Source organism: Deefgea sp. CFH1-16 (assembly GCF_016881365.1).
Lineage (GTDB): Bacteria > Pseudomonadota > Gammaproteobacteria > Burkholderiales > Chitinibacteraceae > Deefgea.
The window spans coordinates 1,143,120-1,200,790 of record NZ_WLYT01000001.1; the positions used below are offsets into that span (position 1 = coordinate 1,143,120).

Genomic DNA, 57,671 nt, shown 5'->3' on the forward strand with positions numbered 1-57,671 from the left:
CAAGCGGCCGGACAGATTCTCAAACATGCGTTACACCTTTAATGCGGTTGATGCCGATTCGGCACCGACTCTGTTAGACTAAACAATTAACTATTTTACCCTGATTTGACGTGCTCACCCTGCTTACCCTATTGACCTTTACTATTTACCTGATCCTCGGCTGGCATTTTTGCCAAATCCGGCTGACAGGGCAAGCGGCTGCACGCCATTTTCCTGAAACAATCTTGTTGCTAACGGGACTTTGCATCCACGGCACAGTGATCTTGCTGCCATTTATTAGCGGCCATCAATTGCATTTTGGCGCCGCCGAATCTTTATCGCTTACCGCGTGGCTGAGCCTGCTGATTTATATTGTCGGTCGGCAATATTGGCAACTCGATGGCCTAGAACCGCCGTTATTTGCATTTATCAGCTGCTTTATACTGCTATCGATGCTACTCCCGGCTGGGCATTTGATTACTTATGCACAAAGTACACTATCTCGTAGCCATTTTTTACTGTCGATGCTGGCTCAAGGTTTGATCGTCAACGCAGCAGCCATCGCCATTCTAAATGCGTTTTTCCGACCGCAATCTGCATGGCAACAATAGAAAAAATACTAGTGCGCACCTTGCCACCCTTACTAACGCTGGAACAATTACTATTTAGCTGCGTCACGCTAGGATTTATTTTATTGAGCGCTGCCCTCATTACGGGCGTTTATTTTTCGGCACAAAATAGTGGTTTATTGCTGACACTCTCACATAAAACTATTTTTGCTTTTACGTCTTGGGGCATTTTTGGTGCGCTGTTAGTCGGCCGAGTATTATATGGCTGGCGTGGACGTTTCGCCGCCAACTGGGCCTTGGCTGGCTTTGTCTTATTATTTCTTGGCTATATTGGTACACGTATAGTCTTGGAAGTCTTTATTCAACAAGGCTAAGCATATATACCCCAAGTTAAAGATGACGACCCTCTTGCGAGATGACAACTTAGCTTTCGGCGTAAAGAATATACACCGACTCTTTGCTGACTCAGCAATGAAATATCCGCAACTAAAACACAACAAAACTTGAGATTAGACACCCCATTCAAGGCAATGCGAACATCAGCACGTCGTCAATCTATAGACATCTGCTAGACTAGAGTTGTGATTTGAAGAAAAAACAAGATTTCCAGCGAATCTCTAATTACAAAATGACTAACGGCTTTGGAGAAACTCAGCGCTTATGACTGCCCCCCTTATTTCTGGGCTCGCACGGCTTTTGGTGCAGCACGGCCGTTTAATCGAAGCTGATGCCGAAATGCTGCAGACAACCGCAGCTACAAATAAAACCTCGTTCATCGAGCAGTTAATTCAAAGCAAAAAAATGTCGGCGCGAGATATTGCCGATTTTTCATCAAAGACCTTCGGTTATCCTCTTCTCGATCTTGATCGGATTGACCCTAGCTATATTCCACAAGGCGTACTCGATAGCAAGGCCATGCAGGCGCAGCGTCTTGTTCCGCTCTACAAGCGAGGCACCAAATTATTTGTTGGTATCTCTGATATTACCAATATGGCGGCAGTGGAAAACGTACGTTTTCAAACTAATGCCCAAGTCGAACCCATCATTGTCGAAGACCCCAAGCTCGCGGTTTTACTTAATAAACTGCTAGAAGCCAGTGGTGCCAACCTCAAAGATATGGTGATTGATGAGGCCGATTTGGAAATGGCTGGCGGCGACGATGCGCCAGTTCAAGATACCGCGGCCAATCTTGAAATCGATGACGCGCCTGTTGTTAAGTACCTACAAAAAATCTTGATGGATGCCATTAACCAAGGCGCATCGGATATCCACTTTGAACCTTACGAAAAATTTTTCCGCGTTCGTTATCGTGTCGATGGCGTTTTGCGTGAAGTTGCGACGCCGCCACTGGCGATTAAAGAGAAAATTTCCTCTCGTATCAAAGTCATTTCCAAACTCGATATTTCAGAAAAACGCGTCCCACAAGATGGTCGGATGAAACTTGTTTTATCCAAAAGCCGCGCCATTGATTTCCGGGTTTCAACTTTGCCCACCATGCATGGCGAAAAAATCGTTATGCGGATTTTAGATCCATCGTCAGCGACGCTAGGCATTGATGCTCTTGGTTACGACCCGGATCAAAAAGCGACCATTCTCGAGGCCATTCATCGCCCCTATGGCATGGTCTTGGTAACCGGCCCAACTGGCTCAGGTAAAACCGTATCGCTGTATACCTGTTTAAATTTACTCAACAAGCCGGATATCAATATTTCTACCGCGGAAGATCCTTGCGAGATTAACTTGCCTGGCATTAACCAAGTTAACGTGAATGATAAAGCCGGTTTAACATTTTCTGCCGCACTGAAAGCCTTCTTGCGGCAAGATCCTGACATCATCATGGTCGGTGAGATTCGTGATTTAGAGACGGCAGATATTGCGATTAAAGCCGCCCAAACTGGGCATATGGTTTTTTCTACCCTGCACACCAATGATGCGCCAACCACGTTAACGCGGATGTTAAACATGGGTATTCAACCCTTTAACATTGCCTCTTCGGTGATCTTGATTACCGCGCAACGTTTGGCGCGTCGGCTATGTAGCTGCAAGCAGCCCGTTGATATTCCAACCGAAGCGCTACTAAATGCTGGTTTTGATCAAAGTGATCTTGATGGAACATGGCATAGTTACGGCCCTAATGGCTGTGAAATATGCAAAGACAGCGGCTACAAAGGCCGAGTTGGCATTTATCAAGTGATGCCCATTACTGACGAACTCAATCGCATTATTATGACCAACGGCAATGCCATAGATATTGCCGACCAAGCACGCCGTGAAGGGGTTCTCTCTTTACGTGAAGCGGGCTTAAGAAAAGTAAAACAAGGTCTCACTTCTTTAGAAGAAATTATGGCCGTTACCAACGAATAACAAGGGGGCCCGCATGGCAGTCCAAAAAAAAACAATAGCGGTCAAAGAATTTAATTATCACTGGAAAGGCAAAGATCGCACCGGCAAGGCAGTTAGCGGTGAAATGCGTGCCAGCGGCGAAGCCGTTGTCAAAAAAACCACCTTACGCCGCCAAGGCGTTAATATTGCTTCGGTTAAAAAAGTTCGTGTTCCTGCGGGTCGGAAAATCACCGAGCTTGATATTGCTATGTTTACGCGGCAATTAGCGACCATGCTCAAATCAGGCGTACCACTACTCACCGCGTTTGATATCGTCGCCAAAGGTCATGGAAACCCTTCAGTCACCAAGTTATTACTTGATATCAAAACGGATATCGAAACGGGCTCTTCACTCACACAAGCGTTTCGTAAGCATCCGCTGCAATTTGATGCGCTGTATTGCAATTTAGTGCAGGCCGGTGAGCAGGCCGGTATTTTGGATGCATTACTCGCTCGACTTGCGACTTACAAAGAGAAAATCCTTGGCGTTAAGAAAAAAATCAAATCTGCGATGTTTTATCCTACCGCTGTGATAGTTGCAGCATTTGTGATTACCGCAGTCATTATGATTTTTGTTATTCCAGCATTTAAAGACTTATTCTCAAGTTTTGGTGCCGACTTACCTGCCCCGACATTGATGGTAATGGCAATGTCTGATTTTTTTGTCTCGTACTGGTTCCTCATCTTTGGTGGTATCTTTGGTGGCTTCTGGCTATTTATGAACGCTTGGCGCCGTTCAGAAGCGATGCAAATTTTTATGGATCGATTGATTCTTAAGCTGCCAATTTTTGGCGAAATCGTCAAAAATGCCACCATTGCCCGCTGGACTCGAACCCTAGCCACCATGTTTGCCGCTGGGGTACCACTGGTTGAATCTCTTGAATCCGTTGGCGGAGCAGCAGGCAACTATATCTACAAAATTGCAACGAAAAAAATTCAGTCTGAAGTGAGCACCGGCACTAGTTTGACGGTTGCAATGCAAAATGCGAATGTGTTTCCCAATATGGTGATGCAAATGACCTCGATTGGCGAAGAATCAGGCTCGCTCGATGCCATGCTCAGCAAAGTCGCAGATTATTACGAGGAAGAAGTCGACAATGCTGTTGAAGCATTATCCAGCTTAATGGAGCCGATCATTATGGTGGTGCTCGGTACTTTGATCGGTGGCCTAGTGGTGGCAATGTATCTGCCTATTTTCAAAATGGGTGCGGCTGTTGGTTAATTTTGAATTCTTCAATTGAAATTTCTATGTTTATTTTTGCTATTGCTGTATTAGGTTTATTAGTCGGTAGTTTTTTAAATGTCGTCATTCATCGCCTACCGCTGATGATGGAAAGAGAGTTTAAACAAGAATGTGCTGTACTTCTCGACGAACCCACACCAACACCCGCAGCTAAATATAATTTAGTCGTTCCGCGTTCAGCTTGTCCTCAATGTGGGCATCAAATAACCGCACTCGAGAACATTCCAATTCTGAGTTGGCTACTGCTACGTGGGCAATGTGCTCATTGCAAAAACAAAATCAGTGCACGCTACCCACTCGTAGAATTAATGACTGCTTTGATTTCAGGCGGGCTGGCTTGGCACTTTGGCTATAGCGCTCCGCTGATTGGCGCTCTAATTCTGGCATGGTTTTTAATCACATTAATCATGATTGATGCCGATACTTACCTACTGCCCGATAGTTTGACATTGCCATTGATTTGGATTGGATTAATTTTCAATAGCTTTAATGTCTTTACCTCACTAGAAAGTGCGGTATATGGCGCAATCGCAGGGTATATGTCTCTTTGGCTCGTATACTGGGCATTTAAGTTAATCACCGGCAAAGAGGGTATGGGCTACGGAGATTTTAAATTACTTGCCGCGCTGGGAGCTTGGTTTGGCTGGAGCATGATCCCAATGATTATTCTATTATCTTCGTTTGCTGGAGCAGCGATCGGCATTGTGATGGTTTTAGGTCAAAACAGAGGATGGAATAAGCCCATGCCATTTGGACCTTATCTCGGCGTTGCCGGCTTACTGGCTTTAATTTGGGGCAAAGATCTATCGCTCATGTTGTATGGAATGGCATAAGTGCACGTTGTTGGCATAACAGGCGGTATTGGCAGTGGCAAAAGTAGCTTCTGCCATGCATTTGTACGCTTAGGCATAACCGTCATTGATACTGACCAACTTGCCCATCAGCTAACGCAAGCCTCTTCAGCAGCGATGCCTGCTATTGTGGCGAAATTTGGAGAATCCGCGATACAAGCTGATGGTGCACTTAATCGGACTTGGATGCGGCAACATATTTTTTCCAACCCGAGCGGCAAACAAACATTAGAAAAAATACTCCATCCTCTCATTTATAAAATGGCCGCAGAGTTAATTAAAAATGAGCCGCTCGAACAAGCATATTGCATCCTGGCGGTTCCTTTATTATTTGAAACTCAATTATTTCTACGCCTGATTGACTATTCTATTGCAATCGATTGTGAAGAACGTTTACAGATTGAACGCGTTAAATCTAGAAGTCACTTATCTGAAATTGAAATCAGACAAATCATTGCCACTCAAATGAATCGAGCGCAGCGAAACCAATATGCCGATGAAATTCTCCGCAATGACGGGACACTTCAGGATATCGACGCAAAAGTGTCGCAGACACATGATTTTTTGCTGCAAAAGTTTAAATTAATCAAACAATAGGTTTTCAAATTGTAGTGTATGCTGCAAAATTGCGAATCTTTACCGGACCTATGCATTGTGATCAGTTACGAATTTCCGATCAATGAGAGAATACGAACCCTTCTTCGGCTCGAAGATCTCTATGTCCGCACCGAAGAGTTCGCTTCGCGTGAGCTACCGACTGATCATCACATGGCTCTACTTGGTATTTTCGAAATTATGGAAGTGGCTAGTCGAGCGGATTTAAAGTCTGATTTACTGCAAGAATTAGAACGGCAGCGCCAAACACTACTCGCATTGCGCAATAATCCTCATATCTCTGAAGATGCTTTAGATCGAGTATTATTGGACATAGAATCTACACATGCTCGCCTTTTGAATATGACCGGTAAATTAGGGCAATATCTGCGTGAAAACGAATGGCTAATGGCAATTAAGCAGCGCAGTTCTATTCCTGGTGGCGTTTGTGAGTTTGATTTACCTTCTTATCACTATTGGCGAACCCAAGCAGCAGAACGCAGGAAAAATGATTTAGCACGTTGGCTAAATCCATTAATGCCAATTAAGCAGGGCTTAGATATTGTACTAAAATTGCTGCGCGACTCTGCCAAATCAAGCCACTTTGTTGCGAAATCAGGTTCATTTCAGCAAATGTCGGGCGGAAAAACCGTTCAGCTACTCAAAGTGAGTTTAAATAACGACTTACCAGCCATACCTGAGCTTTCAGCCAATCGCTATGCGATTAATATTAGATTCGTAGTGCCAAGTACCAGCGGTGAAAGAGCTAAAGTCATTGATAGTGATGTATCGTTTACTCTGGCATATTGTAATTTATGAAAAAAATAATTAAATGCCCTTCCTGTGGGCTGAGCACTCCTTATTCTACTGATAATCCCTTTCGCCCTTTTTGTTCTGAACGCTGCAAGCTCGTTGATTTAGGCGCATGGGCAACTGAAACGTATCGGGTTCCGGATGAATCCACCCCTCCTGACTTTGAATTTGATTTATTTAAAAAATCTGACTAGATCGTAATCACAAATTCATCCATTTATCACAGCGGTGTAATATGAGGCTAGTAATTTAAACTCTCCATCTAGGAGAGTTAATATGCACCTCGAAAATAGATTTTCTAGTCATGACAAACAAAAATAGAAAATTAACCGTTTCCATCGCCAATAATCAAGATACGATCAAAGCGGCTCAAGTACTGCGCTATAAAGTATTCGTTGAGGAAATGGGCGCACAACTGCCAAATAATTCAAGTGGACTCGATCGCGATCTATTTGATGATTATTGCGATCACCTTATTGCCCACGATGAAAACACCGGTGAAGTTGTCGGCACTTACCGCATACTCCCCCTCACCAAGCAAGAAAAGTAGGCAGTTACTACTCAGACACCGAGTTTGATTTAACACGACTTCAACATATCCGACCACAACTCGTGGAGTTAGGCCGCAGTTGCGTCCACCCAAAATATAGAAATGGTGCCACCATTACATTGCTATGGGCTGGACTAGCAAAATACATGGCAGAAAATCAATACCAATATATGATTGGGTGTGCCAGTGTATCCCTCATTGACAATGGGCATACTGCAATTAATTTGTATCAACAAATCGCCAAAAAATCACTAGCCCCTATAGAGTGGCGTGTATTTCCAAGAATGCCACTGCCAACACCGCAACAACATCATTACAATCATGTAGAAGTACCGGCACTTATAAAAGGCTATCTAAGAGCAGGTGCAATGATTTGTGGAGAGCCTGCTTGGGACCCAACATTTAATACAGCGGACTTTTTAATGTTGCTACCTACAAAACAACTCAGCGAACGATATGCACAACATTTTTCCCTGCGAAAATAAGGAAGCAGCCATAACACAGGTGAAGATAGAAAATATGAGTTCGAGACTTGATTTCGACTATTGGGTAATCCCAATAAAAGAACGCAAATATTAAAATTTAATCAAAAAGAGATTGGCAATCATGCTCAGCTGGCACTTGATATAAACGGCCATCATCTAAGCATAACGCAGTTAGTTGCCCCCCCCAAATGCAACCCGTATCCAAGCAAGCAAATTGTTGATTAACCATTAAGCCAAGGGTAGACCAATGTCCAAACACGATTCGTTTTGAAATATCGGACTGAACCATATACCACGGCGTTAACTGACTAGGGGCGTCTAGAATTTCCCCTTTATATTTAAATTCTAAAGCTAAGCGATCCAGCATACGCATTCTTGTAAATGAGTTAATTCCAAATCGGAACTCAGAATCTGCTGTAAAAGCAGCATCCCATGTCGTGGGTGCATTCCCATACATGATCTGTAGCCAATTATGGTACCCATCCGATGATAAATTTTTGCTGCAATTATCAGCAATACGCAACGAGTCAACTATAGAAATGGTGGGATTTATTCCAGCATGACATATAAAACAATCTGGCAAGTCAATGATCAATGGCTGTGTTCTTAACCAGTGAAGCAAATCATCCACATCGGGTGCATTTAATATTGCTTCAAGTGTATCGAGCTCTTTTACTTTTGACCCCCCTGCCCAGCAAGCTAATAAATGTAGGTCATGATTGCCAAGAACAACCTCTATAGTTGGCGAGAGTGATTTAACTAATCGCAAAACTTCCAATGACTGAGGTCCGCGATTGACCAGGTCACCAACAAGATATACTTTGTCAGAACTTGGATTAAACTGGATAAGAGAGAGCAAGGAACAGAACTCAGAATAGCACCCTTGTATATCACCAATAGCATAGCGTGCCATATAAAACTGCCTTTAAAATGAACAAGGTAATGATGCAGAATAATCCGAAAAATTTAGCTGGCTGGATCAACATTATCAGTCATGTTGAAATCCCAATACTTGCTAGCACTAAAGAACAAATTACTAAATTACGTAGCAATATGGATTGCATTGATCTACGTGATCTAGCATATGTAATCGGGCACGACCCATTATTAAGTTTGAAAATGCTAAAGTATCAAGTGAATCGGCGGAGTCACCAGCAAGTAACAGACATCACGAACATTGAAAAAGTACTTCTAATGATTGGGATTAAAGAGTTTTTTTGAAATTATACGTGACTGCCCGATTTTAGAAGAAGAATTATCCCAAAATACTGACACATTACAAACCTGTTTAAAAACTTGTGCCAGAGCATATTATGCTGCACAGCTTGCAGAAACCATGAGTAAATCTAGGCGGGATATAGACCCAAAAGAAATCATTACTGCCGCTTTATTACATGAAACTGCAGAGATTTTATTATGGCTAGCCGCCCCTGAGTTAATGATCAAAATTAGAGATTCATTAAAAAACAATACAGAAATTAGAAGCAAATCAATCCAAAAAGAAATTTTAGGTTGCACTGTAAATGAATTACAGCAAGAGCTAATCACTCACTGGCATTTACCTAAGATATTGCTACATTTGATAGATGAAAGCTATGTAAATGATCCAAGGGTTCTCTTAGTGCTAGTTTCAACATCAATAGCAAGACATACTGAATGGAGTTGGAATCGAGAACTAAACTATATAGATATCGAAAAATGTGCTCAGATTTTGCACATTAGTAATGATGAAGCACACACTATAATCGTTAATACAGCACTTAGAACCGCTAAAGAATGGAAATGGTATCAAGTAGAAACAGCAGCTGCTAGAATCATTGAATATTAAATTCGATCAAATAAAAAAAAGGCCAACAAAGTTGGCCTTTTTTTTTTAAAAACTATTTTATTCAGCAGCGTCTACAGCTTCAGCTTCTTCTGGGCGATCGACAAGTTCAACATATGCCATAGGAGCATTGTCACCTTGACGGAAGCCGCACTTCAAGATACGAAGGTAGCCACCGTTACGCGTTGCGTAACGTGGGCCTAGAATATCAAATAATTTAACTACAACTTCACGATCACGAGTACGGTCAAAAGCCAAGCGACGATTAGCCAAACATGGTTTTTTACCTAAAGTAATCAACGGCTCTGCAACACGGCGTAATTCTTTTGCCTTTGGTAGAGTCGTTTTAATAACTTCATGCTTTAGCAACGAGTTAGCCAAGTTGCGAAGCATAGCAAGACGATGACTTGTCGTGCGATTCAGTTTACGATTAGAAAGACGGTGACGCATTTGTCAGTTCCTTTACTAGTGCCGGACTTCAAGGCTTATCTAAGCCAGCCGGAGGCCAGTTTTCTAGGCGCATGCCGAGGCTAAGGCCCTTCGAAGCTAGCACTTCTTTGATCTCATTCAACGATTTACGACCCAAATTCGGAGCTTTTAACAACTCAGTTTCTGTTCGCTGAATCAGATCGCCAATGTAATAGATGTTTTCCGCTTTGAGGCAATTTGCCGAACGAACTGTCAATTCAAGATCATCTACCGGACGTAACAAGATAGGATCTATAGTAATCGTAGGTTCTGCAACTGTAACTTCTGGCGTACCTTCCAAGTCAGCAAATACGCCGAGCTGGTCAATCAACATCCGAGCGGCTTGGCGAACTGCCTCATCCGGCTCAATCACGCCATTAGTTTCAATGTCGATATCAAGCGGTCAAGATCGGTACGCTGTTCGACACGAGCACTCTCTACATGATAACTAACACGGCGAATTGGACTGAATGAAGCATCCAGCATAACCGTACCAATGGTACGACCCTCTTCTTTATTCAATCGAGCAGGAGCAGGTTGATAACCGCGACCTTTTTCGACTGTAATTTCCATGTTTAACTTACCACCAGCAGAAAGATGAGCAATCACATGTTCTGGATTGATCACTTCGACATCATGCGGCAGCTGGATGTCGGACGCCGTTACGATACCCTCACCCTCTTTAGAAAGGGTGAGAGTAACAGAGTCCCGACCATGCAGCTTGAGCACAACGCCTTTAAGGTTCAACAGGATGTCAACGACATCTTCCTGTACACCATCCAGCGCGGAGTATTCATGCACAACACCTTCAATCTTTACTTCTGTCGGAGCAAAGCCCGGCATAGAAGAAAGCAAAATTCGGCGTAGTGCATTACCGAGCGTATGGCCATAACCACGCTCAAAAGGCTCCATTACGACTTTAGCATGTGCCGTAGCAACAGTCTGTACGTCAATAATGCGCGGTTTGAGCAAGTCGTTTGCGTTGATTTGCATAAGTCAGTATCCCTTGCCTTAGCGGGTCAGGTTATTACTTGGAATAGAATTCCACCACTAACGATTCATTAATATCGCTAGATAGATCGGAACGCTCTGGCATATTTTTAAATACACCTTCCATTTTCTTAGAATCAACCTGTACCCAATTTGGGAAACCAATACCTTCAGCAAGAGAGAGAGCCTCTTGAATACGTACTTGCTTCTTAGACTTCTCACGCACAGCAACCACATCGCCAGCTTTCACTTGGAAAGAAGGAATGTTTACAGGTTTGCCATTTACAGTGATTGCTTTATGGGAAACTAGTTGACGAGATTCAGAACGAGTCGAACCGTAGCCCATGCGATAAACAACATTATCGAGACGACTTTCGAGAAGTTTCAACAGATTTTCACCTGTAGAACCTTTACGACGAGCCGCTTCATGGAAATAACCACGGAACTGACGTTCTAGAACGCCGTAAATACGACGGATCTTTTGCTTTTCACGCAGGTGAACGCCGTAGTCCGACTGACGCGTATTTTTTTTTCGCGCCATGCTGGCCTGGGGCTTGTTCCAGCTTGCATTTGCTATCGAGCGAACGACGCGCGCTCTTCAAGAACAGATCCGTTCCTTCGCGGCGTGCGAGTTTGCACTTAGGTCCAATATAACGAGCCATTTCTTACTCCAGAATTAGATACGACGCTTCTTCGGCGGACGGCAGCCGTTGTGCGGAACAGGCGTCACATCCGAGATACTGGTGATCTTGAAACCAAGAGCGTTCAATGCACGCACTGCAGATTCACGACCTGGACCCGGACCCTTGATACGAACTTCGAGGTTCTTAACACCATATTCTTGGGCAACTTTACCAGCAGCTTCTGCCGCAACCTGTGCAGCAAAAGGTGTACTTTTACGAGAGCCCTTGAAACCAGCACCGCCCGAGGTAGCCCAAGATAAAGCATTGCCTTGGCGATCAGTGATGGTAATGATCGTGTTATTGAAAGACGCGTGAACGTGCACGATACCTTCAGACACGCTCTTCTTGACTTTCTTACGTACACGAGCTGTGTTTGCTTTAGCCATAATTTATGTCCTTAATTACTTCTTGCCAGCGATAGCCTTGCGCGGACCCTTACGAGTACGTGCATTGGTTTTCGTACGCTGACCGCGACAAGGTAAGCCTTTACGATGACGTAAGCCACGGTAACAACCAAGATCCATAAGACGCTTGATGTTCATGGTTACTTCACGACGTAGATCACCTTCAATAGTGAACTTGCCTACTTCGTCACGCAATTTTTCAAGTTCAACATCACTGAGATCTTTTACCTTCTTGCTTGGCTCAATTTCAGTAATAGCACACAAATCGCTTTAGCGCGAGTTTGACCAATACCAAAAATAGCCTGAAGGCCGATCACAGTATGCTGATGATTGGGAATATTAACCCCAGCAATACGGGCCATACTTCTTACCCCAGGTTAAAAAGTGGTGGATCTTAACACCAATAGCCGATTGACTCAATCAGCCTTGACGTTGCTTATGCCGCGGGTCTGTACAAATTACGCGTACAACACGGTTGCGACGAATAATTTTGCAGTTACGGCAGATTTTCTTGACCGATGCCTGAACTCTCATGGTCTATCCTTTACGATCAAAGTAAAATTTCAACTTGTAAGTTGAAATACAATACAATTCCTGTTTCAGTAGTTGTGAATAAATTCGCAACCGCTCACCCAAGAGGGAATGAATAATATAGCATCCAATACAATCTGGGAAGCAAAACAAGAGCCGCATGTCTGAATTAGGACAAATTCTCAGTACAATACAAATTGTACTGAGAATAGATCCAACCATTAAAATGACACTTGCACATTAAATGCAAATTAATTAACCCTTGAAGTTCGCCTTCTTCAATAGACCTTCATACTGATGCGACAGCACATAAGACTGTAACTGAGCCATAAAGTCCATAGTAACAACTACCAAGATAAGCAACGAAGTGCCACCAAAGTAGAATGGAACATTCCATTTCAGAATCAGAAACTCAGGGATCAAGCAAATGATAGTGATGTAAACAGCACCGATCAATGTCAATCTTAGTATTAACTTCTCAACATATTTTGCAGTATGCTCACCCGGGCGATACCCAGGCACCATAGCACCACTCTTCTTTAAATTATCCGCAGTTTCTCTTGGACTAAATACTAGTGCCGTATAGAAAAAACAGAAGAAGATGATTGCAGCAGCATAAAACAAAACATACAACGGCTGGCCGGGATGCAACATGTCACCCAAGGACTTAAGCCAAGTCAATTTTTCACCATTCCCAGTCCAAGACAAAACAGTCGCCGGAAATAAAATAATTGAAGAGGCAAAAATTGGTGGGATAACACCAGCCATATTAATTTTCAGTGGCAAGAACGAACTTTGCGCCTGCATCAACCGATTACCAACCTGTCTTTTTGCATATTGAATCGGCACCTTACGCTGCCCACGCTCAACAAAAACAACCACAGCGGTTAGCAAAATAACGCCAACAAACAAGAACAATACCAACAAAATTGGTAGCGAACCTTGACTTGATAACGTTAAAGTTTTTGCAATTGCAGAAGGAACGCCAGCGGCAATACCTGCACAAATTAGGATAGAAATACCATTCCCTAATCCGCGTTCAGTAATTTGCTCACCCAGCCACATCAAAAACATTGTTCCAGTAACCAAAGAAATCATTGTTACAGCAACAAACATTCCTTGATCCATAACAACCAAATTAGGTTGTCGGAACAACATCATTGAAATACCAAAACTTTGTGCCGAAGCCAAAAGAACAGTAAAATAACGAGTGTACTGTGTAAGCTTTCGCTTACCCGACTCACCCTCTTTCTTCAACTGTTTTAGGGATGGCAACACTTCACCGGCCAGCTGAACAATGATCGATGCCGAGATATAAGGCATGATACCAATCGCAAATACAGTAAAGCGCGATAAAGCTCCACCTGAAAACATGTTAAACATGTTTAACAAGCCAGTTTGTGACGATTGGAACAAGTTCGCCAGCTCAACCGGATTAATACCCGGCACTGGAATATGTGCGCCAATACGATATACGATCAGCGCACCTACAACGAACCAGATCCGTTTTTTAAGATCAGCAAATTTACTTGCTGAGCCAGCCAAAGCGGGATTTGCCACGTTCTGCCCTATCCTGTTGATTTACAACATTACTCGCTAATAGAACCGCCAGCAGCCTCGATTGCAGCCTTAGCACCCTTGGTTACGCCCAAACCTTTAACAGTTACGGCGCGCTCAATGGTACCAGAGAGTACAACTTTGCAAGTCAAAGAATGCTGAGAAATCAAACCAGCCTGAATTAGACTTAATAAGTCAACTTCGCCGATTGGCAAAGCATTTAATTCAGACAATGTAATTTCAGCATTCTTGCCTTTAGCAAGAGATACAAAACCACGTTTCGGCAAACGGCGTTGCAAAGGCATTTGACCGCCTTCAAAACCAACTTTATGGAAGCCGCCAGTACGGGACTTCTGTCCCTTATGACCACGACCACAAGTCTTGCCCAAACCAGAACCGATACCACGACCAACACGCTTAGCAGCATGCTTTGCGCCGGCACCAGGAGTTAGGTTATTGAGTTGCATATTAACCCTCCACCTTTAGCAAGTAGCTGATTTTATTAACCATGCCACGATTTTCTGGCGTATCGATTACAACAGACGAACTGTTCATACGACGCAAACCCAAACCACGAGCACAAGCTTTATGAGCCTCAAGACGACCAATCAAGCTTTTAACCAGAGTCACCTTAATTGTTTTAACGTCGCTCATTGCGCACCCCCAAGAATTTCTTCAACTGTTTTGCCACGTTTAGCAGCAATATCAGAAGGGGTGTGTAATTTAGCCAATCCATCCAACGTCGCACGAACGATATTATATGGATTAGTTGAGCCATGGCATTTTGCAGTAATGTTATGAATACCCATTACTTCAAAAACAGCGCGCATAGGACCACCAGCAATAATACCGGTACCTTCTGGGGCTGGCTGCATAAACACGGTTGTTGCTCCATGCTTACCAAATACAGTGTGTTGCACTGTACCATTACGCAGACTAACTTTTACCATTTTACGGCGAGCTTCTTCCATTGCTTTCTGTACAGCTACCGGCACTTCTTTCGATTTGCCTTTACCCATACCAACACTACCGTCACCATTACCAACAACGGTTAGTGCTGCGAAACCAAGGATACGACCACCCTTCACTACTTTGGTTACGCGATTAACGCTAACCATTTTTTCGAGTAGACCGTCCTTGACTTCTTCTCTTTCGTTCTTAGCCATTATTCAACTCCAAACTCAATTAGAAGGCCAGGCCAGCTTCACGAGCAGCATCAGCCAACGCTTTCACGCGACCATGGTACTGGAAACCGGAACGGTCAAAAGCAACTGATTCAATACCAGCGGCCTTAGCACGTTCAGCAATCAACTTACCAACAGCGGTTGCACCAGCAACACTGCCACCATTTTTAACTTCAGCACGCAACCCTGCTTCCAAGGTATTAGCTGAAGCCAAAACATTACCGCCCGTTGCATCAATAATTTGGGCGTACATATGGCTATTGGTACGATGGACCGACAAGCGCACAACCTTGAGCTCCGCAATCTTGGCACGGGTTTTACGTGCACGGCGAAGTCTACTTTGATTCTTATCCATGATTCAGCCTCGATTACTTCTTCTTGGTTTCTTTGATAACCACAACTTCATCAGCATAACGAACGCCCTTGCCTTTATATGGCTCTGGTGAACGGTAGGCACGAATCTCTGCAGCAACCTGACCAACAAGTTGTTTATCGGCACCCTTCAAAAGGATCTCAGTCTGAGTTGGAGTCTCACAAGTAATTCCCTTAGGAATAGCATGAGCAACTGGATGAGAGAAACCTAGTGACAGGTTCAATACTTCACCTTGAGCCTGAGCACGATAACCAACACCAACAAGTGTTAATTTACGCTCAAAGCCCTTAGAAACACCGTTAACCATGTTGTTAACTAACGCACGCAAAGTACCAGACATAGAACGAGCAAATTTGCTATTTCCATTGGCTTCGAAAACAACAGAGCCGTTTTCAACTTTGACAGTTACATCAGTAACAATAGGCTGTGCCAAAGATCCTTTTGGACCCTTAACTACGATTTCACCTGCGGCGATATTTACTTCAACGCCAGCCGGAATGGTTACCGGATTTTTAGCTACGCGGGACATTGTGATACCTCATCAAGCAACGATGCACAAAAGCTCGCCACCAACACCATTGGCACGCGCTTTGCGGTCGGTCATCACACCCTTGGATGTAGACACGATCGCCACACCAAGACCATTCATTACATTTGGAATGTCGCCAGCACCGCGCGGTAATCACGCAGACCTGGTTTTGAAACACGATCAAGACGCTCAATAACTGGGCGACCTGCGTAGTACTTCAATTCAATCGTCAAGACTGGCTTAACATCACCAGCTACAGTAAACGATTCAACATAACCTTCTTCCACTAATACTTTAGCAATTGCAACCTTCAACTTTGAAGACGGCATAGCTACAGCAGCTTTGTCAGCACGTTGTGCATTGCGGATACGAGTCAACATATCGGCGATAGGATCATGCATTGCCATGTGTTTTCTCTCCTATTACCAGCTAGCTTTGACCAGACCCGGTACTTCGCCCTTGAAAGCGAGTTCACGCAGCTTGCTGCGACCGAGACCGAATTTGCGGAACACGCCACGTGAGCGGCCAGTCAATGTGCAACGATTTGTGCAAACGAACTGGTGATGCATTACGTGGGAGTTGCTGGAGTTTCAAGCGGGCTTGGAATTGTTCTTCCTCACTCGCGTTTTGATCGTTAATAACGACCAAGAGCGCTGCACGTTTAGCTGCAAACTTCGCAACTACAGCTACGCGCTTTGCTTCACGATTAATCAGTGCAAGTTTTGCCATGATCGCCTCAAGTCTTAAACGGGAATTTGAATGCAGCGAGCAGAGCACGCGCTTCATCGTCAGTTTTAGCCGTAGTTGTGATCGTGATATTCATACCACGAAGCGCATCAATCTTATCGTACTCAATTTCCGGGAAGATGATTTGCTCTTTCACACCCATGTTAAAGTTGCCACGACCATCGAAGGACTTGCCACCAATACCACGGAAGTCACGCACACGCGGTAACGCGATAGTAACTAGGCGATCAAGGAATTCAAACATACGTTCACGACGCAAAGTCACCTTGCAACCAACCGGATAGCCATCACGAATCTTAAAACCAGCAATTGATTTTTTAGATTTTGTAACAACCGGCTTTTGACCAGCAATCTTTTGCATATCGCCAACAGCGAAATCCATTACTTTTTTATCTGCAACTGCCTCACCAACACCCATGTTGATGGTGATTTTTTCAATGCGTGGCACTTGCATTACAGACTTGTAGCCGAATTGCTTAACCAACTCGGGAACAATCTGGTTCTCATAAATCTCTTGAAAACGAGCCATCTTGATTCCCCTTAGCCGCCAACCACTTCGCCACTAGACTTGAACACACGCACTTTCTTGCCGTCTTCAAGAGTCTTGAAGCCAACACGATCAGCCTTGCCAGTCGCAGTATTGAAAATAGCCACATTAGATACGTCAACCGACTTAGTCAGCTCAACGATACCACCTTGAACACCGCGCATTGGATTTGGTTTTTGGTGTTTTTTAACGATATTAACACCTTCAACCACAACACGGCCTTCAGCTGGAATAGAAGTAAGAACGATACCGCGCTTACCCTTATCTTTGCCAGTGAGAACGATTACTTCATCGCCTTTGCGAATCTTGTTCATGCTGGATACTCCTTAAAGAACTTCTGGCGCAAGAGACACGATCTTCATAAAGCGTTCTGTACGCAATTCACGCGTAACAGGCCCAAAGATACGAGTGCCAATTGGCTCAAGTTTTGCATTAAGAAGAACGGCTGCATTACCATCAAACTTGATAAGTGCACCATCAGCACGACGAACGCCCTTAGCAGTACGAACAACGACCGCATTGTATACATCGCCTTTTTTGACGCGACCACGAGGAGCAGCATCTTTAATGCTGACCTTGATGATATCGCCGACAGACGCATAACGACGCTTAGAGCCACCAAGCACTTTAATGCACATTACAGAACGCGCACCAGTGTTATCGGCAACATCTAGTTTTGATTGCATTTGAATCATTTAAGACAAACCTCCAACTTAACCCGCTTAATCAGCCTGGCAAACCAGGTGCCCGGCATTACCGAGCCAATAGCGGCTAGTTTTGGATCCCGAAGGGAAAACAGTGCAACCCACAACTGCAGGCTACACAATGAAAGGGGCATTCTACACAAAGCAGAATGCCCTCACAAGCTTTTACGCAAAATTAATTAAAATTAAGCAGCACGAGCCTTTTCAACCAATGCAGTTACTGTCCAATTTTTAGTCTTAGACAGTGGACGGCACTCAGCAATCATGACCAAATCACCATCTGCATACTGATTTGATTCATCATGTGCGTGATACTTTTTAGACTGACGTACCATCTTGCCGTACAGTGGATGCTTAACCAAACGCTCCACCAATACAGTTACGGTTTTGTCCATCTTTGCGCTAACCACTCGACCAGTCAGCGTACGCTTGAGTTTAGCTTCGCTCATATTAAGCCGCCTTCTGATTCAGAACGGTAAGAACACGTGCAACATCTTTACGCACACGCTTGATCTCACTAGTGTTAGCCAATTGGCCTGTCGCATGCTGCATGCGAAGACTAAACTGTGCTTTCAGCAGTGCCGTCAATTCGCCCTTAAGCTCTTCAACGGATTTCTGTTGTAGTTCAGATGCTTTCATCATTGCCCCACTTGACGTGTAACCATGGTAACTGAGAAAGGCAATTTAGCAGACGCCAGGCGGAAAGCCTCACGTGCAACCTCTTCAGATACACCATTCAATTCGTACAATACTTTACCCGGCTGAATCTCAGCAACGTAGTAATCCGGCGAACCCTTCCCTCCACCCATACGAACTTCAGCAGGTTTAGTAGAAATAGGCTTGTCTGGGAATGCACGAATCCAAACACGACCACCACGTTTAATGTAACGTGTAATCGCACGACGAGCAGATTCAATTTGACGCGCAGTTAAACGGCCACGGCTAGTTGCCTTCAAACCGTACTCACCGAACGCAACAGTATTACCACGAGTGGCGATACCAGTATTGCGACCTTTTTGAACCTTACGGTACTTGAGTCTAGTTGGCTGCAGCATTTCGAGGCCCCTTACGTGGTTTCTTCTGTGTTTCTACTGGCTCAGCGGCGAATTTATCACCTGGCTTCACATCACCTTTGTAGACCCAAACCTACCTTAACACCAATAATACCGTAGGTTGTTTTAGCTTCAGAAGTAGCATAATCAATATCTGCACGCAATGTATGCAATGGAACACGACCTTCACGATACCATTCAGTACGTGCAATTTCGATACCATTCAAGCGACCAGAAGACATGATTTTAATACCTTGCGCACCAAGGCGCATTGCATTTTGCATTGCACGCTTCATTGCACGACGGAACATCACGCGTTTCTCAAGCTGAGCAGTAATACTATCAGCAATAATCTGAGCATCAATCTCTGGTTTGCGAACTTCTTCAATATTCACATGCACTGGAACATTCAAGATTTTCTGCAAAGCGAGTTTCAATTGCTCGATATCTTCGCCTTTCTTACCAATTACAACACCAGGACGTGCCGAGTAGATTGTAACTTTTGCATTTTTTGCCGGACGCTCAATCACGATACGACTAACAGCAGCACCTACCAACTTTTTCTTCAAAAATGCACGAACTTCAATATCTTCGTTAAGCATTTTTGCAAAGTTGCTGCTATTAGCATACCAACGCGAGGACCAATTTTTGGTGACAGGTAAACGAAAACCCGTCGGATGAATTTTCTGACCCATGAGTCGCTCCTTAATCGCCAACAGTCAGCGTAATGTGGCAAGTTTGCTTCTCGATTTTATTGCCACGGCCTTTAGCACGTGCAGTAAAACGCTTCAAAGAAGGCCCTTTATCCACATAAATCGTTTTCACTTTAAGAGTATCGATATCGGCACCCTCATTGTGCTCGGCATTGGCAATAGCCGACTCCAAAACCTTCTTAATTAAAACTGCACCCTTTTTAGGGCTGAAGGCCAGAATATTTAACGCCTGCTCAACGGACTTGCCACGGACGAGGTCAGCGACAAGCCGCGCTTTTTGAGCGGAGAGGCGAGTGTTGCTTAGTACAGCAGATACTTGCATGTCTTCACCTTATCGCTTGGATTTTTTGTCCGCGGCGTGACCTTTAAAAGTACGGGTCAGTGCAAACTCACCCAACTTGTGGCCAACCATGTTTTCATTAACGTAAACAGGAATGTGCTGCTTACCGTTATGCACAGCAATTGTCAGACCAACAAAGTCTGGCAATACCGTAGAACGACGTGACCAAGTTTTAACTGGGCGCTTGTCGTTAGTCGCGCGAACTGCCTCAACTTTTTTCAACAAGTGCAGGTCAACAAATGGACCCTTTTTAAGAGAACGTGCCATTTACATTACCTCTTATTCGCTGGACGACGGCGCACGATCATATTGCTAGTACGCTTATTACGACGCGTACGATAGCCCTTAGCTGGCTGACCCCACGGACTAACTGGAACACGACCTTCACCAGTACGGCCTTCACCACCACCGTGCGGGTGATCCACCGGATTCATCGCAGTACCGCGCACTGTTGGACGAATACCCAACCAGCGCTTCGCGCCTGCTTTACCATATGAACGGAGGCTGTGTTCGCCATTACCCACTTCACCGATTGTTGCGCGGCAATCAACGTGTACTTTACGAATTTCGCCAGAGCGGAGACGTAACTGAGCATACATGCCATCACGAGCCAACAATTGAACGCTAGTACCAGCCGAACGCGCAATCTGCGCACCCTTGCCAGGCTGCATTTCGATGCAGTGAATTGTCGAACCCACCGGAATATTGCGGATAGGTAGTGTATTACCAACCTTGATCGGAGCATCTGAGCCAGATACAACCGTCATGCCTGCACTCAAGCCTTTAGGGGCAATAATGTAAGCACGTTCACCATCCGTATAGCACAACAAAGCAATATTAGCAGTGCGGTTTGGATCGTATTCTAAACGCTCAACTTTCGCGACAATACCATCTTTATTGCGACGGAAATCAACCAAGCGATAATGCTGCTTATGACCACCACCGATATGACGAGTAGTGATGTGACCATTGTTATTACGGCCACCAGTCTTTGATTTCTTAACCAATAAAGGAGCGTACGGCGCACCTTTATGCAAGTCAGGACTTACAACCTTAACGACTGCGCGGCGACCGGGCGATGTCGGCTTAACTTTTACCAATGCCATGTTTAGTCCCCTTATTGCGCAGCTGCAAGGTCAAGTTCTTGACCGGATACCAAGCTTACATAAGCTTTTTTCCAGTCTTTGCGGCGACCATTCGTACGGCCAAAACGCTTAGACTTACCTTTAACATTAACTACGTTGACCGCCTCAACCTTCACTTTAAAGAGAAGTTCAACGGCAGCCTTGATTTCAGCTTTAGTCGCATCGGTAGAAACACGAAATACGACTTGCTCAGCTTTCTCAGCAACCAAAGTGCTCTTTTCAGAAACTATTGGAGCCAAAATCACCTGAAGCATGCGATTTTCTGCAATTTTGATCATGCAAACAACTCCTCAAAAGCCTGTAGTGCATCACGAGTGAACACAACTTTTTTGAAGCGCACCAAACTAACTGGATCTGCCTGAGCCGCTTCCAACACCAAAACATGCGGAAGATTACGGGAAGCCAAATACAGGTTCTCGTCCAATTCTTTGGTCACAATGAGCACGTTATCGAGCTGCATTTCTGCCAATTTTTGAGCAAAAGCCTTAGTCTTAGGTGCTTCTAGGGCAAAAGAATCAACAACGATCAGACGCTCTTCACGCACCAATTGCGACATAATTGTTGCAATACCAGCGCGGTACATCTTACGGTTAACTTTATGCGAAAAATTCTCGTCAGGGCTGTTCGGGAATGCACGACCACCACCACGCCACAACGGAGAAGATGTCATACCAGCACGAGCACGGCCAGTACCTTTTTGACGCCATGGTTTTTTAGTTGAATGCTTTACATTACCACGACCCAATTGCGCGCGATTACCGCTACGGGCATTGGCAAAGTATGCAGTTACAACTTGATGAACCAAGGCTTCATTAAATTCACGACCAAACAAGTCATCTGAAGCAGCAATAGCTACTTGAGCCTCGCCTTTCGTATTAACAACTTTAAGTTCCATTATGCACCTGCCTTAACGCTCGAACGAACGATAACGTCATTGCCCTTGGAGCCTGGTACACCACCCTTAACCAGCAACAATTGACGCTCAGCATCAACTCGCACGATTTCAAGGTTTTGCACGGTACGCTGAACATTACCGAGCTGACCAGCCATGCGTTTACCTGGCAAAACACGACCCGGATCTTGCGCTTGACCGATAGAGCCAGCAGAACGATGCGACAGTGAATTACCGTGCGTAGCACGATTAGAAGCAAAATGATAACGCTTGATAACACCAGCCCAACCTTTACCTTGGCTAGTACCAGTAACATCAACCATTTGACCAACACTAAACAACTCAACTGACAAAGCATCACCAGCTTTCAACTCAGCAGCTTTCTCTGCAGGAATACGGAACTCAACGAGTGCCAAACCTGCTTCAACGCCTGCTTTCGCGAAATGACCAGCTTCAGCCTTATTCACTCGACTTGCTTTTTTTGTACCGAAAGTAACCTGAACAGCAGAGTAGCCGTCAGCTTCCAGAGTTTTGATTTGCGTGACGCGATTTGCAGCCATGTCCAACACAGTTACTGGAATGGAAGCACCATCCTCAGCAAATACGCGGGTCATGCCGACTTTGCGACCTACAAGACCTAAGCTCATAGTTATTCCCTTTTCAAGGGCCAGTTACGATTGACTGGCTATGACTATTAAAAAATAAAACGGGCTTGCCACATTAAATGGCAAGCCCGAGATACTAACAAAGTTTATTAACCGTCGCAAGGGCTTTCGCCCTCAACGGCAAAACTGAGTCATTAGTTCAACTTAATCTCAACATCAACACCAGCTGGCAGGTCCAGCTTCATCAATGCATCAACAGTCTTGTCAGTCGGATCAACAATATCCAACATACGCAAGTGAGTGCGAATCTCAAATTGATCACGCGCAGTTTTATTTACGTGTGGTGAACTCAAGATATCATAGCGCTCAATTTTTGTTGGCAAAGGAATTGGACCCTTAACAACTGCGCCTGTACGCTTTGCAGTTTCAACAATTTCTTGAGCCGAACGATCGATCAAAGAATAATCAAAAGCTTTTAAGCGGATACGAATTTTCTGATTTTGCATTTCCAAGTTCCTTAAGCAAGAACAGTGGCAACAACACCAGCGCCAACCGTACGACCACCTTCGCGAATCGCGAAACGCAAACCTTGCTCCATCGCAACTGGGCAGATCAAGGTTACTGTGATTGATACGTTATCACCAGGCATTACCATTTCTGTACCTTCTGGCAATTCAATCGCGCCAGTTACGTCAGTAGTACGGAAGTAGAACTGTGGACGGTAGTTACTAAAGAATGGTGTATGACGACCACCTTCATCTTTAGACAATACATAAATCTCAGCAGTAAACTTAGTGTGCGGAGTAATCGAACCTGGTTTCGCCAAAACTTGACCACGTTGAACGTCTTCACGCTTAGTACCACGAAGCAAGGCGCCGATGTTGTCACCCGCTTGACCTTGGTCAAGCAATTTACGGAACATCTCAACACCAGTACAAGTCGTCTTAACTGTTGGCACAATACCAACGATCTCGATCTCTTCACCTACTTTAACAATACCGCGCTCAACACGACCAGTCACAACAGTACCGCGACCAGAAATTGAGAACACATCTTCAACTGGCATCAAGAACGTACCGTCAATTGCACGCTCTGGTTCAGGAATGTAGCTATCCAAAGCATCTGCCAAGCGGAAGATTGCTGGCTCGCCGTATTCTGATTGATTACCTTCAAGCGCCAAACGAGCTGAACCAGTAATTACTGGCGTATCATCACCAGGGAAATCGTATTTAGACAACAAATCACGAATTTCCATCTCAACCAATTCAAGCAACTCAGCATCATCAACCAAGTCAGCTTTGTTCATGAAAACAATGATATATGGAACACCAACCTGACGAGACAACAAGATGTGCTCGCGCGAGTTTGTGGCATAGGGCCGTCAGCTGCAGAAACAACCAACACCGCACCGTCCATCTGCGCCGCACCGGTAATCATGTTTTTCACATAATCCGCGTGACCTGGGCAATCAACGTGAGCGTAGTGACGTTTTTCAGTCTCGTACTCAACGTGAGCGGTATTAATAGTAATACCACGTGCTTTTTCTTCTGGTGCAGAGTCGATAGACGCGTAATCTTTAGCAATACCACCGAATTTTTTCGACAGGATTGTAGTAATTGCAGCTGTCAACGTTGTTTTACCATGATCCACGTGACCGATTGTACCGACGTTAACGTGCGGCTTAGTCCGTGTAAACTTTTCTTTTGCCATTTTTCAAAATTCCTTAATTAAAATTATTTCTTAGTAACAATTGCATCAGCAATATGCTTAGGCGCAATTGAATAATGCTTAAATTCCATTGAGTATGTAGCACGACCTTGCGACATAGAGCGCAGAGTTGTCGAGTAACCAAACATCTCAGACAATGGAACTTCCGCTTTAATCATTTTTCCGCCGGCAGGATTATCATCCATACCTTGCAATAGACCACGACGAGAAGAAATATCACCCATGATGTCGCCCATGTAATCTTCAGGCGTTTCAATTTCAACGTACATCATTGGCTCAAGAATTACAGGACCAGCACGACGCATAGCTTCTTTGAATGCCATAGAGCCAGCAAGTTCAAAGGCAATTTGCGACGAGTCCACGTCATGGTACGAACCAAATGTCAGGCGAACTTTAACGTCAACGACAGGGAAGCCAGCCAACACACCAGATTTCAGTGTATTTTGGATACCTTTATCAACAGAAGGAATGAATTCACGAGGAATCACACCACCCTTAATTTCGTCAACAAAGCTATAACCGTTGCCTTCACCAGCCGGTTCAATAGTAATAGTCACATCACCGTACTGACCCTTACCACCGGACTGTTTCGCGTGCTTACCTTGAACATCTGCAGCGACTTGAGTAATGGTTTCGCGGTAGGCCACTTGTGGCGCACCAACGTTTGCATCAACACCAAACTCACGACGCATACGATCAACCAAGATCTCCAAATGCAACTCACCCATGCCAGACATAATTGTCTGACCAGTCTCTTCGTCCGTTTTAACACGGAAAGAAGGATCTTCTTTAGACAAGCGACCCAAAGCTAGACCCATTTTTTCTTGGTCAGCCTTAGTTTTTGGTTCAACAGCAACGTGAATTACTGGCTCTGGGAATACCATGCGCTCAAGAATAATTACATCCTTCAAATCGCAAAGAGTTTCACCAGTTGTTACATCTTTCAAACCGATAGCAGCAGCGATGTCACCAGCGCGAACTTCATCAATTTCTTTACGATCATTTGCATGCATTTGCACAAGACGACCAATGCGCTCTTTCTTGTCTTTGTTTGAATTCAAAACAAAGTCACCAGATTGCAAAGTGCCTGAATACACACGGAAGAATGTTAGCTGACCTACGTACGGGTCGTTCATTAGCTTGAAAGCCAATGAAGAGAACGGCGCGTCATCTGTAGCTTCGCGAGTCACTTCTTGATCACGATCATCCATACCTTTAACTGCATCAATATCTACAGGTGACGGCAAGAACTCGATCACAGCGTCCAACATCCGTTGAACACCTTTGTTTTTGAACGCAGAACCACACAATACAGGCTGAATTTCACAAGCTAAAGTACGGGCACGAATAGCCGCAACAATTTCAGCTTCCGACAATTCGCCAGCTTCGAGGTACTTATTCATCAACTCTTCAGAAGCTTCGGCGGCCGTTTCGACCATTTTTTCGCGCCACTCTTGGGCGACCGATACTAAATCAGCAGGGATATCACCGTAAGTGAAAGTCATACCTTGAGATGACTCATCCCAGATAATTGCTTTCATTTTAAGTAGATCAACAACACCTTCAAACTTATCTTCCGCACCAATAGGGATAACCACTGGTACTGGATTTGCTTTCAAGCGCAATTTCATTTGCTCAACAGCACGGAAGAAGTTGGCACCTGAACGGTCCATCTTATTCACGAAAGCCAAACGTGGAACTTTGTACTTGTTAGCTTGACGCCACACAGTTTCAGACTGCGGCTGAACACCACCCACAGCACAATAAACCATACATGCACCATCAAGAACACGCATTGAACGCTCAACTTCAATCGTAAAGTCAACGTGGCCAGGGGTGTCAATGATGTTAATCAAATGCTCAGGAAACTGCAGACTCATACCTTTCCAGTATGTGGTCGTAGCAGCAGAAGTGATAGTAATACCACGTTCCTGTTCTTGCTCCATCCAGTCCATAGTGGCTGCGCCATCATGAACTTCACCAATTTTATGGTTAACACCGGTATAAAACAAAACACGTTCTGTTGTGGTTGTTTTACCAGCATCAATGTGAGCGGAAATACCAATATTGCGGTAACGCTCAATAGGGGTCTTGCGAGCCACGGCGATTTCCTTATCTTGATTACGCGATTAGAAACGGAAGTGGGCGAATGCTTTATTAGCATCAGCCATACGATGCACTTCATCGCGTTTTTTCATCGCGCCGCCACGGCCTTCAGCCGCGTCAAGAAGTTCACCTGCTAGACGCAGATCCATTGATTTTTCACCACGTTTACGAGCCGCTTCGCGAACCCAGCGCATCGACAATGCCAGACGACGGCTTGGACGTACTTCTACTGGCACCTGGTAGTTGGCGCCACCGACACGGCGGCTCTTAACTTCAACAACTGGCTTAACATTGCCAATTGCGGGTGTTAAAAACTTCAATTGCATCTTTACCAGTCTTTTTCTCGATCTGGGCCAATGCACCATAAACGATACGCTCAGCTACGGCTTTCTTACCATCGAGCATTACAACGTTCATGAATTTTGCGAGTTCTGTGCTACCAAATTTTGGATCTGGCAACACATCACGCTTAGGGACTTCTCTGCGTCTTGGCATAACATACTTCCTTAAATGTGACATTCAGCTGGGGACAACCCCGCGGACAACTATAAAATTGCCCACTTACTTGACGACTGCATTAGTAGCCGCCACTCATACGATACAAATTAAGCCTTAGGGCGTTTTGCACCGTATTTAGAGCGAGACTGCTTACGATTTTTAACGCCAGCCAAGTCAAGAGAGCCACGTACGCAGTGATAGCGAACACCTGGCAAATCTTTTACACGACCGCCGCGTAGCAATACAACGCTATGCTCTTGCAGGTTATGGCCTTCACCACCGATGTACGAAATTACTTCGAAACCGTTAGTGAGGCGAACTTTGCATACTTTACGCAATGCAGAGTTTGGTTTTTTCGGAGTTGTTGTATATACACGTGTGCATACACCACGCTTTTGCGGACAAGCTTCAAGAGCTGGTACTTTGCTCTTCAGTTTTTCCGCAACACGTCCTTTACGAACGAGTTGATTGATAGTTGGCATTGTTTTTCACTTCCTACCGCGTTAAAAAAGACCTTGCCACGACTGTGGCACGGCTATGGTTTCCCTAATGGAAACGCTGCGGAGAGCGATAAAATCGCTCTCCGCAGAAAAAGACTTTGAATTATAAGGAAAAGAATGAATACACGTCAATGCAAACCGACAGATGTCGGCTTGCATCTCAGTATTTATTCAGAAATATTCCCAATTTCAGCGATAACTTCAGCAGCTGCTTCAGCAAAAGGAGCCAAACTTTCGGCTTTTGCTAGTAAACGCTTCCGATTTTTGTGATATGCCAGCCCTGTTCCTGCTGGAATCAAACGACCAACAATGACGTTTTCTTTCAAACCACGCAAATCGTCAACTTTACCCATAATGGCTGCTTCAGTCAGAACACGCGTTGTTTCTTGGAACGATGCAGCAGAAATAAAGGAGTCAGTCGACAATGAAGCCTTAGTAATACCTAAGAGGATATTGTCAAACTTAGCCAACTCCTTGCCTTCTTCGGCCAGCTTATCATTCATAATCAGAACTTCAGCACGTTCTACTTGCTCACCTAAGATGAAGTTTGAACCACCCTGATCAGAAAATCACGACTCGACGCAACATCTGACGAACAATCACCTCGATATGCTTGTCATTAATCTTCACGCCCTGCAAGCGATAAACCTCTTGCACTTCTTGAACGATGTAACGAGCAAGTGCTTCAATACCTTGTAAGCGCAAGATATCATGCGGATCGATAGGACCATCCACAATGACCTCACCCTGACTAACCACTTGACCATCATGCACCATGACATGCTTGTCTTTGGAAATCAGATATTCATGAGGAACGCCATCCAAATCAGTCAGAACTAGACGCTGCTTACCTTTAGTATCTTTACCAAAGCTAGCGGTACCAGTGATTTCAGCCAACATACCGGCATCTTTTGGCGAACGAGCTTCAAACAACTCTGCTACACGTGGTAGACCACCGGTAATATCACGCGTTTTAGCTGATTCTTGTGGAATACGAGCAAGTACATCGCCCACACCCACTTGCTGACCATCTTTCACCGTAATGATAGAACCAACTTGGAATGAAATAGTCACCGGAGTATCAGTGCCAGCCAGTTTCATTTCATTGCCATTCTCATCGAGCAACTTAACTAATGGACGAACGCCTTTTGCTGCAGTTACTTTTGCTTTAGAGGCAATAACCACCAAGGTTGACAAGCCAGTTACTTCATCGACTTGTTTAACAACGGTCATACCTTCTTCGACATTTTCAAATCGAACAATACCTGAATACTCAGTAATAATTGGACGAGTATGCGGATCCCATGTACCTAGTACTGAACCCGCTTTAATGATGTCGCCATCTTTAACAGCAAGAGTTGCACCATAAGGTACTTTATGTGTTTCACGCTCACGGCCCACATCATCGAGAATCAATAGTTCAGCAGAGCGTGCAATAACAACCAGCTCATTTTTCGCATTAGTTACATAACGCATATTTGCGCTAAAACCAAGTCGACCATTTGATTTCGCTTCAACCTGGCTAGCAGCAGCAGCTCGTGATGCAGCACCACCAATATGGAACGTACGCATTGTTAACTGTGTACCCGGCTCACCAATTGATTGAGCAGCAATAACACCAACCGCTTCACCGGCATTAACAATTTGCCCACGACCTAAGTCACGGCCATAACATTTTGCACACAGACCGTAACGTGTCTCGCAAGACAACGGAGTACGTACTACTACGACTTCATCGATATTGCGGCTTTCAATTTCGTCAACGGCATCTTCATCCAGCAAGTAACCAACTTCATATACAGTTTCTTGCGTTGAAGGATCTACAACGTCTTTAACAACGATTCGGCCCAAAATACGATCACGCAATGCTTCAACAACATCACCACCTTGCATAACGGCTTTCATTGCCACGCCATGCTTCGTGCCGCAATCATCTTCAGTAACAACCAAATCTTGTGTCACATCGACCAAACGACGAGTCAAATAACCCGAGTTTGCTGTTTTCAATGCCGTATCAGCCAAACCTTTACGTGCACCGTGTGTCGAAATAAAGTACTGAAGAACCGTCAAGCCTTCACGGAAATTAGTCGTAATCGGCGTTTCAATAATCGAACCATCCGGCTTCGCCATCAAACCACGCATACCTGCCAACTGACGAATCTGTGCTGGCGAACCACGAGCACCTGAGTCAGCCATCATGTAAATCGAGTTAAACGATTCTTGTTCGTCTTTTTTGCCGTTACTATCGTAAACAGTTTCTTTTGCCAATTGATCCATCATTGCTTTCGCAATTTGATCGCCAGCGCGACCCCAGATATCAACGACCTTATTGTAGCGCTCACCTTGTGTCACCAGACCTGAGCTATATTGCTGCTCAATCTCTTTCACTTCGGCTTGTGCTGCTGCCAACAATTCAACTTTCTTCGCAGGAACCAGCATATCATCGACGCAAATCGAGATACCACCACGTGTTGAATATGAGAAACCGGTATACATCAGTTGATCAGCAAAAATCACAGTCTCTTTCAAGCCGCAACGACGGAAAGAAGCATTGATCAGTTTACCAATTTCCTTTTTTCTTCAATGACTTATCGATATGCGAGAAGGCCAAGCCTTTAGGCAAAATCTCAGACAAAATTGCACGACCCACCGTTGTATCACGACGGACCATCTTGCTTTCCCAGTCGCCCAATTCATTGCGGAACCATTCTTTCAAACGAATAGAAACGCGAGTCTGTAGGGTAACTTCTTTGCTCTGATAAGCACGCAATGCTTCAGATACGTCAGCAAGAATCGTCAAACGTTGGCCATCCTCATTGAGGCGCTCACCTTTGGCGTATTTCGCTTCACGCGTCATGTAATACAAGCCCAACACGATATCTTGCGAAGGAACAATAATTGGCTCGCCGTTAGCTGGGGCCAAGACATTATTCGATGCCAGCATCAATGTACGTGCTTCCATCTGCGCTTCAAGCGACAATGGAACGTGAACCGCCATTTGGTCACCGTCAAAGTCAGCATTGAATGCCGCGCAGACGAGTGGATGCAATTGAATGGCTTTACCTTCAATCAGGGTCGGTTCAAACGCTTGAATACCCAAACGGTGCAATGTAGGCGCACGATTCAATAGCACTGGATGTTCGCGAATAACGTCTTCCAAGATATCCCAAACAACAGGCTCTTGGCTTTCAACCATTTTCTTCGCGGCTTTAATCGTCGTTGCCAAGCCCATCACTTCCAACTTATGGAAAATAAATGGTTTAAACAATTCCAACGCCATCAATTTTGGCAAGCCACATTGATGTAAACGCAAAGTAGGACCAACGGTAATTACCGAACGACCTGAGTAATCGACACGTTTACCCAACAAGTTCTGACGGAAACGACCGCCCTTACCTTTAATCATATCTGCAAGCGATTTCAACGGACGCTTATTCGCACCAGTCATCGCTTTACCGCGACGGCCGTTATCGAGCAAGGAGTCCACAGCTTCTTGCAACATACGCTTTTCGTTACGAACAATAATTTCCGGAGCGCGTAATTCAAGCAGGCGCTTCAAACGGTTATTACGGTTAATAACGCGGCGATACAAATCATTCAAATCAGAAGTCGCAAAACGACCGCCATCCAATGGCACCAATGGACGTAATTCCGGAGGTAATACCGGCAACACTTCCATAATCATCCACTCTGGCTTGATACCTGAGCGATCGAACGCTTCTAGGACTTTCAAACGTTTAGCGATTTTCTTGATTTTTGTTTCAGAACCGGTGCTATCGAGCTCAGCGCGCAAGTTGCTAATTTCTTGGTCTACATCCATAGATTTTAGCAATTCGCGGACAGCTTCTGCGCCCATCAAAGCGACAAATTCGTCACCGTATTCTTCAACTTTGGTAAAGTAATCTTCTTCTGTCAGCAGCTGACCACGCGTTAGCGGTGTCATGCCTGGCTCAACAACAATAAATGCCTCGAAATACAATACGCGCTCGATATCGCGCAAAGCAATATCAAGTACCATACCCAAACGGCTTGGGAGTGATTTCAAGAACCAGATATGAGCAACAGGCGAAGCAAGGTCGATATGACCCATACGCTCACGACGCACTTTAGACAAAGTAACTTCTACACCGCATTTTTCACAAATTACGCCACGGTGCTTCAAACGCTTGTATTTACCACACAAGCACTCATAATCTTTAATCGGCCCGAAAATACGAGCACAAAACAAACCATCGCGCTCAGGTTTGAACGTACGATAGTTAATGGTTTCTGGCTTTTTCACTTCGCCGAAAGACCAAGAACGGATTTTCTCTGGCGATGCTAAGCCAATTTTAATCGCGTCAAATTCTTCGTCCTGCGCGACTTGCTTGAATAGTTCGAGTAAGCCTTTCATTCCAATATTCTCCAGTGAGGGCGAGTTGTTAGGTGTGAGGCGACCATTAAATAGTCACCTCCCCACACCTCACACAGATCAGTAGGTTTCCAGATCGATGTCGATACCGAGCGAACGGATTTCCTTGACCAATACATTGAATGACTCTGGCATGCCAGCATCAATGCGGTGATCACCCTTCACAATGTTTTCGTAAACTTTAGTACGACCATTCACATCATCGGATTTAACAGTAAGCATTTCTTGCAAGGTGTACGCTGCGCCATATGCTTCCAAGGCCCAAACCTCCATCTCACCAAAACGCTGACCACCAAACTGTGCTTTACCACCCAGTGGCTGCTGAGTCACGAGTGAGTAAGGTCCGGTTGAACGCGCATGCATCTTGTCATCAACCAAGTGATGTAATTTCAAGTAATGCATCACACCAACAGTGACTTTACGCTCGAATGGCTCACCCGTACGACCGTCATACAACTGCATTTGTGTCTTGCTTGAGTTGAAATCCAACTGTTGCGTGCGTTCATCTTCATCTGGATATGCTAAATCAAGCATTTCTTGGATTTCAGACTCATCAGCACCGTCAAACACTGGACTGGCAAAAGTCATGCCGGTACGCAAACCACGCGCCAATGTCATGATTTCAACATCGCTCAGATCACTAATGTCTTCGGCTTTGCCTTTGGATTGATAAATCTTATCCAAGATCTCACGAATCTCAGCAACGTTACGTTGCTCACGCAACATCGCATCAATACGTTGACCGATCCCTTTTGCTGCCCAGCCCAAATGAACTTCGAGAATCTGCCCGATATTCATCCGTGATGGAACGCCCAATGGATTCAAGACAATATCAACAGTTGAACCGTCTGCCATATGTGGCAAATCTTCAACTGGCAAGATCTTAGAAACCACACCCTTGTTACCGTGACGGCCGGCCATTTTATCGCCAGGTTGTAAGCGACGTTTTACCGCCACATACACTTTAACCATCTTGATCACACCAGGTGGTAACTCATCACCTTGAGTCAATTTACGCTTTTTATCTTCAAAGCGTAACTCAAACTCTTGCTTCATCTGAGCAATCAAATCTTTCATTGCTTCGAGTTGACGCGCGGCTTCTTCTTCAGCCAAACGAATATCGAACCAATCGTGCTTAGAAAGTTGATCGGCCAAGTATCCGAAGTGATGGCTGTACCTTTCGTTAGGCGCTTAGGACCACCATTTGCAATTTTACCAACGATCATCCGTTCGATACGCTCGAACAAGTCATCATTAACAATACGCAATTGGTCATTCAAGTCTTGACGATAACGACGTAACTGTTCATCGATAATGGCTTGAGCGCGTTTATCACGTTCAATCCCTTCGCGAGTAAACACTTGCACGTCAATAACCGTACCAACCATGCCTGATGGCACGCGCAAGCTAGTGTCTTTAACGTCTGAAGCTTTTTCACCGAAAATGGCACGCAGGAGTTTCTCTTCTGGAGTCAGTTGAGTTTCGCCCTTAGGCGTTACTTTACCAACCAGAACATCACCTGCCTCAACTTCAGCACCGATATAAACCACACCAGCTTCATCCAAACGGCCAAGCATGCGCTCAGACAAGTTTGAAATATCACGAGTAATTTCTTCAGGACCAAGCTTGGTATCACGCGCCATCACGTTCAATTCTTCGATGTGAATCGAAGTATAACGATCATCAGCAATGACTTTTTCGGAGATCAAAATCGAATCTTCGAAGTTATAACCATTCCATGGCATGAAGGCGATGGTCATATTTTGACCCAACGCTAACTCACCTAAGTCAGTCGATGCACCATCTGCAACGACATCACCCTTCTCAATCCGATCACCCTTAACAACGATAGGACGTTGGTTGGTGTTGGTATTCTGATTCGAACGAGTGAATTTAACCAAGTTGTAAATATCGACACCGGTTTCGCCAGCAATCGTTTCGCTATCATTCACGCGAACCACAACACGAGTTGCATCAACGAAATCAACCACACCGCCACGTAACGCAGTTACTGCAGTACCCGAGTCAGTTGCGCATGTACGCTCAATACCGGTACCAACCATTGGCTTCTCTGCACGCAAGCAAGGCACAGCTTGACGTTGCATGTTGGCGCCCATCAATGCACGGTTGGCGTCATCGTGTTCCAAGAATGGAATCAATGATGCTGCAACAGAAACGATCTGACTTGGCGCCACGTCCATGTACTGAACGCGATCAGGCGTAGCAACAATCGTCTCGCCCGCTTCACGGCAAGTCACCAATTCATCAGTCAGTTTGCTGTCATCATCCAAGCCAGCATTGGCCTGTGCAATTACATACTTACCTTCTTGAATTGCCGACAAGTATTCAATTTCAAGCGTCGCTTGGCCATTGATCACTTTACGATATGGCGTTTCCAAGAAACCATACTCATTAGTACGTGCATAGCAAGACAATGAGTTGATCAGACCAATGTTTGGACCTTCCGGTGTTTCAATCGGACAAACACGACCGTAATGCGTTGGATGCACGTCACGAACTTCAAAGCCTGCGCGTTCGCGCGTCAAACCACCTGGACCAAGCGCCGAAACACGGCGTTTGTGGGTGATTTCAGACAATGGATTCGTTTGGTCCATAAACTGCGACAATTGTGACGAACCAAAGAATTCTTTCACCGCCGCCGATACTGGCTTCGCGTTGATCAAATCATGCGGCATCAAATTGTCTGATTCTGCTTGCGACAAACGCTCTTTAACAGCACGCTCAACGCGAACCAAACCAGCACGGAATTGATTTTCAGCCAGCTCACCGACTGAACGAACACGACGGTTACCCAAGTGATCGATATCATCGACTTCACCACGGCTATTGCGTAATTCAAGCAAAATACCAATAACAGCAACGATATCTTCAGTTGATAAGATACCAGGGCCTGTGATGCCTTTTTTGCCCGCACGCTCATAGAAGCGGCGCTGCCAGCCAGGCGCTTTCTCTTCTAAGCGATCAGGATATGCACGGCTATTGAATTTCATGCGGCCAACAGCAGAAAGATCATAGCGATCTTCATTAAAGAACAAACCTTTAAACAAGGCCTGTACGGCATCTTCTGTTGGCGGCTCGCCTGGACGCATCATGCGATAAATCGCAACGCGTGCTTGCCATTCATCAACGGTTTCATCAGTACGCAGGGTCGCCGACATGAAGCCGCCCTGATCCAAATCATTGATGTACAAAGTCTGAATTTCTTTTACTTCGTTGCTATCGAGTTTAACCAATAAATCTTCAGTGATTTCATCATTGGCTTTAGCAACAAGCTCGCCCGTTTCTGGACTAATAACCGCAGTCGACAACATACGGCCATACATATAATCCAGTGGAACTGGAATACGTGTCATACCGGCATTAGTGATGTCGCGAATCGTTTTTGCTGTAATACGCTTATCTTTTTGCGCCAATACGCGGCCATCATCAGCAATGATGTCAAACTTCGCAACTTCACCACGCAAGCGATCTGGAACTAATTCCCAAAACACGCCATCATCGGTAAGGTAGAAGGTATCTGTATCAAAGAACTCAGCTAAAATCTGCTCAGCCGTATACCCTAATGCTTTAAGCAAAATTGATACCGGCATTTTACGACGACGGTCAATACGGAAGAACAGCAAATCTTTCGGGTCAAATTCGAAATCGAGCCATGAGCCGCGATAAGGAATCACACGAGCTGAGAACAATAATTTACCGGAACTATGGGTTTTACCCTTGTCATGCTCAAAGAACACGCCCGGAGAGCGGTGTAACTGAGAAACAATTACACGTTCAGTGCCGTTGATCACGAATGAACCACTACGTGTCATTAACGGGATTTCACCGAAATATACATCCTGCTCTTTGACTTCCTTTACCGTTGGCTTTGCTGCGTCACGGTCCATAATGACCAGACGAACACGAGCACGCAACGGCGCAGCAAAGGTAATGCCACGTTGTTGACATTCGATCACATCGAATGCAGGCTCACCCAAGGAATAATGCACAAATTCAAGACGTGCATATTCATTATGGGAAACGATAGGGAAAATCGAGTTAAACGCAGCCTGCAAGCCAATTTCGCGACGCGCCTCAGTTGGCACACCTAGTTGCAGATATTCGGTATAAGAGTCGATCTGAGTAGCCAGCAGAAACGGCACTTCGAGGACGCTCGCCCGTTTCGCAAAACTTTTGCGAATACGTTTTTTCTCAGTGAACGAGTATTTCATACTCATAAACTCTCCATGGGGTTGGGCGCAATGGACAAACCGCAAAACGCCCGCTTACGGTTGTGAGCGGTTTCTGGTTTGCCAGCTGCAAATTATAATTTGCTCACAACTCAAACAGCCGTAAGCAAGCTCGCAGTATACAAACGCAAAAGGGCAGGCGGATTCCTCCGCCTGCCTGCACTACATTACTTCAAGAACAATTACTTAACTTCAGCAGTAGCGCCGGCTTCGATCAATTTCTTAGCGATTGCATCAGCATCAGCTTTAGACACGCCTTCTTTAACTGCTTTAGGTGCGCCATCAACCAAGTCTTTAGCTTCTTTCAAGCCCAAGCCAGTCACTTCACGAACAACTTTAATCACGCCAACTTTCTGAGCGCCAGCGCCAGTCAAGATAACGTCAAATTCAGTTTGTTCTTCAGCAGCGGCTGCACCAGCAGCAGCAGGACCAGCAACAGCCATAGCTGCAGCAGAAACGCCAAATTTTTCTTCGAATGCCTTAACGAGGTCATTCAATTCCATAACAGTCAAAGCACCTACTGCTTCAAGGATGTCTTCTTTAGTAACAGCCATTTCTAGTACTCCTGAAAATCTTGTCAGATTAAATCAAATTCAAAATTGGTATAAAGCCTTAGGCAGCGTCTGCTGGCGCTTCAGTTGCTGCAACTTCAGCAACAGGAGCTTCTTCAGCAGGAGCAGCATCTTCAGCTTTCTTAGCAGCCAATGCGCCAAGACCACGAGCAAACGCAGCAACTGGTGCTTGCATAACGCCCAGCAACATCGAGAGCAATTCATCACGGCTCGGGATAGTAGCAAGTTGGGCAACTTCAGCAGCAGTTAATACTTTGCCTTCGTACGAACCAGCAATCACCTTAATCTTCTCATCTTTCTTTGAGAAGTTTTGGAGAACTTTAGCTGCAGCAACTGCGCGTCTTCAGAAATCGCGTAAACCAGCGGGCCTGACATTTGGTCAGCCAAGCTAGCAAACGGAGTTCCTTCAACAGCACGACGCGCCAAGGTGTTTTTCAAAACACGCAAGAACACGCCAGACTCACGCGCTTGTTTGCGCAATGCAGTCATGCTAGCAACCCCGATTCCACGGTATTCAGCGATAACGATGGTTTGAGCATTTGCAACTACTGCTGCAATCTCAGCCACGACCGCTTTTTTGTCGTCAAGATTCAGACTCAAGGTCAACCTCCATTAGTTAAGTTCAGCGCGAATAATCGCGCCACCCAATCAAACGGCGACCAATATTCAGGAGACTTGTATCAACTAAAATAGTTGATGAGAAGCCTGCATTGGGCACACCGTCTGCGTAGGCTAGCGTTTGGGCGCTGTGATTAAGCTAAATCAATGATTTAGCGCCTACGGTCTTTGACATTTTGCTGCGTGACATCGAAACACCCCGCAGCAACCCAAAGTCTTTATGCTAGTACAGAAGCAGTGTCAACGCGAACGCCTACACCCATCGTGCTAGAAACAGCGATCTTCTTGAAATACACGCCCTTAGAGCTAGCTGGTTTTGCTTTTTGCAAAGCATCAGCCAAAGCTGCCAAGTTAGTTTGCAAATCAGCAGCAGCAAAAGATGCGCGGCCGATTGTTGCGTGTACGATACCACCCTTGTCAGTACGGTATTGAACTTGACCGGCTTTAGCGTTTTTAACCGCTTCAGCAACGTTCGGAGTTACAGTACCAACTTTTGGATTTGGCATCAAACCACGTGGGCCCAAAATTTGACCTAACTGACCAACGATACGCATTGCATCTGGAGATGCAATCACAACGTCAAAGTCCATTACGCCAGCTTTAATTTGTTCAGCCAAGTCTTCAAAACCAACGATATCGGCACCAGCAGCTTTCGCCAATTCAACGTTTGCGCCTTGTGTGAACACGGCAACGCGAACTGATTTACCAGTACCTTTAGGATATACAACAGCGCCACGAACTACTTGGTCTGATTTACGTGCATCGATACCAAGATTGAACGAAACATCGATAGATTCGTTAAATTTGGCTGTAGCAGCAGCTTGCACCAAAGCAATTGCATCAGCAACTGGGTACAATTTATTGCGATCTACAGTAGCGTTCAAAGCCGCTAGACGTTTAGAAACCTTAGCCATTTACACGCCCTCCACGGTAATACCGATTGAACGTGCTGAACCAGCAAGAATACGTACTGAAGCGTCCATATCGGCGCCAGTCAAATCTGCTTGCTTAGTTTTAGCGATTTCTTCCAGCTGAGCACGAGTCACAACACCAACTTTGTCAGTATGTGGCTTAGCAGAACCTTTAGTGATACCAGCTGCTTTTTTCAACAAAATTGTTGCAGGTGGTGATTTCATCACGAAAGTGAATGATTTATCCGCATACGCAGTAATCACAACAGGAATTGGCAAACCTGGCTCAACGCCTTGGGTTGCAGCGTTAAACGCTTTACAAAATTCCATGATATTCAAACCGCGCTGACCCAATGCCGGACCGATAGGTGGCGATGGATTTGCTTTACCAGCGGGCACTTGCAGCTTTACATAGCCGACAATTTTTTTAGCCACGATACAACTCCTAAAAGCGGGTCAAACGCTAGCAACAGCCAGCTCCCCAATGAAAAACGCATTGCTGCGTAAAACCAACACAGATCAGACTTTTTCGACCTGAGAAAACTCTAAATCAACCGGTGTCGCACGACCAAAAATCATCACCGATACTTTCAGACGACTCTTATCGTAATCCACATCTTCAACTGTCGCATTAAAATCAGCAAATGGGCCTTCAGTAACTCGCAAAGACTCACCCACTTCAAACAACACTTTCGGACGCGGCTTCTCAACACCTTCTTGCACTTGCTGCATCATGCGTTCAACTTCTTTCGCAGGAATTGGCATTGGCTTAGTACCACTACCACCGATAAAACCAGTCACTTTAGGTGTACTTTTCACCAAGTGCCAGCTATCGTCGGTCATATCCATCTCAACAAATACATAACCTGGGTAAAACTTACGCTCAGTCAGCGCTTTTTTACCATTTTTAATTTCCATCACCTCTTCGACAGGGACTAACACTTGACCAAACAAGTGCGCCATATCCAAGCGATCAATTTTTTCTTTCAATGCTTTCTGAACGCTTTTTTCAAAGCCAGAATACGCATGAACTACATACCAGCGCATACCCATATCGAACCCTCCGTTTATTTACCGCGACCGAGCACGACATCGTAAAACAACCAAGCGAGACCTGAGTCAACCGCCCACATAAACAGAGCCAATACACCGACAAATAAGAAAACAACGGCAGTCACTTGCCATGTTTCTTTTTTGCTTGGCCAAACCACCTTCTGTGCTTCTTTGACTGAATCACGAGCGTAATCAACAAAAGTGCGACCTAATGTAGTAAACCACATTACCGCACCTGCAGCCACCACACCTACCGCGACGCACAAAGACCCCAAAAAGGACTGACCCGCTGGAACCATATAAAAACCCGCAACACCCAACAACACTAGGGCAAGGGCAGCTACTACTTTTAGTCGTTCTATGCTTTGCATTGCTTTATCGGCGACCCATAAAACAGAGCCGCTCCTATGAAGGAACGGCTCCGTTGATATATTGTGGCAGGCGAGGGGGGTCTCGAACCCACAACCCCCGGTTTTGGAGACCGGTACTCTACCAATTGAGCTACTCGCCTACGGAGAGGGCGTAACTATAACAACGTTAAACCCTTTTTGCAACCTTTTATTGAACTACCGTTGCAACAACACCAGCGCCAACCGTACGACCACCTTCGCGAATCGCGAAACGCAAACCTTGCTCCATCGCAACTGGGCAGATCAAGGTTACTGTGATTGATACGTTATCACCAGGCATTACCATTTCTGTACCTTCTGGCAATTCAATCGCGCCAGTTACGTCAGTAGTACGGAAGTAGAACTGTGGACGGTAGTTACTAAAGAATGGTGTATGACGACCACCTTCATCTTTAGACAATACATAAATCTCAGCAGTAAACTTAGTGTGCGGCGTGATCGAACCTGGTTTCGCCAAAACTTGACCACGTTGAACGTCTTCACGCTTAGTACCACGAAGCAAGGCGCCGATGTTGTCACCCGCTTGACCTTGGTCAAGCAATTTACGGAACATCTCAACACCAGTACAAGTCGTCTTAACTGTTGGCACAATACCAACGATCTCGATTTCTTCACCCACTTTAACAATACCGCGCTCAACACGACCAGTCACAACAGTTCCGCGACCAGAGATTGAGAATACATCTTCAACTGGCATCAAGAACGTACCGTCAATTGCACGCTCTGGCTCAGGAATGTAGCTATCCAAAGCATCTGCCAAGCGGAAGATTGCTGGCTCGCCGTATTCTGATTGATTACCTTCCAGCGCCAAACGAGCTGAACCAGTAATTACTGGCGTATCATCGCCAGGGAAATCGTATTTAGACAACAAATCACGAATTTCCATTTCAACCAATTCAAGCAACTCAGCATCATCAACCAAGTCAGCTTTGTTCATGAAAACAATGATGTATGGAACACCGACCTGACGAGACAACAAGATGTGCTCGCGAGTTTGTGGCATAGGACCGTCAGCTGCAGAAACAACCAACACCGCACCATCCATCTGCGCAGCACCAGTAATCATGTTTTTCACATAATCCGCGTGACCTGGGCAGTCAACGTGAGCGTAGTGACGTTTTTCAGTCTCGTACTCAACGTGAGCAGTATTAATAGTAATACCACGTGCTTTTTCTTCTGGTGCAGAGTCGATTGACGCGTAATCTTTAGCAATACCGCCGAATTTTTTCGACAGAATTGTAGTAATTGCAGCTGTCAGCGTTGTTTTACCATGATCCACGTGACCGATTGTACCGACGTTAACGTGCGGCTTAGTCCGTGTAAACTTTTCCTTAGCCATCGCTTATTCCTTTTCGAGATCTTGAAATAAATTAATAACTGACAATTGACTGGAGCCGATGATGAGAATTGAACTCATGGCCTCTCCCTTACCAAGGGAGTGCTCTACCCCTGAGCTACATCGGCAATAAACTGGAGCGGGTGAAGGGAATCGAACCCTCGTCGTAAGCTTGGAAGGCTTCTGCTCTACCATTGAGCTACACCCGCATACTTAATAACTGATTCGTTCTCTAAACTTTATTCAAGCTCTTTTAAATGGTGGCGGGGGAAGGATTCGAACCTTCGAAGGCTGAGCCGCCGGATTTACAGTCCGGACCCGTTGACCGCTGGGGTAACCCCGCCACTAAGAGAGCCCGCATTATGACTACAGCCCCTCAAGTCGTCAAACATTTTTGACAAAAAAAATTGTACAAACCACAAAAAAATCGACTAAGGGACTAATTTCATTAAGAAAATAGCCCTAGATTCTTGACAGCATTTTGTTTCGTCGCGTTGCCCACGCATACAAAATCGCCCCAGCGACGATCATCGGCAAGCATAGCAACTGCCCCATACTTAAATTCATCGCCAACAAACCCAAGAAATCATCAGGTTGACGTGCATATTCCGCAACAAAACGGAACACACCATACCCCATCAAAAATAATGCTGATGTTTGACCCACAGCGCGAGGCTTAGCCGAGAAGCGCCACAACACGATAAACAACAACACCCCCTCTAAAGCGAATTGATATAGTTGCGATGGATGACGCGGCAAGCCATCGTGCGCCTGCGGAAAGATCATCGCCAGCGGCATAGTGGCATCGGTAACGCGCCCCCACAATTCGCCATTAATAAAGTTACCAATTCGCCCCGCAGCCAAACCCAAAGGAACCAAAGGCGCAATAAAGTCAGTTACCTGGAAAAAACTTCGATTAGTTTTACGGCCAAACAACGCCATGGCGACCAAAACCCCCCAAAAAGCCACCATGAAAAGCCATCCCGCCCTCCCACACCTTAAGGATATCTAATGGATTGGCCAAATAAAATGCCGGTTTATAAAACAAGACATAGCCCAGGCGCCCACCCAAAATCACCCCAAGCACACCATAAAACAATAAATCATCCATTTCTGCTGTTTGCCAGCCCGGTGGATTACCACGGCGAATCCGCCAACGCCCCAACATCACAAACAACACAAAGCCGATCAGATACATCAAGCCATACCAGTGAACACCAACTGGCCCGAGACTAATCGCCACCGGATCAAACTGCGGATGAACAAACATAATAAAATTTCGCCTTAACGCCAGAAAAGTAGCCGCCGATTATACCGCCTCACCAACAACTTCAATCACCTTTTCACACCACATTCAATCTCTCAGATCAAAGCCCCCTACTTCGAAAACCTAGGCTGGCTTTTTTTCGATACAATCGGCCACGTGTTTTGAATTTTGCCCAAGGAATCGACATGCCCACTTACCGTTCTCGCACCACCACCCACGGCCGCAACATGGCCGGCGCCCGCGCCCTCTGGCGCGCCACTGGCATGAAAGATGGTGATTTTGATAAACCCATCATCGCCATCGCCAACTCGTTCACCCAATTTGTTCCTGGGCACGTTCATTTACACAATATGGGCCAATTGGTCGCACGCGAAATCGAAAAAGCCGGTGGCGTCGCCAAAGAATTCAACACCATTGCCGTTGACGACGGCATCGCCATGGGCCACGGCGGCATGCTGTATAGCTTGCCAAGCCGCGATTTAATTGCCGATTCAGTCGAATACATGGTCAACGCGCATTGCGCTGATGCAATTGTCTGCATTTCCAACTGCGACAAAATCACCCCCGGCATGCTCATGGCTGCGCTACGCCTCAATATTCCTGTGATTTTCGTTTCTGGCGGCCCAATGGAAGCGGGCAAAGTCGACTGGAAAGGCACGGTACGTAAACTCGACCTCGTTGACGCAATGGTCGAGGCCGCCGACAGCCGAGTAAGCGACGAAGAAGTTGCCGCCGTTGAGCGCAGCGCCTGCCCAACTTGCGGCTCTTGCTCAGGCATGTTTACCGCCAACTCAATGAACTGTCTCACCGAAGCACTTGGCCTCTCATTACCGGGTAATGGCTCAATGCTGGCCACGCACGGTGACCGCAAGCAGCTATTCCTACAAGCGGGCCGTACCATTGTTGAGCTTGCCAAGCGTTATTACGAGCAAGGCGACGAATCTGCTTTGCCACGCTCAATTGCCACACGCGAAGCATTTGAAAACGCCATGAGTCTAGACGTTGCCATGGGCGGCTCCACCAATACCGTATTGCATTTGCTTGCCGCCGCCTCTGAAGCTGGCGTTGACTTCAAAATGGCCGACATCGACCGCATTTCACGCCGCGTTCCTTGTCTTGCCAAAGTCGCACCCGCAACACAAAAATATCACATGGAAGACGTGCATCGCGCCGGTGGCGTTATCGCCCTACTCGCAGAATTATCACGCGCTGGACTGATTCATCGCGACGTACCGACGGTACACGCCAAAACGCTAGGCGAAGGCTTAGATCAATGGGACATCGTCAAAAATGGCCCAGATAGTTTGGCGCACTTATTTTACCGCGCAGCGCCTGGCGGCGTCGCCACGACGATTGCATTTAGCCAATCGATGCGCTACCCCGACCTCGACCTCGACCGCGAAGGCGGCTGCATCCGCAACAAAGAACACGCCTACTCGCAAGACGGCGGACTGGCAGTACTGTACGGCAACATTGCCGAGCGCGGCTGCATCGTCAAAACCGCGGGTGTCGATGACTCGATCTTGAAGTTTACCGGTCGCGCCCGCGTCTACGAATCACAAGACGATGCAGTCGCCAGTATTTTGGCCGACGAAGTGATTGCTGGCGATGTCGTGATTATTCGCTACGAAGGCCCTAAAGGCGGCCCAGGCATGCAAGAAATGCTGTATCCAACGTCGTACCTCAAGTCGAAAGGTCTCGGCAAAGAATGCGCACTACTGACTGACGGTCGCTTCTCTGGCGGCACTTCCGGCTTGTCGATTGGCCACGCCAGCCCAGAAGCTGCCGAAGGTGGTGCAATTGGCTTAGTCGAAGAAGGCGACACGATTGAAATCGACATTCCAAACCGCACCATCAATCTAAAAATTGACGCCACCGCACTGGATGCGCGCCGCACGGCAATGGAATCCCGTGGCAAGCTGGCTTGGAAACCGGTTTCGCGTCAACGCGTGGTCAGCCCAGCCCTACGCGCCTACGCCGCAATGACCACCAGCGCCGACACTGGCGCCGTGCGTGACGTTAGCCAAGTTGAACGCCAAGATTAAACCTTTTACGGCTTAAATGACAAAAAGGCAGCTCACGCTGCCTTTTTTATTGCATGTATTAATCTAAGCGCCTTATGCAGTAAACGCTGGCGAAATATACCGCAGAAAAACAAAAAAACCCGCTCAGCTTGCGCTAGCGGGTTTTTGCTTCGGATTTAAACCGAAATACTGGTGGCTCGTCTCGGAATCGAACCAAGGACACGCGGATTTTCAATCCGCTGCTCTACCAACTGAGCTAACGAGCCATGCTTAACTAAGCATTTGAAAAAGGGCCTAGCTTACAGCTAAACCCTTGAATTCCTTGGTGGCTCGTCTCGGAATCGAACCAAGGACACGCGGATTTTCAATCCGCTGCTCTACCAACTGAGCTAACGAGCCACTCGAAACACTACTTCGTTTCGAAGAGCCGCAATTAAACACCAGCACGTGCCTTACGTCAACTCCTTTCACGCTTTTCTATAGACCAAAGGAGACGATATTCAATAAATGACTGTTTTATTGCGATATTATTTTTCACCCGCTGAGCATCTTTTTAGCATTGCCGTAGTCCAACCCGCATTAAAAATAATTGATTCCCCTTGGAGCGCGATCTTGGAAACGTTTGAAATCATCAGCTACCTACTTGGCGCAAGCATGATTCTGGCTGGTTTAGCCGGCACCATTTTACCTTTGCTGCCATCAACGCCTTTAATCTTTCTCGGCATGTTACTCATCGCCTGGGGCAATCAATTTATTAACGTTAGCTGGCCGTCACTCAGCCTGTTATTGGTCATGATGCTGGTCGCCAGCGTTCTCGAATACATTGCCGGCGCAATGGGAGCTAAACGCGTTGGCGCGAGCCGCTACGCTGTCTGGGGGGCTTTAATTGGCTCGATTGTCGGCATGCTCGGCGGGATTGTTGGTTTAATCCTCGGCCCGTTTTTAGGCGCTGCTGCGGGTGAGTTTTATGCCAGAAAAGATATGCTACACGCCGGTAAAGTCGGATTCGCCAGTGGCATCGGCATGTTGCTTGGCGCAATTGCTAAAGTCGGTTTGGCCTTAGCTATGCTGGGGGTGTTTTTGCTGGCGTGGTGGTTATAAATCAATCCCCGATGGATTCAAATCTGAGTCTTCCATCTGCTGGATAGTTAATGGGTATATCGACAAAAGTCTTTAATTTTAATGTCTTCATAGATATACCCAATCCATCAGACCCAACGTCGCAACCAAAAGAATAAACCCAAAAACACCGCAACACAGCCCATTAGCCCCAAGGCCGCGTAGTAACCATAGGTCCAGCGTAGCTCGGGCATGACGTCAAAATTCATGCCGTAGATACCGGCAATCAGCGTTAGCGGCATAAAAATGGTGGTTATGACGGTGAGTAGCCGCATTTGTTCATTGAGTCGCTGCGACTGCAATGAAAGATAGATTTCTTGCAGACCGGAAATCATTTCACGTAGTGCTTCAACGGTTTCAATCGATTGCACCGTATGGTCGTACACATCACGCAAATACAGCTGGGTTTCACTATGAAAAAAATCGGCGTCATCTCGCTGCAGCACATTGAGCATCTCTCGCATCGGCCACAGACTGCGCTTTATTTGCTGCAAACTACGACGTAATGACTGCACTTCAACCATATGCTCGGGCTGGCTTTCACTATTAATTGCTTCGTCCAGTTCTTCGCAGCGCTCACCCAATTGCTCAAGCACTAAGAAATAACGATCAACCAGTTTATCCAATAAGGCATAGGCTAAATAATCGGGGCCCAATTTACGAATTTGGGACTCACTATTTTTAAGCGTATCGCGAATCGCCGCAAAAGTGCCGCTGGGTTTTTCTTGAAAGGTCAGCACAAAACCACGTCCGACAATCAAGCTCACTTGCTCGCCGGAAACACCGTCAGCGTCCCAATTCATCAATCGAGCGGTGATATACAAATAGCCGGGATATTGCTCAACCTTGGGACGCTGCTGGGTATTCAGAATGTCCTCTAAAACCAGCGGATGCAATTTAAACCGCTGACCAATTAACTTGAGGATTGCAATATTTTCTAAGCCATGCACGTTTAACCACAAGGTATTGAACGTCGGCTGAAAAGTTCGGCCGACATCAACGTCGCTAAAACTGGTCGCCAGGTAATCCCCTGGCAAAGGACCAAATTCAATTAACGTCGCTAGCGTTGCCGCCGGTGCTACACCGCCGACATATTGCAAAGTACCGGGATCTGCGCCAGCCTTCGCTGAATTTAAATGCGCTTTTATACGTTGGCGACGGCTCGAATCATTAGATTTACGCCCATGTTTTGCCATGCAGTGATTTCCTCATTTAAGGCATACATCGTGAGTGGATGCGCCTCTAACCACGCCGCGTCTAATTCTAAGCAATAGCCGCCAGCACAATGCGACAGCAAACCCAATGGCGGTGCCTCATCCAGACGAGCACGATAAAACAACACCGCCATGCGTAAGCATAAAATGGCATCCCACTCGGCAGGTTGAATCTCTTGATCGGCGAGTTTGCTCAAACTACCAGCATGCGCCAGCACCAGCCGTGACAACCAATTTTGTTCACGCTTAGAAAAACCCGGCATATCGGCATGCTGCAAAATATACGCTGAATGCTTATGGTAGCTGGCATGGGCAATCGAGCGCCCCACCTCGTGCAAACCCGCAGCCATCGTAAGGTTTCTGGCCAGCACGACATCATCGCTTTGCGTTTCACCGCGCAGCACATCAAATAATTGCGCAGCCAATTGCGACACTCGATACGCTTGCGGTCCATCCACATGGTAACGGCGCTGAAAGAAATCGACCGTTCGGTCTCGCACATCGTATTGGGTTTGGCGTTGTACCAAGTCATACAGCACGCCATCACGCAGCGCGCCATAAGTAATCGACATACGCTCAATACCGAGCATATCAAACGCTGCCTGCATAATCGCTAAACCACCGGGTAATACTGGGCGCCGATCATCGCGTAAACCGTTTAATTGCAAATGATTGATATGGCCAGCCGCAATCATTTTGCTGCGCAAAGCCGCTAAACCATCGCGAGTAATACCCAGTGGCGATAAATCGTTTAATTCTAAAATATCCGCTAAAGATCGTGCGGTGCCTGAAGTACCGATCGCTCTTTGCCACTCTCCCGAGTAAAACGTGGGCACCAAGGGCAAGAAAGCCCCCCGCGCGCCGCGAGCTCAGCGGTTTCCATTCGCTCACGCGTAATGACGCCATCGGGAAAATAACGCGCACTCCAGCCCACACAACCGAGCTGAATGCTTTCGGTACTAAATGAGCGATACTGACTGCCGATGATTAACTCGGTTGATCCGCCGCCAATATCAATCACCAAGCGGCGCTCACGCGTACTCGGCAAACTGTGTGCGGCACCGATATAAATTAATCGCGCTTCTTCACGGCCAGCAATAATCTCAATGGGAAAACCCAAGGCCGCCTCGGCCTGAGGTAAAAAAGCGGCGCTATTTCTAGCGATACGAAAGGTATTGGTGGCAACAGCACGCACGCATTGCGGCGGCAAACCGGCTAAACGCTCCCCAAATCGCGCCAGTGCTGCGGTCATTTCGTCGATAGCTTCAGCAGTTAAACAACCATGGGCATCTAAACCGGCGCCTAAACGAACCGTTTCTTTCAAAGAATCCAGCGGAAACAAAGCCCCTTCGACCACACGGGCGACTTGCAAGCGAAAACTGTTGGAGCCGAGATCCACAGCGGCAATGACAGAACAGTCGCCCATTCAGTAAAACTCCAGTAGGTAGCGGGTTTGCGGGCATAACAATACGTAAAAGTCATGTTTGTGGCAAACGCAAATCATAAAGGGCAGCCACAGCCGCCCTTTATTAGACACTACTTCCTTCAGACTAGGGCAATAAACCTAGGGTCTGTTGTCGTTTGGTTTTCGGTCGCGATGGAGCGATTTTCGCGGCAGATCAAGGCATTTTATGCGACCAATAACCCGTTATTCGAGCATGAAATAACGCAGAGATGCCGCGAAAAGCGCCCAGCCCTTAGGGTTTGGCTGCGGCTTTTTTAAATCAAGTCAGCCTGACACTGCGTTGAAAAACGCTTGCATAGAATGACTATGCCACGCGTCTTTCGCCTTGTTTCAGGCCAAAATCAGCACAAACGCGATCCACAAACCAAACGTCAACAGACCCTCACCCTAATCTAATCCATCAGCTTACTGCAAAGCGACGCGATCGACTTCTTCTTGGGTTTTATGGCGAACATCTTGGCCTTTAACCAAGTAAATCACATGCTCGGCAACATTCACCCCCAAATCACCAATACGCTCAATGGCTTTGGCAATCCACAAAATATCCAAAATCAAGGTAATCGAACGTGGATCTTCCATCATGACGGTAATCAATTGGCGATGCAGCGCTTGATATTCTTGATCCAGCTGCGCGTCAGCACGAATGACTTCTGATGCACTCACCGCATCCATACGGGCAAATGAATCGAGCGCATTGGACAACATATCCAGCGCCAAATCCGCAATATGGTTGAGGTCATGAAAACGTGGCACTTGCAAACGGCCTGATTCATAAATGTTTTTTGCCCGTTTGCAAATTCGGTAGGCTTTATCGCCAATGCGCTCCAAATCCTCAACCGACTTAATCACCGTCATCACCATCCGCAAATCGGTGGCTGCAGGCTGACGACGCGCAATCATATGCACGCACATATCATCAAGCTTGACGTGCATTTGATTCACTTGCGTTTCTTGATCAATGACTTTATTAATAATTGCCACATCGCCCGATGCCAAAGCTTGCATCGCCAAGCGAACTTGCTCTTCGACCAAGCCGGCCATTCCCATCACTTGGGAGCGAATTGCCTCTAAATCGGCATCAAATTGCTTTGAAATATGTTCTGACATGACACAGCTTCTCCAGTGTATTAATCGGTGCAAAATACCAGCTTTTTATTACAGTACTGTTTCATCTGCCCGTGAGCGGCGAACTTTTCATCCGCCGCTGCTCGCTTATTTAATGGTTTTCACCCCGTTAGCCGTACCCAATAAGAGCACGTCAGCACGGCGATGGGCAAATAAACCGTTAGTTACAACGCAAACGATTTGATTGATTTGTGTTTCCAGCACGGTCGCCTGACTAATCGACAATCCATGCACATCAATGATGATATTACCGTTATCAGTCACGACGCCTTCACGGTAAGCGGGATGTCCGCCCAATTTAACCAACTCACGCGCCACATAAGAGCGCGCCATTGGGATCACTTCAACCGGCAACGGAAAACTACCCAATACATCGACCAATTTGCTTTCATCGCAAATACAAATAAATTGCCCAGCAACGGCAGCAATGATTTTCTCGCGCGTCAACGCCGCGCCACCACCCTTAATCATTTGCAATTGATGATTAATTTCATCCGCGCCATCAACATACACCGGCAAGTCATCAATGGTATTTAAATCAAATACCGGAATCCCGTGTGATTTTAAACGCGCAACGCTCGCCTCTGACGAAGACACCGCGCCTTTAATTTGGCCTTTGATTTCAGCTAAAGCATCAATAAAGTAATTGGCAGTCGAACCAGTACCAACGCCAACAATACAATTTTCAGGCACATAGGCGACTGCTGCACGGCCTACCGCTTCTTTCAATTCATTCTGTGTCATGGTTCAACTCCTGATTAGCCGCCATTAAAAATAACTACACCAAGGTATTTGCTAACGTTGTTTGTCTCGCAGTACAAACCCATCGTTAACAATCCTCTCATTCTAGCGCCGAACACCTGCGATACAGCTTGTGACGCATCAAACACCCTTTGATCTTCAGCGCAAAGCGCCTAAATATCGTGATTAAAGCGACACTAAATACTGTCGAATCCCATCGAGTAACATTTGCACGGCAATCGCCGTCAAAATCAAACCCATTAAACGCTCAAATGCCGTCGTTACTTGCGCGCCGAGCACTTGGCTAATTTTTTCTGAAAACGCTAACGTCAGCGCGCAAATCAGCATCGTCAAGGCCAATGCTGCCACCCACACTTCAATCCGCTCCGGATCGCGCGAAACCAATAACAACACCGTGGCCAATGCCGATGGCCCTGCCAATAAAGGAATCGCCAACGGCACAATATACGGCTCGCCCTCGCTGGTGTCGCCAAAAACGCCATCTGGGTGAGGAAACACCATCCGCAGCGCAATTAAAAACAAAATCACGCCACCAGCAATGCCCAGTGAGGTTTGCGACAAATGCATGACTTCAAGAAACTTTTGGCCAAACAACATAAAAGTCACCAGCACCACAAACGCGACACTGACCTCGCGAATAATCATTCGCCAGCGCCGCGCCTTAGGGACTTTTTTCATCATTGCGACAAACAAAGGAATGCCGCCCAAGGGATCAATCACCAAGAGCAACAAAATAAAAGCGGAAAGAAAAGTTTGTGATTCCATAACTTAGTGTACATCCAAACAAGCCAAATATTGATTCGGGAAAGCTATCAAATTCAAGCCATTTTTCAAAAATTTGAGTGGGTATATTGCTGAAGAATTCAATCAACAAGGATTACAACATCATACCCAATTCTTTTTTAGACTACGGGCTGATGCAGCGAGGTTGCAGGCATTTTTTGTAGCTGCAATACCCGGCTTTGTGTTTCAAGCTGCATTATTATTTTTTTGCGATGCGTTGCGCTGATTTTTCGCTCAGGTAAAGATTGCTGTGCAAATAACTGCGCGTAAAAAGGCAGCGCTAACTCAGCTTGCTGCTTAGCTAGATAACAATCGATTAAAGCCTTGCTACATCGAGTTTGCAGGCTCGATACACCGGCCTGCACCGCCAATTGTTGCGCTTGTAATAAAATAGTCTCAGCCTCTGCTGCTTGTAATTGAAGTAGGATTTCACCCAAACCGGTCAAGGCATGCGCCCTCCCCCACAAATTATCATCATTGGCGCAATGCAAATCATACGCAGTCGCCAACTCAACCTTAGCCTGTTGCAACATCCCTTGTTGGGCATGAATCAAGCCACGGTAATACACAATTTCTGCCGCCCAGACTTTATTGTGCAAAGGCAGCTCCATCAATCGTTCGGCGCGGGCGATCGCCTCTAAAGCTTGAGCATAACGCTGCAATCGATATTGATCACTGGCGACATACAGCAAGGCATCACACTCTAACAGCGGATCGGCAATCGCCACCGCCATTTTGAGTGCCATTTCACTGCAACGCAGTGAAGCTTCATCATCGTTAAAACCAATATAAACCTGCCCAATCCCTAAATAGACACGGACACATTGTCCAAGGTTTTGTGCCCCTTTGGCCTGCATTAACGCTTTAGTCCATTGATCGAGCGCCAATAAAGGCTGATCATTCAATAAATAAGACGTCGCCAACAGCAGTAATGAATTGGTCGAACTGCCTATCTGTCCAGCCTGCCGATAACGCTCAGCCGCAGCACTAAATGCCGCTTGCGCCGCATGATGCGCACTAAAATGTTGATGGGCGTGCCCCAAAATATCTAACGCCATCCCGTGTAACCGCGGGTCAGCTTGGCTTTCAGCCACCCATTGCTGCGCTTGATCGGGCAAAGGCGGCGAGCCACACTCGGCACAACTTAACACCGTCTCAAGTTGAGTCAATAATGCTAAACGCGCGGTCATACTGCCATCTCCCACACCACGGCACCCGCGCCATGACGCATCGCCAAATACAAAGCCAAATCGGCACGCAATTGCAATACGTCCACGGTGTCGCCCTGCTGATAAATTGTGCCGCCCATACTCAGCGTCAGTGCCTCGGGTAAATCACTAAAATCCAATAACGCGAGCTGATGTTGAATTTGCTCAATCAATACATTGGCCAAGTCTGCCGAGCTAGCGGGCAATATCAATTTAAAGACCAACTGCCCGCCCGCAATCAACTCCGCCCCTTCTGGTAGCGTGTCTTGCAAAACCTTGGCAATGCGCACACTGCAATCATTACTTTTTGCTTCGCCCATTACGTCGCGTAAATAGGTCGATTGATCAACGCCAAGATGCAATACACATAAAGAGGGATGATCAATCGCCTGAGCCAGCAGCATTGGCCAGCGCGCTTCCAAATACCGTAAATTATGTAAGCCCGTCACCGCATCACGATAAGTAGTGCTTTCCAGCAAACGCACCTGTTCATCTTGCTGAGCGTTTTTTAGCCGCAGTAGGTCAATCTCAATATCGCTAGTAGTTTGCTGGAGTTTGAATTCGACCTCACGTAAGCGCCGTGCACGTTGTGGTTTTTTTTTGTTGCGCTAAATGCAACATGGCCGCCTGATAAAAATCAACTGCCGCCGCGAACTGCTGGCACGCTTGGCTCGCCTGCGCCAATTTAATCAGCATTGCGCCGCGCAAATCACTGGCGCCAGCATGCGCCAAAGCCGAACTCGCCCGGCTGATCGCCGCTGGTAAGCCATCAATTTGATTTATTTGTAGATACAGCGACAAAATCGACCAATGCAACATAAAGCTTTCGCCATCGTCGACCAATACCACGGCCTGCTCCAATTGCGCCAAAGCCGCGCTCCATTGTTGCTGTAATTGATACAAGCGAGCAGATTGCGCCAATAAAACGGCATCGTTTTGCATCACGCTCATTGCTAACGCTTGTGCTTGCAATGGCGCGGCTACTGTCTCTTGGCCCATCGCCCACAAATCGGCAGCCAGACCTAAATACGCCGAACAATAGTGCGCCTCACCCTCAGCCAGAGAGAGCGCGTGCTGATGCAAGCTTAAAGCGCGTTCAAATTGCCCACTGTCATGCACAATATCAGCGATTGCCAGCCAATGACCGGCTTCATTACTCTGCTCTGCTTGGGCATAAGTCAGACCATCAAGAAAGTGTTGCAATGCCTGATGAGACTGCCCTTGCTGCAGTAGCGTACGGCCCAAAACCAAAGAATCCATTACTGACCCAAACCTTAAGCTCAACACCTATTCTTAAATAGACAAAGCATAAAAAAAGCCTCGCAAAGCGAGGCCTTATTTATTTCAATAGCCTTACCAAGCGCCAATGTACTCCAAAATCCCTTCGGCTGCATTACGACCTTCATAGACCGCTCGCACCACCAAATCAGCGCCACGAACTTGATCGCCACCGGCGAAGATTTTCGGGTTACTGGTTTGGTGCTTGAAGGTTTGTTTTTCCGCGGCAATGGTACGGCCCCAATCGTCGGTTTTCACGCCTTGGGCGTCAAACCAGCTTTCTGGTTCAGCCGAGAAGCCAAACGCCACCACCACGAGATCGCAATTAACAACGCGTTCAGAACCGGCAATCAATTCAGGACGACGACGCCCCTTTTCATCTGGCGCGCCCAATTGGGTCGATACCAAAGTCAATGCCAAGCTGCCATCGGCATTTTGCTCGATTTTCACCGGTTGGCTATTCCACTGGAATTCAACGCCTTCCTCGAAGGCGTTGGCCACTTCACGTTTCGAGCCCGGCATGTTTTCTTCGTCACGGCGGTAAGCGCAAATCACGCTGGCTGCGCCTTGGCGGATCGAAGTGCGGTTGCAATCCATGGCGGTATCGCCACCACCGAGCACCACCACACGTTTACCTTGCATCGAAACAAACGCTTCTTCGCCCAAAGTACCCATGCTATTGCGCACGTTGTTGATCAAGAACGGTAAAGCTTCCATCACGCCTGGCAATTCTTCACCGGCAAAGCCACCCTTCATGTATTTGTACGCACCCATACCCATAAACACCGCATCGTAATCAGCGAGCAATGTTTCGATGCTCACATCTTTGCCGATTTCAGTATTCAGGCGGAATTCAACGCCCATGTCTTCCATGATTTTACGGCGCGTCGCGATGACTTCTTTTTCCAGTTTGAATTCTGGAATACCAAACGTTAACAAGCCGCCGATTTCTTCGTAGCGATCAAATACCACTGGGGTAACGCCGTTACGCACCAAAATATCCGCACAGCCAAGGCCAGCTGGGCCAGCACCGATAATGGCGACTTTTTTGTCGGTCTTAATCACGCCCGACATATCTGGACGCCAGCCCGCTTTGAAGGCTTCGTCAGTAATGTATTTTTCCACCGAACCAATCGACACCGCACCGGCTTCAACTTGATTCAAGGTACATGCGCCTTCGCACAAACGATCTTGTGGGCAAACACGACCGCAAATTTCTGGCAATGAATTGGTTTTGTGGCTCAATTCAGCCGCTTCAAACAATTTACCTTCGTCGACCAATTGCAACCATTGCGGAATATGGTTGTGCACTGGGCACTCCCATGAGCAATACGGATTGCCACAGCCAAGGCAACGACCAGCTTGTTCGCCCGAGCTGGTTTTATCCAGTGGCGTGTAGATTTCTTTGAATACAAATTTACGTTTCTCAACCGCGACTTTATCGCCAGGGTTGCGAGCAACATTCAGAAACTGAAATACATCTGACATGGTATTACCTCGGGGAGTAGTGAGTAGGAATGGGGGAGTAAAACCACTCCCTGCTCCCCATTCCCGACTCCCTATCTAAATTAGTCTTTTAGCAATGCGTCGAGCTTGGCCACTTTTGGTTTCACCAACCAGAAGTAATCGACTGCTTCATCAAAGTTCGCCAGTAGTTCAGCGCCCTTGCTCGACCCAGTCAATGCCACGTGGGCAGTGATTTTGTCTTTCAAGAAAGCACGAATAGCGCCGTAGGCTTCACCGTTGATCAAGTTGGTATCGATCAGTTCGTTGTTGTAGCGATAAGCAAATTTTTGCTTCGGATCGTAAACCAGTGCAAAACCACCGGTCATACCCGCGCCAAAGTTGTAACCGGTTTCACCGAGTACCACTACGCAGCCGCCAGTCATGTATTCACAACCGTGATCGCCAACACCTTCAATCACCGCTGTCGCACCTGAGTTACGCACCGCGAAACGTTCACCGGCCATACCCGCAGCAAACAATTCACCGCCGGTTGCGCCATACAGACATGTGTTACCGGCAATGACTGCGTCGCTCGAAGCAAATTCGCTACCCACTGGTGGATAGATAATCACTTGGCCGCCGTTCATGCCTTTACCGACGTAATCGTTGGCGTCACCAGCCAGTTCCAATGTCAAACCTTTGGCATTCCACACGCCAAATGATTGACCGGCTGAACCGTGCAATTTCAAGTGCAACGTGCCTTCTGGCAAACCATCTGCGCCGTGTGCTTTGGCGATTTCACCTGACAAACGCGCACCGATTGAACGATGGATATTGCGGACAGCGTATTCAAAGCGTTGTGGCGTTTTGGCTTTAATGCCTGCCAGCGCGTCTTTAACCATTTCTTCAGCCAACTCACCCTTGTCAAAACTTGGGTTGCGCTCATCCACGCAGAAGCGTGATTCTGAATCTGGCGTGCTACCTTGGCTGAGCAAGCTACCTAAGGCGAGTTTTTGTTGTCTTTCAGTCGCGCCTTCAATCAAACCAAGCATTTCGGTACGGCCAATCATTTCTTCAAATGTGCGTACACCCAGCGCCGCCATCAATTCACGCGTTTCTTGGGCGATGAAAGTGAAGTAATTCACCACCATTTCAGGCAAGCCGATAAAGAACTTGCTACGCAATTTGATTTCTTGTGTTGCCACACCGGTAGCGCAGTTGTTCAAGTGGCAAATACGCAAGTATTTGCAACCCAAAGCCACCATCGGGCCAGTACCAAAGCCGAAACTTTCCGCGCCCATGATCGCGGCTTTCACCACGTCTAGACCGGTTTTCAAACCACCATCGGCTTGCACGCGAACCCGGCCACGCAGACCATTGGCACGCAATACTTGCTGCGCTTCGGTCAGGCCAAGCTCAAACGGTGAGCCGGCGTATTTAACTGAAGCCAGCGGCGAAGCAGCGGTTCCGCCGTCATACCCCGAAATCGTAATCAAATCGGCGTAGGCTTTGGCCACACCGGCAGCAATGGTGCCGACGCCAGGTTCTGCCACCAATTTCACTGAAACCAAGGCTTCTGGGTTGACCTGTTTCAAGTCAAAAATCAGCTGCGCCAAGTCTTCAATCGAATAAATATCGTGATGCGGTGGTGGTGAAATCAAGCTAATGCCCGGCTTGCTGTGACGCAATTTAGCAATCAGCGGCGAGACTTTATCGCCCGGCAATTGGCCGCCTTCACCCGGCTTAGCGCCTTGTGCCACTTTAATTTGCAATACTTCAGCATTCACCAAGTAGTGCGGCGTAACGCCGAAACGACCTGAGGCGACTTGCTTGATTTTTGACATTTTTGACGTGCCGTAGCGCGCTTCGTCTTCACCACCCTCACCCGAGTTCGAGCGAGCGCCAAGGCGATGCATACCTTCAGCCAACGCTTCGTGCGCTTCTGGGCTTAAGGCACCCAGCGACATACCGGCGGAGTCAAAACGCTTCACAATCGATGAAATTGGCTCAACTTCGTCGATCGAGATCGATTTGGCGGGGTCAATTTGCAATGCCATCAAATCGCGCAACATGGCCACTGGGCGAGTATTTACCAGTGCCGCGTATTTGCTGTATTCCTTATAATCACCGCCTTGCACCGCTTTTTGCAGCTGCATCACCACATCAGGGTTGTAAGCGTGATATTCCTCACCAAACACGTATTTGAGCAAACCACCTTGCGCCAATGGGCGCATTGGGTTGAATGCAAGACGATTCAATTTGATTTGATCGGCTTCAAAATCAGCGAAGTTAGCCCCAGAAATACGCGATACCGTGCCAGTTAGGCACAGATCGATCACTTCTTCACCGATACCCACGCCTTCAAACAATTGCGAACCGCGATACGAAGCCACGGTCGAGATACCCATTTTCGACAAGATTTTCATCAAGCCTTTATTGATACCCTTACGGAAATTATTTGCCGCTTTTTCTAGCGTGCCCTCAACTTGGCCCATATCGACCAATTCTTTGATCGTTTGGTAAGCAAGGTAAGGCACCACGGCAGTCGCGCCGTAACCGATCAAGCAGGCGAAATGATGCGGATCGCGAGTAGTGGCGGTTTCAACGATGATATTGGTTTTGCAACGCAAACCGGCGTTGATCAAGCCATGATGTACCGCACCGACGGCGAATAATGCCGGAATCGGCATACGGCCTTTGGCGATGTTTTTATCCGACAACACGATAATCACCGTGCCAGCGTTTACGCTAGCGATGACATCGGCTTGCAGCTTTTCAATTGCCGCTTGCAAGCTCACGCCTTCAAACGTCAAGGCAAAATGCGCGGTTTTA

The 57,671-nt window shown here is 46.5% G+C and carries 56 protein-coding genes, 6 tRNA genes and 13 pseudogenes (2 of these 75 cut by a window edge); 14 read left to right on the plus strand and 61 right to left on the minus strand.

Features of this window, described 5'->3' with window-relative positions:
• Positions 1 to 27, minus strand: the beginning of a protein-coding gene (gene ffh, locus GKO28_RS06225; protein ID WP_182075707.1) for a signal recognition particle protein. 1,317 nt of this gene lie to the left of the window's left edge; 27 of the gene's 1,344 nt are visible here — the first part of the coding sequence; the start codon lies at positions 25 to 27; its stop codon lies off the left edge, out of view.
• 83 nt (positions 28 to 110) lie between these two features.
• Between ffh and GKO28_RS06230 the strand changes: the two genes are divergently transcribed.
• From GKO28_RS06230 to GKO28_RS19400, 10 genes and pseudogenes are all read left to right on the plus strand, one after another.
• Complete coding sequence (locus tag GKO28_RS06230) at positions 111 to 590, plus strand: hypothetical protein (RefSeq protein ID WP_182075708.1); 480 nt, start codon at positions 111 to 113, stop codon at positions 588 to 590.
• The gene (gene ccsA, locus GKO28_RS06235; RefSeq protein WP_203563968.1) at positions 578 to 922 is read left to right on the plus strand and encodes a cytochrome c biogenesis protein CcsA; all 345 of its coding nucleotides are present in this window, start codon (positions 578 to 580) and stop codon (positions 920 to 922) included. Before GKO28_RS06230 ends, ccsA begins: the two co-directional genes overlap by 13 nt.
• Positions 923 to 1,208: 286 nt before the next feature.
• Entirely contained in the window at positions 1,209 to 2,912 is a 1,704-nt protein-coding gene (gene pilB, locus GKO28_RS06240) for a type IV-A pilus assembly ATPase PilB (protein WP_173532421.1), read from the plus strand.
• A 13-nt stretch (positions 2,913 to 2,925) separates the two neighbouring features.
• Positions 2,926 to 4,152, plus strand: a complete 1,227-nt coding sequence (locus GKO28_RS06245) for a type II secretion system F family protein (protein WP_182075710.1) — start codon at positions 2,926 to 2,928, stop codon at positions 4,150 to 4,152.
• Between the two features lie 2 nt (positions 4,153 to 4,154).
• A complete protein-coding gene (locus tag GKO28_RS06250) occupies positions 4,155 to 5,006 on the plus strand; it encodes an A24 family peptidase (protein WP_282099243.1) in 852 nt (283 codons plus the stop codon).
• Positions 5,007 to 5,621 (plus strand): dephospho-CoA kinase, encoded by a 615-nt coding sequence (coaE, locus tag GKO28_RS06255; protein ID WP_182075711.1) that lies wholly within the window; start codon positions 5,007 to 5,009, stop codon positions 5,619 to 5,621.
• A gap of 57 nt (positions 5,622 to 5,678) precedes the next feature.
• Complete coding sequence (gene zapD, locus GKO28_RS06260; RefSeq protein ID WP_182075712.1) at positions 5,679 to 6,437, plus strand: cell division protein ZapD; 759 nt, start codon at positions 5,679 to 5,681, stop codon at positions 6,435 to 6,437.
• Positions 6,434 to 6,625 carry a DNA gyrase inhibitor YacG gene (locus tag GKO28_RS06265; RefSeq protein WP_182075713.1) on the plus strand — a complete coding sequence of 64 codons (192 nt, stop codon included), beginning with the start codon at positions 6,434 to 6,436 and terminating at the stop codon, positions 6,623 to 6,625. The genes zapD and GKO28_RS06265 overlap by 4 nt, the downstream gene beginning before the upstream one ends.
• A gap of 209 nt (positions 6,626 to 6,834) precedes the next feature.
• Positions 6,835 to 7,052, plus strand: a pseudogene (locus GKO28_RS19395) (GNAT family N-acetyltransferase); the annotation flags it as partial.
• Positions 7,053 to 7,127: 75 nt separating this feature from the next.
• Complete coding sequence (locus GKO28_RS19400) at positions 7,128 to 7,466, plus strand: hypothetical protein (protein WP_247646850.1); 339 nt, start codon at positions 7,128 to 7,130, stop codon at positions 7,464 to 7,466.
• A 97-nt stretch (positions 7,467 to 7,563) separates the two neighbouring features.
• Here GKO28_RS19400 and GKO28_RS06275 read toward each other — a convergent pair whose 3' ends face one another.
• Positions 7,564 to 8,379, minus strand: a complete 816-nt coding sequence (locus GKO28_RS06275) for a symmetrical bis(5'-nucleosyl)-tetraphosphatase (RefSeq protein ID WP_182075714.1) — start codon at positions 8,377 to 8,379, stop codon at positions 7,564 to 7,566.
• Positions 8,380 to 8,408: 29 nt separating this feature from the next.
• Here GKO28_RS06275 and GKO28_RS06280 point away from each other — a divergent pair, with 29 nt between their 5' ends.
• Together GKO28_RS06280 and GKO28_RS06285 are read left to right on the plus strand one after the other, a co-directional pair.
• Entirely contained in the window at positions 8,409 to 8,687 is a 279-nt protein-coding gene (locus tag GKO28_RS06280; protein ID WP_203563969.1) for a hypothetical protein, read from the plus strand.
• Positions 8,665 to 9,294 carry an HDOD domain-containing protein gene (locus GKO28_RS06285; protein WP_182075715.1) on the plus strand — a complete coding sequence of 210 codons (630 nt, stop codon included), beginning with the start codon at positions 8,665 to 8,667 and terminating at the stop codon, positions 9,292 to 9,294. Before GKO28_RS06280 ends, GKO28_RS06285 begins: the two co-directional genes overlap by 23 nt.
• Before the next feature lie 57 nt (positions 9,295 to 9,351).
• Here the strand turns inward: GKO28_RS06285 and rplQ are convergent, their stop codons facing one another.
• The 46 genes and pseudogenes from rplQ to lgt all read right to left on the minus strand — a co-directional run bounded on the left by rplQ (position 9,352) and on the right by lgt (position 42,418).
• Complete coding sequence (gene rplQ, locus GKO28_RS06290; protein WP_173532428.1) at positions 9,352 to 9,741, minus strand: 50S ribosomal protein L17; 390 nt, start codon at positions 9,739 to 9,741, stop codon at positions 9,352 to 9,354.
• A 28-nt stretch (positions 9,742 to 9,769) separates the two neighbouring features.
• Positions 9,770 to 10,752, minus strand: a pseudogene (locus GKO28_RS06295) (DNA-directed RNA polymerase subunit alpha).
• Positions 10,753 to 10,786: 34 nt separating this feature from the next.
• Positions 10,787 to 11,411, minus strand: a pseudogene (rpsD, locus tag GKO28_RS06300) (30S ribosomal protein S4).
• Positions 11,412 to 11,425: 14 nt separating this feature from the next.
• Entirely contained in the window at positions 11,426 to 11,818 is a 393-nt protein-coding gene (gene rpsK / locus GKO28_RS06305; RefSeq protein ID WP_027469946.1) for a 30S ribosomal protein S11, read from the minus strand.
• 15 nt (positions 11,819 to 11,833) lie between these two features.
• Positions 11,834 to 12,198: pseudogene (rpsM, locus tag GKO28_RS06310) on the minus strand (30S ribosomal protein S13).
• Between the two features lie 58 nt (positions 12,199 to 12,256).
• Positions 12,257 to 12,370 carry a 50S ribosomal protein L36 gene (rpmJ, locus tag GKO28_RS06315; protein ID WP_018748524.1) on the minus strand — a complete coding sequence of 38 codons (114 nt, stop codon included), beginning with the start codon at positions 12,368 to 12,370 and terminating at the stop codon, positions 12,257 to 12,259.
• Between the two features lie 252 nt (positions 12,371 to 12,622).
• Positions 12,623 to 13,927, minus strand: a complete 1,305-nt coding sequence (secY, locus tag GKO28_RS06320; protein ID WP_173532431.1) for a preprotein translocase subunit SecY — start codon at positions 13,925 to 13,927, stop codon at positions 12,623 to 12,625.
• A 29-nt stretch (positions 13,928 to 13,956) separates the two neighbouring features.
• The gene (gene rplO, locus GKO28_RS06325) at positions 13,957 to 14,391 is read right to left on the minus strand and encodes a 50S ribosomal protein L15 (RefSeq protein WP_173532432.1); all 435 of its coding nucleotides are present in this window, start codon (positions 14,389 to 14,391) and stop codon (positions 13,957 to 13,959) included.
• Position 14,392: 1 nt separating this feature from the next.
• Positions 14,393 to 14,578, minus strand: a complete 186-nt coding sequence (rpmD, locus tag GKO28_RS06330; protein WP_173532433.1) for a 50S ribosomal protein L30 — start codon at positions 14,576 to 14,578, stop codon at positions 14,393 to 14,395.
• Positions 14,575 to 15,090, minus strand: coding sequence for a 30S ribosomal protein S5 (gene rpsE, locus GKO28_RS06335; protein ID WP_173532434.1), 516 nt, complete (start codon positions 15,088 to 15,090; stop codon positions 14,575 to 14,577). Before rpsE ends, rpmD begins: the two co-directional genes overlap by 4 nt.
• A gap of 19 nt (positions 15,091 to 15,109) precedes the next feature.
• Entirely contained in the window at positions 15,110 to 15,463 is a 354-nt protein-coding gene (rplR, locus tag GKO28_RS06340) for a 50S ribosomal protein L18 (protein ID WP_173532435.1), read from the minus strand.
• Between the two features lie 13 nt (positions 15,464 to 15,476).
• Positions 15,477 to 16,010, minus strand: coding sequence for a 50S ribosomal protein L6 (gene rplF / locus GKO28_RS06345; RefSeq protein WP_182075716.1), 534 nt, complete (start codon positions 16,008 to 16,010; stop codon positions 15,477 to 15,479).
• 12 nt (positions 16,011 to 16,022) lie between these two features.
• Positions 16,023 to 16,417, minus strand: a pseudogene (gene rpsH / locus GKO28_RS06350) (30S ribosomal protein S8).
• A 15-nt stretch (positions 16,418 to 16,432) separates the two neighbouring features.
• Positions 16,433 to 16,739 (minus strand): annotated as a pseudogene (gene rpsN, locus GKO28_RS06355) (30S ribosomal protein S14).
• Between the two features lie 7 nt (positions 16,740 to 16,746).
• A complete protein-coding gene (gene rplE / locus GKO28_RS06360) occupies positions 16,747 to 17,286 on the minus strand; it encodes a 50S ribosomal protein L5 (protein ID WP_173532439.1) in 540 nt (179 codons plus the stop codon).
• 11 nt (positions 17,287 to 17,297) lie between these two features.
• Positions 17,298 to 17,618 carry a 50S ribosomal protein L24 gene (gene rplX, locus GKO28_RS06365; RefSeq protein ID WP_173532440.1) on the minus strand — a complete coding sequence of 107 codons (321 nt, stop codon included), beginning with the start codon at positions 17,616 to 17,618 and terminating at the stop codon, positions 17,298 to 17,300.
• A 12-nt stretch (positions 17,619 to 17,630) separates the two neighbouring features.
• Positions 17,631 to 17,999 (minus strand): 50S ribosomal protein L14, encoded by a 369-nt coding sequence (gene rplN / locus GKO28_RS06370; RefSeq protein WP_173532441.1) that lies wholly within the window; start codon positions 17,997 to 17,999, stop codon positions 17,631 to 17,633.
• Between the two features lie 194 nt (positions 18,000 to 18,193).
• On the minus strand, positions 18,194 to 18,457 hold the full coding sequence (gene rpsQ, locus GKO28_RS06375; RefSeq protein WP_173532442.1) for a 30S ribosomal protein S17: 264 nt from the start codon (positions 18,455 to 18,457) through the stop codon (positions 18,194 to 18,196).
• A 1-nt stretch (position 18,458) separates the two neighbouring features.
• Positions 18,459 to 18,647, minus strand: coding sequence for a 50S ribosomal protein L29 (gene rpmC, locus GKO28_RS06380; RefSeq protein ID WP_173534589.1), 189 nt, complete (start codon positions 18,645 to 18,647; stop codon positions 18,459 to 18,461).
• Positions 18,647 to 19,063, minus strand: a complete 417-nt coding sequence (gene rplP, locus GKO28_RS06385; RefSeq protein WP_173532443.1) for a 50S ribosomal protein L16 — start codon at positions 19,061 to 19,063, stop codon at positions 18,647 to 18,649. The genes rpmC and rplP overlap by 1 nt, the downstream gene beginning before the upstream one ends.
• Positions 19,047 to 19,755, minus strand: a pseudogene (gene rpsC, locus GKO28_RS06390) (30S ribosomal protein S3). The gene rplP and the pseudogene rpsC overlap by 17 nt, the downstream one beginning before the upstream one ends.
• A gap of 10 nt (positions 19,756 to 19,765) precedes the next feature.
• Positions 19,766 to 20,095: a 50S ribosomal protein L22 gene (gene rplV, locus GKO28_RS06395; RefSeq protein WP_173532445.1), complete on the minus strand. Its 330-nt coding sequence runs from the start codon at positions 20,093 to 20,095 to the stop codon at positions 19,766 to 19,768.
• A 9-nt stretch (positions 20,096 to 20,104) separates the two neighbouring features.
• Entirely contained in the window at positions 20,105 to 20,380 is a 276-nt protein-coding gene (gene rpsS / locus GKO28_RS06400; protein WP_027469928.1) for a 30S ribosomal protein S19, read from the minus strand.
• A 5-nt stretch (positions 20,381 to 20,385) separates the two neighbouring features.
• A complete protein-coding gene (gene rplB, locus GKO28_RS06405; protein WP_173532446.1) occupies positions 20,386 to 21,219 on the minus strand; it encodes a 50S ribosomal protein L2 in 834 nt (277 codons plus the stop codon).
• 11 nt (positions 21,220 to 21,230) lie between these two features.
• Positions 21,231 to 21,527 carry a 50S ribosomal protein L23 gene (gene rplW, locus GKO28_RS06410; protein WP_203564299.1) on the minus strand — a complete coding sequence of 99 codons (297 nt, stop codon included), beginning with the start codon at positions 21,525 to 21,527 and terminating at the stop codon, positions 21,231 to 21,233.
• A 5-nt stretch (positions 21,528 to 21,532) separates the two neighbouring features.
• Positions 21,533 to 22,153, minus strand: a complete 621-nt coding sequence (gene rplD / locus GKO28_RS06415; protein ID WP_182075717.1) for a 50S ribosomal protein L4 — start codon at positions 22,151 to 22,153, stop codon at positions 21,533 to 21,535.
• Entirely contained in the window at positions 22,153 to 22,797 is a 645-nt protein-coding gene (gene rplC / locus GKO28_RS06420) for a 50S ribosomal protein L3 (protein ID WP_173532449.1), read from the minus strand. The genes rplD and rplC overlap by 1 nt, the downstream gene beginning before the upstream one ends.
• 152 nt (positions 22,798 to 22,949) lie before the next feature.
• Positions 22,950 to 23,261 carry a 30S ribosomal protein S10 gene (gene rpsJ, locus GKO28_RS06425; RefSeq protein WP_173532450.1) on the minus strand — a complete coding sequence of 104 codons (312 nt, stop codon included), beginning with the start codon at positions 23,259 to 23,261 and terminating at the stop codon, positions 22,950 to 22,952.
• Positions 23,262 to 23,272: 11 nt separating this feature from the next.
• Positions 23,273 to 24,465 (minus strand): annotated as a pseudogene (tuf, locus tag GKO28_RS06430) (elongation factor Tu).
• 23 nt (positions 24,466 to 24,488) lie between these two features.
• The gene (gene fusA / locus GKO28_RS06435) at positions 24,489 to 26,585 is read right to left on the minus strand and encodes an elongation factor G (RefSeq protein ID WP_173532452.1); all 2,097 of its coding nucleotides are present in this window, start codon (positions 26,583 to 26,585) and stop codon (positions 24,489 to 24,491) included.
• 27 nt (positions 26,586 to 26,612) lie between these two features.
• Positions 26,613 to 27,084: pseudogene (gene rpsG, locus GKO28_RS06440) on the minus strand (30S ribosomal protein S7).
• Between the two features lie 110 nt (positions 27,085 to 27,194).
• Positions 27,195 to 27,569, minus strand: coding sequence for a 30S ribosomal protein S12 (rpsL, locus tag GKO28_RS06445; RefSeq protein WP_173532454.1), 375 nt, complete (start codon positions 27,567 to 27,569; stop codon positions 27,195 to 27,197).
• A 185-nt stretch (positions 27,570 to 27,754) separates the two neighbouring features.
• A pseudogene (gene rpoC, locus GKO28_RS21240) lies at positions 27,755 to 31,980 on the minus strand (DNA-directed RNA polymerase subunit beta').
• A 78-nt stretch (positions 31,981 to 32,058) separates the two neighbouring features.
• A pseudogene (gene rpoB, locus GKO28_RS06455) lies at positions 32,059 to 36,230 on the minus strand (DNA-directed RNA polymerase subunit beta).
• Between the two features lie 200 nt (positions 36,231 to 36,430).
• Entirely contained in the window at positions 36,431 to 36,802 is a 372-nt protein-coding gene (gene rplL / locus GKO28_RS06460) for a 50S ribosomal protein L7/L12 (protein ID WP_173532456.1), read from the minus strand.
• Positions 36,803 to 36,860: 58 nt separating this feature from the next.
• Positions 36,861 to 37,420, minus strand: a pseudogene (gene rplJ, locus GKO28_RS06465) (50S ribosomal protein L10).
• Positions 37,421 to 37,656: 236 nt separating this feature from the next.
• Positions 37,657 to 38,352: a 50S ribosomal protein L1 gene (rplA, locus tag GKO28_RS06470; protein ID WP_182075718.1), complete on the minus strand. Its 696-nt coding sequence runs from the start codon at positions 38,350 to 38,352 to the stop codon at positions 37,657 to 37,659.
• The gene (gene rplK, locus GKO28_RS06475) at positions 38,353 to 38,784 is read right to left on the minus strand and encodes a 50S ribosomal protein L11 (RefSeq protein WP_173532459.1); all 432 of its coding nucleotides are present in this window, start codon (positions 38,782 to 38,784) and stop codon (positions 38,353 to 38,355) included.
• An 84-nt stretch (positions 38,785 to 38,868) separates the two neighbouring features.
• Positions 38,869 to 39,402, minus strand: coding sequence for a transcription termination/antitermination protein NusG (nusG, locus tag GKO28_RS06480; protein WP_173532460.1), 534 nt, complete (start codon positions 39,400 to 39,402; stop codon positions 38,869 to 38,871).
• 14 nt (positions 39,403 to 39,416) lie between these two features.
• Complete coding sequence (gene secE / locus GKO28_RS06485) at positions 39,417 to 39,773, minus strand: preprotein translocase subunit SecE (protein WP_173532461.1); 357 nt, start codon at positions 39,771 to 39,773, stop codon at positions 39,417 to 39,419.
• A gap of 64 nt (positions 39,774 to 39,837) precedes the next feature.
• Positions 39,838 to 39,913, minus strand: a tRNA-Trp gene (locus GKO28_RS06490).
• Positions 39,914 to 39,960: 47 nt separating this feature from the next.
• Positions 39,961 to 41,151 (minus strand): elongation factor Tu, encoded by a 1,191-nt coding sequence (gene tuf, locus GKO28_RS06495; RefSeq protein WP_173532462.1) that lies wholly within the window; start codon positions 41,149 to 41,151, stop codon positions 39,961 to 39,963.
• A 50-nt stretch (positions 41,152 to 41,201) separates the two neighbouring features.
• Positions 41,202 to 41,276, minus strand: a tRNA-Thr gene (locus GKO28_RS06500).
• 7 nt (positions 41,277 to 41,283) lie between these two features.
• Positions 41,284 to 41,357 (minus strand) — tRNA-Gly (locus GKO28_RS06505).
• Between the two features lie 49 nt (positions 41,358 to 41,406).
• Positions 41,407 to 41,492, minus strand: a tRNA-Tyr gene (locus GKO28_RS06510).
• A 118-nt stretch (positions 41,493 to 41,610) separates the two neighbouring features.
• Positions 41,611 to 42,418 (minus strand): annotated as a pseudogene (gene lgt, locus GKO28_RS06515) (prolipoprotein diacylglyceryl transferase).
• A 182-nt stretch (positions 42,419 to 42,600) separates the two neighbouring features.
• Between lgt and ilvD the strand changes: the two are divergent.
• The gene (gene ilvD, locus GKO28_RS06520; RefSeq protein WP_182075719.1) at positions 42,601 to 44,460 is read left to right on the plus strand and encodes a dihydroxy-acid dehydratase; all 1,860 of its coding nucleotides are present in this window, start codon (positions 42,601 to 42,603) and stop codon (positions 44,458 to 44,460) included.
• Positions 44,461 to 44,629: 169 nt separating this feature from the next.
• Here the strand turns inward: ilvD and GKO28_RS06525 are convergent.
• A tRNA-Phe gene (locus tag GKO28_RS06525) sits at positions 44,630 to 44,705 on the minus strand.
• Between the two features lie 57 nt (positions 44,706 to 44,762).
• Positions 44,763 to 44,838: transfer RNA gene (locus tag GKO28_RS06530), tRNA-Phe, on the minus strand.
• Positions 44,839 to 45,051: 213 nt separating this feature from the next.
• Between GKO28_RS06530 and GKO28_RS06535 the strand changes: the two genes are divergently transcribed.
• Positions 45,052 to 45,540: a DUF456 domain-containing protein gene (locus GKO28_RS06535; RefSeq protein WP_247646402.1), complete on the plus strand. Its 489-nt coding sequence runs from the start codon at positions 45,052 to 45,054 to the stop codon at positions 45,538 to 45,540.
• A gap of 107 nt (positions 45,541 to 45,647) precedes the next feature.
• Here the strand turns inward: GKO28_RS06535 and corA are convergent, their stop codons facing one another.
• From corA to gltB, 11 genes are all read right to left on the minus strand, one after another.
• The gene (corA, locus tag GKO28_RS06540) at positions 45,648 to 46,754 is read right to left on the minus strand and encodes a magnesium/cobalt transporter CorA (protein ID WP_182075720.1); all 1,107 of its coding nucleotides are present in this window, start codon (positions 46,752 to 46,754) and stop codon (positions 45,648 to 45,650) included.
• Positions 46,703 to 47,608 carry a hypothetical protein gene (locus GKO28_RS21245; protein WP_307839083.1) on the minus strand — a complete coding sequence of 302 codons (906 nt, stop codon included), beginning with the start codon at positions 47,606 to 47,608 and terminating at the stop codon, positions 46,703 to 46,705. Before GKO28_RS21245 ends, corA begins: the two co-directional genes overlap by 52 nt.
• On the minus strand, positions 47,542 to 48,198 hold the full coding sequence (locus tag GKO28_RS21250; RefSeq protein ID WP_282099245.1) for a hypothetical protein: 657 nt from the start codon (positions 48,196 to 48,198) through the stop codon (positions 47,542 to 47,544). Before GKO28_RS21250 ends, GKO28_RS21245 begins: the two co-directional genes overlap by 67 nt.
• A 444-nt stretch (positions 48,199 to 48,642) precedes the next feature.
• Complete coding sequence (gene phoU / locus GKO28_RS06550) at positions 48,643 to 49,344, minus strand: phosphate signaling complex protein PhoU (RefSeq protein WP_173532467.1); 702 nt, start codon at positions 49,342 to 49,344, stop codon at positions 48,643 to 48,645.
• 105 nt (positions 49,345 to 49,449) lie between these two features.
• On the minus strand, positions 49,450 to 50,106 hold the full coding sequence (gene rpiA, locus GKO28_RS06555) for a ribose-5-phosphate isomerase RpiA (RefSeq protein ID WP_182075721.1): 657 nt from the start codon (positions 50,104 to 50,106) through the stop codon (positions 49,450 to 49,452).
• A 183-nt stretch (positions 50,107 to 50,289) separates the two neighbouring features.
• Positions 50,290 to 50,889 (minus strand): MarC family protein, encoded by a 600-nt coding sequence (locus tag GKO28_RS06560; RefSeq protein WP_182075722.1) that lies wholly within the window; start codon positions 50,887 to 50,889, stop codon positions 50,290 to 50,292.
• A 137-nt stretch (positions 50,890 to 51,026) separates the two neighbouring features.
• Complete coding sequence (locus tag GKO28_RS06565; RefSeq protein ID WP_182075723.1) at positions 51,027 to 52,097, minus strand: hypothetical protein; 1,071 nt, start codon at positions 52,095 to 52,097, stop codon at positions 51,027 to 51,029.
• Positions 52,094 to 52,594 carry a diguanylate cyclase domain-containing protein gene (locus GKO28_RS06570; protein WP_203563971.1) on the minus strand — a complete coding sequence of 167 codons (501 nt, stop codon included), beginning with the start codon at positions 52,592 to 52,594 and terminating at the stop codon, positions 52,094 to 52,096. Before GKO28_RS06570 ends, GKO28_RS06565 begins: the two co-directional genes overlap by 4 nt.
• A gap of 88 nt (positions 52,595 to 52,682) precedes the next feature.
• Complete coding sequence (locus tag GKO28_RS06575; protein ID WP_182075725.1) at positions 52,683 to 53,375, minus strand: lipopolysaccharide assembly protein LapB; 693 nt, start codon at positions 53,373 to 53,375, stop codon at positions 52,683 to 52,685.
• Positions 53,376 to 53,468: 93 nt separating this feature from the next.
• Positions 53,469 to 54,881 carry an FAD-dependent oxidoreductase gene (locus GKO28_RS06580; protein WP_182075726.1) on the minus strand — a complete coding sequence of 471 codons (1,413 nt, stop codon included), beginning with the start codon at positions 54,879 to 54,881 and terminating at the stop codon, positions 53,469 to 53,471.
• 80 nt (positions 54,882 to 54,961) lie between these two features.
• Positions 54,962 to 57,671, minus strand: partial view of a glutamate synthase large subunit gene (gene gltB, locus GKO28_RS06585; protein ID WP_182075727.1) — the 3' portion only. 1,730 nt of this gene lie beyond the right edge of the window; 2,710 of the gene's 4,440 nt are visible here — the last part of the coding sequence; its start codon lies off the right edge, out of view; the stop codon is at positions 54,962 to 54,964.

What these genes read in the sequence shown, in the direction of transcription:
- phoU (WP_173532467.1), bottom strand. Translation starts at nt 49,344, where the DNA reads ATGTCAGAACATATTTCAAAGCAATTTGATGCCGATTTAGAGGCAATT.
- rplQ (WP_173532428.1), bottom strand. Translation starts at nt 9,741, where the DNA reads ATGCGTCACCGTCTTTCTAATCGTAAACTGAATCGCACGACAAGTCAT.
- rpsS (WP_027469928.1), bottom strand. Translation starts at nt 20,380, where the DNA reads ATGGCACGTTCTCTTAAAAAGGGTCCATTTGTTGACCTGCACTTGTTG.
- rpsQ (WP_173532442.1), bottom strand. Translation starts at nt 18,457, where the DNA reads ATGAGCGAAGCTAAACTCAAGCGTACGCTGACTGGTCGAGTGGTTAGC.
- rplA (WP_182075718.1), bottom strand. Translation starts at nt 38,352, where the DNA reads ATGGCTAAGGTTTCTAAACGTCTAGCGGCTTTGAACGCTACTGTAGAT.
- GKO28_RS06265 (WP_182075713.1), top strand. Translation starts at nt 6,434, where the DNA reads ATGAAAAAAATAATTAAATGCCCTTCCTGTGGGCTGAGCACTCCTTAT.
- rplD (WP_182075717.1), bottom strand. Translation starts at nt 22,153, where the DNA reads ATGGAACTTAAAGTTGTTAATACGAAAGGCGAGGCTCAAGTAGCTATT.
- rplO (WP_173532432.1), bottom strand. Translation starts at nt 14,391, where the DNA reads ATGCAACTCAATAACCTAACTCCTGGTGCCGGCGCAAAGCATGCTGCT.
- rplL (WP_173532456.1), bottom strand. Translation starts at nt 36,802, where the DNA reads ATGGCTGTTACTAAAGAAGACATCCTTGAAGCAGTAGGTGCTTTGACT.
- rplP (WP_173532443.1), bottom strand. Translation starts at nt 19,063, where the DNA reads ATGCTGCAGCCAACTAGACTCAAGTACCGTAAGGTTCAAAAAGGTCGC.
- GKO28_RS06580 (WP_182075726.1), bottom strand. Translation starts at nt 54,881, where the DNA reads ATGTCAGATGTATTTCAGTTTCTGAATGTTGCTCGCAACCCTGGCGAT.
- nusG (WP_173532460.1), bottom strand. Translation starts at nt 39,402, where the DNA reads ATGGGTATGCGCTGGTATGTAGTTCATGCGTATTCTGGCTTTGAAAAA.
- rpmJ (WP_018748524.1), bottom strand. Translation starts at nt 12,370, where the DNA reads ATGAGAGTTCAGGCATCGGTCAAGAAAATCTGCCGTAACTGCAAAATT.
- rplB (WP_173532446.1), bottom strand. Translation starts at nt 21,219, where the DNA reads ATGGCATTGGTAAAAGTTAAGCCGACATCGCCCGGTCGCCGCGCAGTC.
- pilB (WP_173532421.1), top strand. Translation starts at nt 1,209, where the DNA reads ATGACTGCCCCCCTTATTTCTGGGCTCGCACGGCTTTTGGTGCAGCAC.
- ilvD (WP_182075719.1), top strand. Translation starts at nt 42,601, where the DNA reads ATGCCCACTTACCGTTCTCGCACCACCACCCACGGCCGCAACATGGCC.
- GKO28_RS06275 (WP_182075714.1), bottom strand. Translation starts at nt 8,379, where the DNA reads ATGGCACGCTATGCTATTGGTGATATACAAGGGTGCTATTCTGAGTTC.
- rplC (WP_173532449.1), bottom strand. Translation starts at nt 22,797, where the DNA reads ATGAGCTTAGGTCTTGTAGGTCGCAAAGTCGGCATGACCCGCGTATTT.
- GKO28_RS06280 (WP_203563969.1), top strand. Translation starts at nt 8,409, where the DNA reads ATGATGCAGAATAATCCGAAAAATTTAGCTGGCTGGATCAACATTATC.
- rplF (WP_182075716.1), bottom strand. Translation starts at nt 16,010, where the DNA reads ATGTCCCGCGTAGCTAAAAATCCGGTAACCATTCCGGCTGGCGTTGAA.
- rplX (WP_173532440.1), bottom strand. Translation starts at nt 17,618, where the DNA reads ATGAACAAGATTCGCAAAGGCGATGAAGTAATCGTTCTCACTGGCAAA.
- GKO28_RS06245 (WP_182075710.1), top strand. Translation starts at nt 2,926, where the DNA reads ATGGCAGTCCAAAAAAAAACAATAGCGGTCAAAGAATTTAATTATCAC.
- GKO28_RS06575 (WP_182075725.1), bottom strand. Translation starts at nt 53,375, where the DNA reads ATGGATTCTTTGGTTTTGGGCCGTACGCTACTGCAGCAAGGGCAGTCT.
- secE (WP_173532461.1), bottom strand. Translation starts at nt 39,773, where the DNA reads ATGCAAAGCATAGAACGACTAAAAGTAGTAGCTGCCCTTGCCCTAGTG.
- GKO28_RS21250 (WP_282099245.1), bottom strand. Translation starts at nt 48,198, where the DNA reads ATGGGCGACTGTTCTGTCATTGCCGCTGTGGATCTCGGCTCCAACAGT.
- rpmC (WP_173534589.1), bottom strand. Translation starts at nt 18,647, where the DNA reads ATGAAAGCATCTGAACTACAACAGAAATCCGTTGAAGAGCTTAAGGGC.
- GKO28_RS06560 (WP_182075722.1), bottom strand. Translation starts at nt 50,889, where the DNA reads ATGGAATCACAAACTTTTCTTTCCGCTTTTATTTTGTTGCTCTTGGTG.
- GKO28_RS06565 (WP_182075723.1), bottom strand. Translation starts at nt 52,097, where the DNA reads ATGACCGCGCGTTTAGCATTATTGACTCAACTTGAGACGGTGTTAAGT.
- corA (WP_182075720.1), bottom strand. Translation starts at nt 46,754, where the DNA reads ATGGCAAAACATGGGCGTAAATCTAATGATTCGAGCCGTCGCCAACGT.
- rpiA (WP_182075721.1), bottom strand. Translation starts at nt 50,106, where the DNA reads ATGACACAGAATGAATTGAAAGAAGCGGTAGGCCGTGCAGCAGTCGCC.
- GKO28_RS19400 (WP_247646850.1), top strand. Translation starts at nt 7,128, where the DNA reads ATGGCAGAAAATCAATACCAATATATGATTGGGTGTGCCAGTGTATCC.
- tuf (WP_173532462.1), bottom strand. Translation starts at nt 41,151, where the DNA reads ATGGCTAAGGAAAAGTTTACACGGACTAAGCCGCACGTTAACGTCGGT.
- rplN (WP_173532441.1), bottom strand. Translation starts at nt 17,999, where the DNA reads ATGATTCAAATGCAATCAAAACTAGATGTTGCCGATAACACTGGTGCG.
- ccsA (WP_203563968.1), top strand. Translation starts at nt 578, where the DNA reads ATGGCAACAATAGAAAAAATACTAGTGCGCACCTTGCCACCCTTACTA.
- rpmD (WP_173532433.1), bottom strand. Translation starts at nt 14,578, where the DNA reads ATGAGCGACGTTAAAACAATTAAGGTGACTCTGGTTAAAAGCTTGATT.
- rplV (WP_173532445.1), bottom strand. Translation starts at nt 20,095, where the DNA reads ATGCAAGTATCTGCTGTACTAAGCAACACTCGCCTCTCCGCTCAAAAA.
- rpsL (WP_173532454.1), bottom strand. Translation starts at nt 27,569, where the DNA reads ATGCCAACTATCAATCAACTCGTTCGTAAAGGACGTGTTGCGGAAAAA.
- rpsJ (WP_173532450.1), bottom strand. Translation starts at nt 23,261, where the DNA reads ATGCAAAATCAGAAAATTCGTATCCGCTTAAAAGCTTTTGATTATTCT.
- rplE (WP_173532439.1), bottom strand. Translation starts at nt 17,286, where the DNA reads ATGGCTCGTTTTCAAGAGATTTATGAGAACCAGATTGTTCCCGAGTTG.
- rpsK (WP_027469946.1), bottom strand. Translation starts at nt 11,818, where the DNA reads ATGGCTAAAGCAAACACAGCTCGTGTACGTAAGAAAGTCAAGAAGAGC.
- rpsE (WP_173532434.1), bottom strand. Translation starts at nt 15,090, where the DNA reads ATGGCTAAGAACGAAAGAGAAGAAGTCAAGGACGGTCTACTCGAAAAA.
- rplR (WP_173532435.1), bottom strand. Translation starts at nt 15,463, where the DNA reads ATGGATAAGAATCAAAGTAGACTTCGCCGTGCACGTAAAACCCGTGCC.